General features: G+C 53.9%; 42 protein-coding genes (1 of these 42 running past the window's edge). 16 read left to right on the top strand and 26 right to left on the bottom strand.

All coding sequences use genetic code 11. The features are described 5' to 3' along the window. Positions 1-421: 421 nt before the first annotated feature. Positions 422-982, bottom strand: coding sequence for a D-glycero-beta-D-manno-heptose 1,7-bisphosphate 7-phosphatase (gene gmhB, locus ACQE3Z_RS16035; RefSeq protein ID WP_426974551.1), 561 nt, complete (start codon positions 980-982; stop codon positions 422-424). Positions 983-1,175: 193 nt separating this feature from the next. On the opposite strand from gmhB, the gene metN reads away from it, so the two are divergent. The 6 genes from metN (at position 1,176) to proS (ending at position 6,860) form a co-directional block, all read left to right on the top strand. Continuing rightward, complete coding sequence (gene metN, locus ACQE3Z_RS16030; protein WP_250651904.1) at positions 1,176-2,207, top strand: methionine ABC transporter ATP-binding protein MetN; 1,032 nt, start codon at positions 1,176-1,178, stop codon at positions 2,205-2,207. Further along, positions 2,200-2,853 carry a methionine ABC transporter permease MetI gene (locus ACQE3Z_RS16025; protein ID WP_085067893.1) on the top strand — a complete coding sequence of 218 codons (654 nt, stop codon included), beginning with the start codon at positions 2,200-2,202 and terminating at the stop codon, positions 2,851-2,853. Before metN ends, ACQE3Z_RS16025 begins: the two co-directional genes overlap by 8 nt. A 32-nt stretch (positions 2,854-2,885) precedes the next feature. Beyond that, complete coding sequence (locus ACQE3Z_RS16020) at positions 2,886-3,701, top strand: MetQ/NlpA family lipoprotein (protein ID WP_426974550.1); 816 nt, start codon at positions 2,886-2,888, stop codon at positions 3,699-3,701. Between the two features lie 218 nt (positions 3,702-3,919). After that, the gene (gene rcsF / locus ACQE3Z_RS16015) at positions 3,920-4,324 is read left to right on the top strand and encodes an Rcs stress response system protein RcsF (RefSeq protein ID WP_426974549.1); all 405 of its coding nucleotides are present in this window, start codon (positions 3,920-3,922) and stop codon (positions 4,322-4,324) included. Then, positions 4,321-5,028, top strand: a complete 708-nt coding sequence (tsaA, locus tag ACQE3Z_RS16010; protein ID WP_426974548.1) for a tRNA (N6-threonylcarbamoyladenosine(37)-N6)-methyltransferase TrmO — start codon at positions 4,321-4,323, stop codon at positions 5,026-5,028. Before rcsF ends, tsaA begins: the two co-directional genes overlap by 4 nt. A gap of 104 nt (positions 5,029-5,132) precedes the next feature. Continuing rightward, on the top strand, positions 5,133-6,860 hold the full coding sequence (gene proS / locus ACQE3Z_RS16005; protein ID WP_426974547.1) for a proline--tRNA ligase: 1,728 nt from the start codon (positions 5,133-5,135) through the stop codon (positions 6,858-6,860). 128 nt (positions 6,861-6,988) lie between these two features. On the opposite strand, the gene ACQE3Z_RS16000 is transcribed toward proS, so the two are convergent. After that, positions 6,989-7,471, bottom strand: coding sequence for a hypothetical protein (locus ACQE3Z_RS16000; RefSeq protein WP_426974546.1), 483 nt, complete (start codon positions 7,469-7,471; stop codon positions 6,989-6,991). Positions 7,472-7,964: 493 nt separating this feature from the next. Between ACQE3Z_RS16000 and ACQE3Z_RS15995 the strand changes: the two genes are divergently transcribed. The 4 genes from ACQE3Z_RS15995 to ACQE3Z_RS15980 all read left to right on the top strand — a co-directional run bounded on the left by ACQE3Z_RS15995 (position 7,965) and on the right by ACQE3Z_RS15980 (position 11,312). Continuing rightward, complete coding sequence (locus ACQE3Z_RS15995) at positions 7,965-8,306, top strand: ArsR/SmtB family transcription factor (protein ID WP_426974545.1); 342 nt, start codon at positions 7,965-7,967, stop codon at positions 8,304-8,306. Further along, positions 8,303-9,475 (top strand): MFS transporter, encoded by a 1,173-nt coding sequence (locus ACQE3Z_RS15990; RefSeq protein ID WP_426974544.1) that lies wholly within the window; start codon positions 8,303-8,305, stop codon positions 9,473-9,475. Before ACQE3Z_RS15995 ends, ACQE3Z_RS15990 begins: the two co-directional genes overlap by 4 nt. A gap of 90 nt (positions 9,476-9,565) precedes the next feature. Further along, positions 9,566-10,027, top strand: a complete 462-nt coding sequence (locus ACQE3Z_RS15985; RefSeq protein WP_426974543.1) for a hypothetical protein — start codon at positions 9,566-9,568, stop codon at positions 10,025-10,027. Then, positions 10,002-11,312 carry an ISL3 family transposase gene (locus ACQE3Z_RS15980; RefSeq protein ID WP_426974542.1) on the top strand — a complete coding sequence of 437 codons (1,311 nt, stop codon included), beginning with the start codon at positions 10,002-10,004 and terminating at the stop codon, positions 11,310-11,312. The genes ACQE3Z_RS15985 and ACQE3Z_RS15980 overlap by 26 nt, the downstream gene beginning before the upstream one ends. A gap of 141 nt (positions 11,313-11,453) precedes the next feature. Here the strand turns inward: ACQE3Z_RS15980 and arfB are convergent, their stop codons facing one another. Further along, complete coding sequence (arfB, locus tag ACQE3Z_RS15975; RefSeq protein ID WP_426974541.1) at positions 11,454-11,864, bottom strand: alternative ribosome rescue aminoacyl-tRNA hydrolase ArfB; 411 nt, start codon at positions 11,862-11,864, stop codon at positions 11,454-11,456. Between the two features lie 209 nt (positions 11,865-12,073). Here arfB and ACQE3Z_RS15970 point away from each other — a divergent pair, with 209 nt between their 5' ends. Together ACQE3Z_RS15970 and rof are read left to right on the top strand one after the other, a co-directional pair. Further along, the gene (locus ACQE3Z_RS15970; protein ID WP_165786514.1) at positions 12,074-12,274 is read left to right on the top strand and encodes a YaeP family protein; all 201 of its coding nucleotides are present in this window, start codon (positions 12,074-12,076) and stop codon (positions 12,272-12,274) included. After that, entirely contained in the window at positions 12,261-12,524 is a 264-nt protein-coding gene (rof, locus tag ACQE3Z_RS15965; protein ID WP_085067900.1) for a Rho-binding antiterminator, read from the top strand. Before ACQE3Z_RS15970 ends, rof begins: the two co-directional genes overlap by 14 nt. 31 nt (positions 12,525-12,555) lie before the next feature. Here the strand turns inward: rof and ACQE3Z_RS15960 are convergent, their stop codons facing one another. From ACQE3Z_RS15960 to rpsB, 22 genes are all read right to left on the bottom strand, one after another. Beyond that, positions 12,556-12,864 carry a c-type cytochrome gene (locus tag ACQE3Z_RS15960; protein ID WP_426974540.1) on the bottom strand — a complete coding sequence of 103 codons (309 nt, stop codon included), beginning with the start codon at positions 12,862-12,864 and terminating at the stop codon, positions 12,556-12,558. Next, positions 12,861-14,177, bottom strand: coding sequence for a tRNA lysidine(34) synthetase TilS (tilS, locus tag ACQE3Z_RS15955; RefSeq protein WP_426974539.1), 1,317 nt, complete (start codon positions 14,175-14,177; stop codon positions 12,861-12,863). The genes ACQE3Z_RS15960 and tilS overlap by 4 nt, the downstream gene beginning before the upstream one ends. A gap of 53 nt (positions 14,178-14,230) precedes the next feature. Beyond that, on the bottom strand, positions 14,231-14,620 hold the full coding sequence (locus tag ACQE3Z_RS15950; RefSeq protein WP_085067903.1) for a VOC family protein: 390 nt from the start codon (positions 14,618-14,620) through the stop codon (positions 14,231-14,233). Positions 14,621-14,696: 76 nt separating this feature from the next. After that, a complete protein-coding gene (locus ACQE3Z_RS15945; protein WP_426974538.1) occupies positions 14,697-16,856 on the bottom strand; it encodes a lysine decarboxylase LdcC in 2,160 nt (719 codons plus the stop codon). Between the two features lie 105 nt (positions 16,857-16,961). Next, positions 16,962-17,147: a YegP family protein gene (locus ACQE3Z_RS15940; protein WP_426974537.1), complete on the bottom strand. Its 186-nt coding sequence runs from the start codon at positions 17,145-17,147 to the stop codon at positions 16,962-16,964. A gap of 158 nt (positions 17,148-17,305) precedes the next feature. After that, positions 17,306-18,265: an acetyl-CoA carboxylase carboxyl transferase subunit alpha gene (accA, locus tag ACQE3Z_RS15935; RefSeq protein WP_250651893.1), complete on the bottom strand. Its 960-nt coding sequence runs from the start codon at positions 18,263-18,265 to the stop codon at positions 17,306-17,308. A gap of 12 nt (positions 18,266-18,277) precedes the next feature. Next, positions 18,278-21,760 carry a DNA polymerase III subunit alpha gene (gene dnaE, locus ACQE3Z_RS15930; protein WP_250651892.1) on the bottom strand — a complete coding sequence of 1,161 codons (3,483 nt, stop codon included), beginning with the start codon at positions 21,758-21,760 and terminating at the stop codon, positions 18,278-18,280. 33 nt (positions 21,761-21,793) lie between these two features. Then, on the bottom strand, positions 21,794-22,420 hold the full coding sequence (rnhB, locus tag ACQE3Z_RS15925; RefSeq protein ID WP_426974536.1) for a ribonuclease HII: 627 nt from the start codon (positions 22,418-22,420) through the stop codon (positions 21,794-21,796). Beyond that, positions 22,413-23,561, bottom strand: coding sequence for a lipid-A-disaccharide synthase (lpxB, locus tag ACQE3Z_RS15920; protein ID WP_426974535.1), 1,149 nt, complete (start codon positions 23,559-23,561; stop codon positions 22,413-22,415). The genes rnhB and lpxB overlap by 8 nt, the downstream gene beginning before the upstream one ends. A 3-nt stretch (positions 23,562-23,564) precedes the next feature. After that, positions 23,565-24,353: an acyl-ACP--UDP-N-acetylglucosamine O-acyltransferase gene (gene lpxA / locus ACQE3Z_RS15915; RefSeq protein ID WP_426974534.1), complete on the bottom strand. Its 789-nt coding sequence runs from the start codon at positions 24,351-24,353 to the stop codon at positions 23,565-23,567. A 3-nt stretch (positions 24,354-24,356) separates the two neighbouring features. Beyond that, positions 24,357-24,812, bottom strand: a complete 456-nt coding sequence (fabZ, locus tag ACQE3Z_RS15910) for a 3-hydroxyacyl-ACP dehydratase FabZ (protein WP_038628041.1) — start codon at positions 24,810-24,812, stop codon at positions 24,357-24,359. Between the two features lie 156 nt (positions 24,813-24,968). Continuing rightward, positions 24,969-25,994 (bottom strand): UDP-3-O-(3-hydroxymyristoyl)glucosamine N-acyltransferase, encoded by a 1,026-nt coding sequence (gene lpxD, locus ACQE3Z_RS15905; protein ID WP_426974533.1) that lies wholly within the window; start codon positions 25,992-25,994, stop codon positions 24,969-24,971. 3 nt (positions 25,995-25,997) lie between these two features. Next, positions 25,998-26,495 (bottom strand): molecular chaperone Skp, encoded by a 498-nt coding sequence (gene skp, locus ACQE3Z_RS15900; RefSeq protein ID WP_085067912.1) that lies wholly within the window; start codon positions 26,493-26,495, stop codon positions 25,998-26,000. 125 nt (positions 26,496-26,620) lie between these two features. Then, positions 26,621-29,026: an outer membrane protein assembly factor BamA gene (gene bamA, locus ACQE3Z_RS15895; RefSeq protein WP_426974532.1), complete on the bottom strand. Its 2,406-nt coding sequence runs from the start codon at positions 29,024-29,026 to the stop codon at positions 26,621-26,623. A 52-nt stretch (positions 29,027-29,078) separates the two neighbouring features. Further along, positions 29,079-30,419, bottom strand: a complete 1,341-nt coding sequence (rseP, locus tag ACQE3Z_RS15890) for a sigma E protease regulator RseP (protein WP_426974531.1) — start codon at positions 30,417-30,419, stop codon at positions 29,079-29,081. Positions 30,420-30,431: 12 nt separating this feature from the next. Then, positions 30,432-31,289: a phosphatidate cytidylyltransferase gene (cdsA, locus tag ACQE3Z_RS15885; RefSeq protein ID WP_426974530.1), complete on the bottom strand. Its 858-nt coding sequence runs from the start codon at positions 31,287-31,289 to the stop codon at positions 30,432-30,434. A gap of 18 nt (positions 31,290-31,307) precedes the next feature. After that, entirely contained in the window at positions 31,308-32,060 is a 753-nt protein-coding gene (gene ispU / locus ACQE3Z_RS15880) for a (2E,6E)-farnesyl-diphosphate-specific ditrans,polycis-undecaprenyl-diphosphate synthase (protein ID WP_085067916.1), read from the bottom strand. A 188-nt stretch (positions 32,061-32,248) separates the two neighbouring features. Beyond that, positions 32,249-33,451 (bottom strand): 1-deoxy-D-xylulose-5-phosphate reductoisomerase, encoded by a 1,203-nt coding sequence (gene ispC / locus ACQE3Z_RS15875; protein ID WP_426974529.1) that lies wholly within the window; start codon positions 33,449-33,451, stop codon positions 32,249-32,251. 140 nt (positions 33,452-33,591) lie between these two features. After that, on the bottom strand, positions 33,592-34,149 hold the full coding sequence (gene frr, locus ACQE3Z_RS15870; protein WP_250651887.1) for a ribosome recycling factor: 558 nt from the start codon (positions 34,147-34,149) through the stop codon (positions 33,592-33,594). Between the two features lie 140 nt (positions 34,150-34,289). Beyond that, positions 34,290-35,015 (bottom strand): UMP kinase, encoded by a 726-nt coding sequence (pyrH, locus tag ACQE3Z_RS15865; RefSeq protein WP_085067919.1) that lies wholly within the window; start codon positions 35,013-35,015, stop codon positions 34,290-34,292. Positions 35,016-35,171: 156 nt separating this feature from the next. Further along, positions 35,172-36,023 (bottom strand): translation elongation factor Ts, encoded by an 852-nt coding sequence (gene tsf, locus ACQE3Z_RS15860; protein WP_249893523.1) that lies wholly within the window; start codon positions 36,021-36,023, stop codon positions 35,172-35,174. Between the two features lie 246 nt (positions 36,024-36,269). Then, positions 36,270-36,995 carry a 30S ribosomal protein S2 gene (gene rpsB / locus ACQE3Z_RS15855; protein WP_165786513.1) on the bottom strand — a complete coding sequence of 242 codons (726 nt, stop codon included), beginning with the start codon at positions 36,993-36,995 and terminating at the stop codon, positions 36,270-36,272. A 365-nt stretch (positions 36,996-37,360) separates the two neighbouring features. Between rpsB and map the strand changes: the two genes are divergently transcribed. The 4 genes from map to ACQE3Z_RS15835 all read left to right on the top strand — a co-directional run bounded on the left by map (position 37,361) and on the right by ACQE3Z_RS15835 (position 42,537). Continuing rightward, positions 37,361-38,155: a type I methionyl aminopeptidase gene (gene map, locus ACQE3Z_RS15850; RefSeq protein WP_085067922.1), complete on the top strand. Its 795-nt coding sequence runs from the start codon at positions 37,361-37,363 to the stop codon at positions 38,153-38,155. An 84-nt stretch (positions 38,156-38,239) separates the two neighbouring features. Continuing rightward, on the top strand, positions 38,240-40,894 hold the full coding sequence (gene glnD, locus ACQE3Z_RS15845; protein ID WP_426974528.1) for a bifunctional uridylyltransferase/uridylyl-removing protein GlnD: 2,655 nt from the start codon (positions 38,240-38,242) through the stop codon (positions 40,892-40,894). 91 nt (positions 40,895-40,985) lie between these two features. Then, a complete protein-coding gene (gene dapD / locus ACQE3Z_RS15840) occupies positions 40,986-41,813 on the top strand; it encodes a 2,3,4,5-tetrahydropyridine-2,6-dicarboxylate N-succinyltransferase (protein ID WP_426974527.1) in 828 nt (275 codons plus the stop codon). A 331-nt stretch (positions 41,814-42,144) separates the two neighbouring features. Continuing rightward, entirely contained in the window at positions 42,145-42,537 is a 393-nt protein-coding gene (locus ACQE3Z_RS15835) for a DUF3461 family protein (protein WP_085067925.1), read from the top strand. A gap of 85 nt (positions 42,538-42,622) precedes the next feature. On the opposite strand, the gene ACQE3Z_RS15830 is transcribed toward ACQE3Z_RS15835, so the two are convergent. Further along, positions 42,623-42,868, bottom strand: the 3' end of a protein-coding gene (locus ACQE3Z_RS15830; protein ID WP_250651884.1) for a CdaR family transcriptional regulator. The gene runs 912 nt beyond the window's last position; 246 of the gene's 1,158 nt are visible here — the last part of the coding sequence; the start codon falls outside the window, past its right edge; its stop codon occupies positions 42,623-42,625.

The following is a 42,868-nucleotide window of genomic DNA, read 5'->3' as shown; positions in this document are numbered from 1 at the left end:
CTGCCGCCAGCGTTCAATCTGAGCCATGATCAAACTCTTCAATTTAAAAGTCTGATGCTCAAAGAAAAACGTCGTAATGAATTACGTGTTCACTCTGAGACTTGATACTGCAATAGTTTTTGCGATATCCCGTCCGTGAGTGCCCACACAGATTGTCTGATAAATTGTTAAAGAGCGGTGCGACCGGTACCTGATACCGTTGTCGCGAGGTGGCGTATATTACGCCTTCCTCTTTCAGAGTCAACCTCTTTTTCAGAAGTTTTTCTCCGGCGATTCATCTTACTGAACCGCTCAACACCGCGTGGCGTAAGCCGTTGTGCCGTGTCGATGGAGGCGCATTATAGGGAGTTCTCGACCCCTGACAAGTGCTAATTTCAACTTTTTTTGCTGTTCGCTGAAATTTCGCGCAGAACGCCCATTTTTAACCCTGTTTTATGCGTTTCGGTAGCTCTGCAAGGCTATCTATTACCCAGTCGGCCAATTTCTCGCCTTCCGCAATAACCGGTTTACCGCTGCGTACTAATACTGTTGTGCCCACGCCTGCTGCTTTGCCTGCCTGAACATCATCGATTTTATCGCCAACCATATAAGAAGCAGCCATATCGATATTCAGCTCTTTCATTGCGCTAAGCAGCATACCGGGTTGTGGTTTACGGCAGTCGCATTGTTGGCGATAGCTTTCTACCGCAGCCTCAGGATGGTGTGGACAATAATAGATGCCATCCAAATCCACCTCTCTGTCTGCCAGCGACCAGTCCATCCACTCCGTGAGCTGCATAAACTGGTCTTCACTAAACATTCCGCGCGCGATACCGGACTGGTTAGTCACCAGCACCAGCGCGTACCCCATTTTCTTCAGTTCCTGCATCGCCTCAATGGCGCCATCAATAAACTGAAAAGCATCAATCTCATGGACATAGCCATGATCCACATTTACTGTGCCATCGCGATCAAGAAATATCGCCGGGACTTTAGCCGTCACGTAGTAACTCCTGCTGCCTGATTTGTCGCTCAGTATCGCATGATTGCAATAAAAGAGAGAATGGCAGATTGAATCTCTCTGATTGATTTAGACGTCTGGATGCCTTACCATCCGTTTCAAATTTTGTCGCGTTAGTAAGACAAAAGAAAAAACACCACGGACAACTTCACCGCAACAGATAACTAATAACTCAATGATAAAACTTTCCAATATTACTAAAGTCTTTCAGCAGGGCGCGCGCACCATCACTGCGTTGTCAGACGTTAGCCTACACGTGCCCGCAGGACAAATTTATGGCGTTATTGGCTCATCAGGCGCGGGTAAAAGTACGCTTATTCGCTGCGTTAACCTGCTTGAGCGCCCTACGTCCGGCAGCGTTCTGGTTGATGGACAGGAACTCACCTCGCTGTCAGAAAGCGAGCTTACGCTGGCCCGCCGTCAAATCGGCATGATTTTCCAGCATTTTAATCTGCTGAACTCGCGCACCGTTTTTGGCAACGTGGCGTTGCCGCTTGAGCTGGATAACATGCCACGCGCAACGATCAAAGCTCGCGTGACGGAGCTGCTCGATCTGGTCGGCCTTGCCGATAAGCATGACGCCTGGCCTGCTAACCTTTCCGGAGGTCAGAAACAGCGCGTTGCTATTGCGCGTGCGCTGGCAAGCAGCCCGAAAGTACTGCTGTGTGATGAAGCCACCAGCGCGCTTGATCCGGCCACCACCCGAGCCATTCTTGAACTCTTAAAAGATATTAATCGCCGTCTTGGCATTACCATTCTCTTGATTACGCATGAGATGGATGTGGTAAAACGCATTTGCGATCAGGTTGCGGTCATCAGTAATGGTCAGCTGATTGAAAAAGACAGCGTCAGCGAAGTTTTCTCTCATCCGAAAACGCCGCTGGCTCAGCAATTTATTCAGTCCACGCTGCATCTTGATATTCCTGAGGACTATCAGCAGCGTTTACAGGCGCAGTCAACTGCTGACAGCGTGCCTCTTCTGCGGCTGGAATTTACCGGTCAGTCGGTTGATGCGCCGCTGCTGTCGGAAACCGCACGCCGCTTTAACGTTAACAACAATATTATCAGCGCCCAAATGGATTACGCTGGCGGCGTGAAGTTCGGCATCATGCTGACGGAAATGCACGGCAGCGAGCAGGAGACCGAAGGCGCAATTGCTTATTTACAACAGCATCATGTAAAAGTAGAGGTATTAGGGTATGTCTGAGGCAATGATGTGGTTACTGGGTCGCGGCGTTTGGGAAACGCTGATGATGACCTTTGTCTCTGGCTTTTTTGGCTTTGTGCTGGGTCTGCCGGTTGGCGTTCTGCTTTATATCACCCGCCCGGGTCAGATCATGGCCAATAATAACCTGTATCGGGTCTTATCCGCGCTGGTCAATATTTTCCGTTCGATTCCTTTTATTATCCTGCTGGTCTGGATGATCCCTTTTACCCGCGCCATTGTTGGCACCTCAATTGGGCTACAGGCCGCTATCGTTCCGTTGACCGTTGGCGCTGCGCCTTTTATTGCGCGTATGGTTGAAAACGCTCTACTGGAGCTGCCTACCGGCCTGATTGAAGCTTCCCGTGCCATGGGCGCAACGCCGATGCAGATTATTCGTAAGGTTCTGCTGCCGGAAGCCTTGCCGGGGTTGGTAAATGCGGCCACTATTACATTGATTACGCTGGTCGGCTATTCTGCGATGGGCGGTGCCGTAGGCGCTGGCGGCTTAGGGCAGATTGGTTATCAGTACGGCTATATCGGTTATAACGCCACAGTAATGAATACCGTTCTGGTATTACTGGTGGTCCTGGTTTATCTCATACAATTCTGTGGCGACCGCATCGTTCGTGCTGTCACACATAAATAAGTCACCTCAATACTCTCTATTAAGGAAAGGATATGTCTTTCACGTTGAAAAAGATTGCCGCTGTGGGAGCGCTGCTCGGTGCTATGGCGCTGGCAGGATGTGGTCAGGAAGAGAAAGATCCTAACCATGTTAAAGTTGGTGTTATTGTTGGTGCCGAACAGCAGGTTGCTGAAGTCGCGCAGAAAGTGGCGAAAGATAAATATGGTCTGGACGTTGAGCTGGTCACCTTTAATGATTACGTGCTGCCTAACGAAGCATTAAGCAAGGGCGATATTGATGTTAACGCCTTCCAGCATCAGCCCTACCTTGACGCGCAAATCAAGGATCGTGGCTATAAACTGGTAACCGTAGGCCACACTTTTGTTTATCCAATCGCAGGTTACTCGAAAAAGATTAAATCACTGGATGAGCTGCAGGAAGGCGCGCAGGTTGCCATTCCGAACGATCCTACTAACCTTGGCCGTTCACTGCTGCTGCTGCAAAAAGTGGGTCTGGTTAAGTTAAAAGAGGGTGTAGGCCTGCAGCCGACCTCTCTGGATATTATCGAAAACCCGAAAAAGCTGAAGATTGTTGAGCTGGAAGCGCCGCAGCTGCCGCGCTCGCTGGATGACGATCAGATCGCGCTGGCAGTGATTAATACCACCTATGCCAGCCAGATTGGCCTGACGCCAACCAAAGACGGCATCTTTGTGGAAGATAAAGATTCTCCTTACGTGAACATTATTGTTGCGCGTGAAGACAATAAAGATGCAGAAAATGTGAAGAAGTTTGTTCAGGCATATCAGTCTGACACTGTCGCAGAAGCGGCGAATAAAATCTTCAATGGCGGTGCGGTTAAAGGCTGGTAATACGGCTCAGGCTCAGGATTTTTAGTTAATCATCTGCCCTTAACATTGCGTTACCCATCTCGATCAGGCGGCCCGCTGATTTACCGGTTATAAGCTTTATGCTTGCGGTCAAATCAGCCGGGCCGCCTTTTTAACGTTTAATCAAATGTTATCGCAACTTGTCATTTAACTGATTGCTTGTTTCAATAACGCCAATTTTTAGAAATGAGGATAATTCGATGCGCGCGTTACCGCTTTGTTTGTTGGCGCTTTCGCTGACAGGTTGCTCTTTGCTACATAAGCCTTATAAGCCCATTACCGCGCCCGAAGCCCGGCCAACCATCACGGAAACGCATGCTCGTCCAGCAGTGCGCCCTGCGCCGGTGAAGCTCTATACCGATACAACTGAGCTGCTAAGTAATCCTTTCCGGGATTTAGGCGAGGTATCGGGCGATGATTGCCAGACCAGCCGCCAGGACTCGCCGCCAAACATTAATACCGCACGTAAACGTATGCAGATCCGCGCATCTTATATGAAAGCTAACGCGGTACTGTTACATAAATGTGAAATCGTTAATGAAAGCAAAGGCTGCTATCGCCAGGCGATCTGCCAGGGCACGGCGCTAAAAGTAACCGGTAAATGAGTCAGTTTTCTTTCGCGCAGATTGGCGTGATTAAATCACCGTGGAAAGAGAAGTTCGCGGTACCACGGCAGCCGGGCCTGATTGAAGATGGCGGCGGCGAATTGCATTTGCTTCCTCCCTATAATCAACCGGAAGCGGTGCGCGGCCTGGAAGCGTTCAGTCATCTGTGGCTGCTGTTTGTTTTTCATCAAACCATGGAAGGCGGCTGGCGTCCAACGGTACGCCCTCCGCGCCTGGGTGGTAATACGCGCATGGGCGTATTTGCCACCCGCTCAACCTTCCGGCCCAATCCGGTTGGCATGTCGCTGGTTGAGCTGAAAGGCGTACGCTGCCAGAAAAGCCAGGTGATCCTTGAGCTGGGCAGCCTTGATTTGGTTGATGGCACGCCAGTTGTTGATATCAAACCCTATCTGCCTTTTGCCGAAGCGATTCCGGCTGCGCGCGCCGGTTTTGCCCAAAATGCCCCTTCAGCAGAGATGCCGGTGCGCTTTTCAGAGCGCGCGCAACAGCAGTTGCATGATAACCAACAGCGTTATCCTCAGCTGGCGCGTTTTATTAGCCAGGTGCTGGCACAGGATCCGCGTCCGGCCTATCGCAAAGGCGAAGAGCCAGAGCGTGAATATGCCGTCTGGCTGCTTGATTTCAACGTGCGCTGGCACGTAACCGCTGAAGGCACCGAGGTGCTGGCGCTCGATCCGCGCTAATTTGTTCTCGCTCTCTTTTGAGGTGCATCACTCGCTGGTACACTAACCGCCACTATTTTCAGGTCAATCTTTGACTATTTTCCGCCCAAACTGGAATCTTACAGATGCGTACTACTCAATATCTGCTCTCCACGCTTAAAGAGACGCCGTCCGATGCCGAAGTGATCAGCCATCAGTTGATGCTGCGTGCCGGGATGATTCGTAAACTGGCCTCAGGCCTCTATACCTGGCTGCCGACGGGCTTACGCGTACTAAAAAAAGTTGAAAACATCGTGCGCGAAGAGATGACTAACGCCGGTGCGATTGAAATCTCTATGCCGGTAGTACAGCCAGCCGACCTGTGGCAGGAGAGCGGACGTTGGGAGCAGTACGGTCCTGAGCTGTTGCGTTTGGTGGATCGTGGCGATCGCCCGTTTGTGCTGGGCCCAACGCACGAAGAGGTGATCACCGACCTGATTCGCAACGAGCTAAGCTCTTACAAGCAGCTGCCGCTGAATCTGTTCCAGATCCAGACCAAATTCCGTGATGAAGTGCGCCCGCGTTTTGGCGTAATGCGCTCACGTGAATTTATCATGAAGGATGCTTACTCCTTCCATACCTCTCAGGAATCGCTGCAGGAAACCTACGAGGCGATGTATCGCGCCTACGGTCAGATCTTCAGCCGTATGGGGCTGGATTTCCGCGCGGTACAGGCAGATACCGGATCTATCGGCGGCAGCGCATCGCACGAATTCCAGGTGCTGGCGCAGAGCGGTGAAGATGACATCGTCTTCTCAACCGAATCGGATTACGCGGCGAATATTGAGCTGGCGGAAGCCGTTGCGCCAGCCGGTGAGCGCCCTGCCCCTGCGCAGTCGTTAGAACAGATTGATACGCCTGATGCAAAAACTATCGCCGAACTGGTTGCGCAGTTTAATCTGCCCGTTGAAAAAACAGTCAAGACGCTGATAGTTAAAGCCAGCGAAGAGAGTGGCCACCAGCTGGTTGCGCTGCTGGTGCGTGGCGATCATGAACTGAACGAAATCAAAGCGGAAAAAGTGGATATCGTGGCTGCGCCGCTGGTGTTTGCTACTGAAGAAGAGATCCGTGCCGCAGTTGGTGCCGGTCCGGGTTCACTGGGTCCGGTTGGCCTGACATTGCCGGTAATTGCCGATCGCACCGTTGCCAAAATGAGCGACTTCAGCGCGGGCGCGAATATCGACGGCAAGCACTTTATCGGGATCAACTGGGGCCGCGATCTGGCCGAGCCGCTGCAGGTTGCCGATCTGCGCAAGGTAGTGGAAGGCGATCCCAGCCCGGACGGCAAAGGTACGCTGCTGATCAAGCGCGGCATCGAAGTGGGTCATATCTTCCAGCTGGGCACCAAATATTCGGAAGCGATGAAGGCTGCGGTGCAGGGCGAAGATGGCCGTAACCAGACGCTGACCATGGGCTGCTACGGTATTGGTATCACCCGCATAGTGGCAGCGGCAATTGAGCAGAACCATGACGATCGCGGCGTTATCTGGCCTGCGGCGCTGGCACCGTTCCAGGTCGCGATCCTGCCGATGAACATGCATAAATCTTTCCGCGTGAAAGAGTTGGCGGAAGAGCTGTACGCCACGCTGCGTGCGAAGGGTATCGAGGTACTGCTTGACGATCGTAAAGAGCGTCCGGGCGTGATGTTTGCCGATATGGAACTGATCGGGATCCCGCATACCATCGTGCTGGGCGATCGCAACCTAGATAACGACGAGATCGAATATAAAGCGCGTCGTGCCGGTGAAAAACAGATGATCAAACGCGACCGTATTGTGGATTTCCTGGTCGACGCGATCCAAAGCGAGAAATAATCCCCTGCCGTAACGCTACGCTAAAAACCCTGAAACCCGGCCTACCGGTGAGTAAGGGTTTTTTACCCTTCGCTCGTTCTTCCTTAGCGCATCCCTTAGCATAATACCCTATCCAACAAACTACCGATTCAGGCGGTCACATCCTGTAGATCCAGATCTCTAAGGAACTTAAGCACTCTGTCCGTCTCCTGGTGAAAGTACTCCATAGTGGTAATAGAAATGATGCGTTCTTTTGGAAATCCTGCGGTCATAAACTGATATTGTAGCCCCGGAGCACAAATTATGGCCTGCGCTTTTAGTTTGATTTCATCGATATAGCTGTAAGTGTCATCCAACTGCGCCTGCCAATCCATCCTGTGGCGGGTGAACTCAGCGTTTAATACTCGCAAATAGTTTTCTTCCACACAGCTTAAAGAAAACAAGGATGGGGCGGTATATCTTCCCAACGCTAAAACGGGCGGAGCCGCATAAACAAATAGGGCATCCGGATTTAGCGGTTGATCTGCACTAGACGTTGTTTTATGGCGAATTCGGATTTTAGTGTGGGTAGCGAAAGCCTGATGCCCTATCATTAAAAGGCTATTTGCAAAATAGGGTTGGAATTCATCCATTCTGACCCTAGATTCCTCTTCTGCTGAAAAGCTGCTTCTGGTTGGTTTCCTCTGCTTTTCTGGGTATCACCAGAATCAGCCTTGGTTGGATTCTCTGCCATATTCCTCTCACCATCAGACAGCATTGGTAACTGCCTGATGTATGACAATCATAGCTTTCCGACCAGCGTCTGAATGGCAGCTTTCTTGCCTTCCCCAAAGGCGTTTTTGAGCCCATCAAGCGATGTACTGTCTGGCGACAGTGGGCTAGGCACCTGTTTCATGGCCTCCATCGCTTTCAGGTCAACGTCATTCTCTGAAAGTCATAAGAGTAGCCCGCAGCGACACCTCCCACCGCAGGAGGTCGCCCACGGCAAGGTGCTGAAGGTCGTCAAGTGACATGCGCATAACTCTACGAGGGCTCGGATCGTCGTGAGAGGAACTGTCGATTTGACCGTGCGATAATTTTCGAACTATAATTGTGCGATAAATTTCGCACAATAGGAAACGATCCATGCCCCCACGGAACTACCACCATCCAGATGTCGAGGAGATTGCGATAGCGCGAGTGCTCTTCGCCCTCAGCGAGCCGCTGCGGCTGAACATGGTGAAGATGCTCGCCGAGCAAGGGGAGGTCGACAGCATAGACCTCGGCCCCGATCTGCCGCGCTCGACCCTGACCCACCACACGAGCCTGCTGCGCGAGTCCGGGGTGGTCTTCGTGCGCGCCGAGGGCCGTAAGTGCATGATCAAGCTGCGCGGCGAGGACCTCAACGCGCGCTTCCCCGGCTTGCTCGGCACGGTGCTCACCGGCTACGAGAGCGACGATGGCGACCGCGGGGAGGCCAACATATGATCCGCAAGCTATGGCCCTTGATTGTCGCCGCCATCTCGCTCGGGATCGACGCTTACGTGCTCGCCGGCGTCCTTCCCCAGATAGCGGATTCGCTGACGACCACCGTGGCGATGATTGGCCTGGGCGTCACCGCATTCACCGGTGCGTACGCCCTCGCCGGTCCGCTCCTATCTGGGCGGCTCACCCGCTGCAGCACGGCCAGCGCGCTGCTCATTGCGCTCGGGCTGTTCAACCTCGGGAACCTCATCACCGCCCTTTCGCCCGGGATCGAGGTCTTCCTCGCCTCGCGCGTGGTGGCCGGAATGGGCGCGGGTATCCTCACGGCCGTTGCGACCGCCACGGCTGTGGCGATGGTCGCCGACCATGAGCGTGGTCGCGCCATGTCGCTCGTGACCTTCGGCCTCTCCACGGGGACCGTCGCGGGCGTCCCGGTCGGGATGCTCATCGGCCAGAGCGCTGGGTGGCGCTGGACCATGGCACTGGTCGTGCTCATCGGCGTGGTCAGCATGGCGGCGCTGGCCTTCCGCGCGAAGACGCTACCGCGGCTCGACGCGGCGGCAGAAGGATCCGCGTTCACGGTTCTGCGATTGAGTCGGACTAGCGTCGGCGTCATGGCAGCCTTCCTGCTGGGCGTCGCCAGCCTGGGCCTCTACACCTATCTGCTGCCCATGGCCGAGGACCGGGGGCTCGGAGGATTGGGCTTCGCCTTGGTCTGGGCGTGGGGCATCGGCGGCGTCACCGGGTCTGCACTGATCGGCAGGCCCCTCGATCGGTTCGGCCCCAATCCCCTGCTCATCGTGCTGCCTGTCCTGCTGGCGCTGAGCTTCGCCGTGGCCTGGCTGACCGGTTCACCGATCATGTGGCTGGCTGCAGCAGCGGTCTGGGGCGCAGCCGGCTGGGCGAGCGTCCCCACGCTGCAGCAGGCCCTGACGGCGGACCGGCCCGCGCAGGCGATGCCGATCATCGCGTTCCAGATGGCCGCGATGTACCTCGGCTCCGCCGTCGGCGCAGCGCTCGGCGGCGCACTGCTCACAGCCGGAATCGGAGCAGCCGATCTCGCCGCCTGGGCGCTCATCCCCGCCGTGCTCGCGTTGGCGCTCACCGGCTGGATCACGACGCGCAGGTCTCTCGACTCCGCTCAGGTGGCGGCCTGCAAGAGTACTGCATGATCGAGTATCTGATGGCGCTATGACCGCCGACGCGAGAACCCCGTGACCACGAAGGCCACGGGGTTCGTCTCTCGGCAAATGGAGCGGGCTATGTCTGATACTGTCCACATCGATAGCGAAGGCCGGGAACTGTATTTCCGGCTGGAGACTCAGGACACCTGGCGTGTGTTCATCGACACGCCGGCAGGGCGTCACTTCGAGGCGGGCACCATGCTAGTCGAAAAGGACTGGCAAGGAGAGAGAATCACCTCTCATGTCACCCTATACCGCCTTGGTGCTGGTCGAGGGCTTTATGGGATGACTGCCGCCGATGAGATCCAATTGAGCCATGACCACCTTGAATTCCTGAAAAGCACGAAGCGGCATAAAAAGCGCATCGAGAAAGCCGAATCGAGGCTGGAATGGCTATACAGAATCGCGGCAGCGGGACATTCCTACATGGACCCGAAATGGAACAAGACGCGAAAGTGTAAACGAGCATTACTGGAGTATCGGGAGGGGCTTCGGCCCCTCTCTTCTTTTGCTTATGACAAACATTCTCAACTGGCATGATTACAAAGTGCTCCAGGTAGTGGAGCTGGAGCACGATTACCAGGTACACGCCGAAGTTACCGAACCGCCTACTCGTTGCCCCAACTGCAATAACTCTGAAATCGTTGGCTTTGGCCGTCGTGATGAAGTGATCATGGATACCCCAGTCCACGGCAAACGAACAGGCATTATACTTAACCGCCGTCGCTATCGCTGCCAGTCCTGCCGAAAGACGTTTCTGGAGCCTGTGCCGCACAAAGACAACAAGCGGCAGATGACCCACCGACTGATCCAGTATATTGAGCGTGAGAGCCTGCGGCGCACGTTTTCTGGTGTGGCTGAGGATGTTGGAGTTGATGAAAAGACTGTTCGCAACATATTTAACGACTACTGCGAGCGAATGGAAAAAACGCTCAAATTTGAAATGCCGCAATGGTTGGGTATTGACGAAATCCAGATCATCAAACCCCACTGCGTAATTACCAACATCGAGCAGCAGACCATCGTGGATATGCTGGACAACCGGAACAAAACTACGGTTACACGCTACCTGAGCAAACGCACTGACCGCGACCAGGTGCGTTATGTGGCAATGGATATGTGGCGCCCCTACCGTCAGGCGGTGGAAACCGTTCTGCCTGACGCCACGGTAATCATCGACAAGTTCCATGTTATCCGGATAGCGAACGAATCACTGGAACGCGCCAGAAAGGCTATCAGAATCGCCCTAACGCCACAACAGCGCCGTGGGTTGATGCGAGCTAGGTTCCTCTTGCTGAAACGGCGTCACGAGCTGTCAGATGCCCAATACATGCGATTCTCCGGCTGGACGCTGAACTATCCGGAGATAGGCCAAGCCTACGAGCTGAAAGAATCGTTTTTCGAAATATGGGACTGCCAGACTCGACACCGGGCGCAGAAAGCCTATTACGCCTGGCTGCGTCAAATTACTCCGGAAATGAAAGTGCACTTCGATGCACTGATCAAAGCCATGGGCAACTGGCATGACGACATATTTGCGTATTTTGACCACCCAATTACCAACGCATACACCGAGTCACTGAACAACCTGATCCGTGTTGTGAATCGTGTGGGCCGGGGCTACAGCTTTGAGGCACTGCGAGCCAAAATCCTGTTCACGGAGGGCTTTCAGAAGATCAAGAAGCCCCGTTATCAGCGTCAACGGATAGCCGAAGGTGCTATAGGCAGGATTCCATTCTATGGCGTTGCAGAGACTGGGTCAGCAACCAACTATGGCGTAGACCTATCAACACTGGTTCAGGAGATCCAGGCAGGGCGTTTATAGCCCTGTTTCAACCTTATAATCCGGATACCCAACAAATATAACCGTCTTCATATTCCCTCACCTTACGCTGATAAATTCCGTTGTAATCAGTAATGCGGTTTCGTTTAGCGAAAACTAACTAAAAGCGGGTCTATGGCTAAACTACACCACCTTCCCCCGTAGCGCTTTGGTATTACTGCGCTGCGCTTTACCCTCCAGCCTGCGTCGTTTGGACGCCAGCGTCGGACGCGTCGGACGTCGGGCTTTTTCCACCACCGTCAGCTCACGAATCAAATTTTCCAGCCGCTTCAGCGCCGCTTCGCGGTTCATCTCCTGGCTGCGATACTCCTGCGCCTTAATGATCACCATTCCTTCGGGCGTAATCAGATGATGGCTGGCGCTAAGCAGGCGCTCTTTATAAAAATCGGGCAACGATGAGCCACGGATATCGAAGCGCAAATGGATCGCCGTCGAGCTTTTATTCACATGCTGGCCGCCCGCGCCCTGCGCCCGTATGGCAGTGATCTCCAGCTCGTTATCACTGATGGTTACGTTACGTGATAGTACAATCATAAAAATTTACCGTTATGCCGCCCATCTTTAGATGATTCATTGATATGGGCTCTCTGTCTGTAACTGCTGATAGCGTAGAGTGTGACGAGCCTGCGCTGAAGGTCAATACTTATTGTCGACGGATAAAACGCTGCGAACCACTGATTTCCCGCAGAAGGCTATGTTATAGTCGCTGGAGTCAGAGATTTACGCTCTGGAAGGAGGTGCATGTGCAGAAATATTGTGATTTGGTTCGTCAGAAGTACGCTGAAATCGGCGGCGGCGAACTGGGATACGTGCCCGACGCCATAGGTTGCGCGTTAAAAACACTGAATGAGATAGCGGCTAATTCTGCGCTAAACTCTTCTGTCAGGGAACAGGCGGCTTATGCCGCTGCAAACTTATTGGTGAGCGATTATGTTGACGAATGAAGCCTACAAACCGATCAATTGTGACGATTACGATAGTCTCGAACTCGCCTGCCAAAAACAGTGGTCACTGGTTCTTGAACTCAAGAATGGTGAACAGCTTAAGGTACAAGCGCAGGATATGATCACGCGTAAAAACGTAGAATATCTGGTGGTTGACCTGGCCGGTGAGGTGCGCGAACTGCGCCTTGACCATATTGCCAGCTTTAGCCATCCCGAGCTGGGCACCGTTGTTGTCAGCGAGTCGGATTAACCCTTTGGGCGGGCTTTCCCGCCCTTTGGCTTCACGGCTTTAACGACTGATAATACGCAGCTAAATTGGCCATATCCTCATCGCTTAACCCACTGACAAACGCTTTCATCACTTCCGCCTGTCCACCGCTACGCTCCCCTTTCCTGTAAGCCTGCAGCGCATGCTGTAAATAATCGGCATGCTGACCGGCCAGATTGGGATACAGCGAGACAGAAGCTTTACCTTCTGCGCCGTGGCACGCCTGACAGGCGGCAGATTTTTCCTGACCGGCAGCAGCGTTACCGGCCGCCAGCGCAGGCGCGGTAAAACAGGCCAGCATCAGTATCAACAGGGCTTTCATCTTTTATTCTCCCTTTCACGAAGCCAGGCAATGCGCCAGGCATTTCCCGCCACAGCGCTGCCTTCGCGGCAAACAAACGTATTCAGCGCGGCAATAAGCGTCTCATTGTAAAAAATCAGCGGCGTGCTTTCACGTCGCCACGGCGGCACGTCACACTCCTGCCACAGTTTTTTGATCGATCGATGGCCGCTGCGTCCCTCAATGGCGAAACGGCCCTGCGCCTGAAAGCGTACCGTAACCGTTTCATCTGCGCGGGGCGGGCGCACTTCCGTACCGCTTTCCGCCAGTTGCAGTATGCCAAGATCGTGCGGGAGAGGGAGCGGCCTGGTCACCTCTTTCCAGGGTAAAATCAGCGCGCGTACCGATGGCCTTAACGGCAGCCAGTAGAGCTTCTCACGATAGCGCCGTATTTCATGATCTCCCAACCGCAGACGCGGCGCGGCATCTTCCCGTGCATTGATCACTTCCAGCCACAGACGCCGGATCGCATCCCGCGAGGGCATTTGACCGCCGCAGCCGGCAATCCAGCGCCGCAGCAGCGCAGCGCGACGTGCTTCGCTCATGGCAGCAAAGCCATCGATGCGCAGTGCGCCATCCGGCTCTGTTCGCGCCGCCAGCGACTCCGCCAACAGCTCATCCAGCAGTTGCTCCTGCTCGCCGCACAGCGCCGCGCTGCGGGCAACGGCGACGGCAAAATGCGGCCAGCGCTCGCTCAGTGTCGGTAATATCCGCTGGCGCAGAAAGTTACGGTCATAGCGCGTATCCTGATTACTTTCATCTTCAATCCAGCGCAACTGATACTCTTCAGCCCACTTTTCCAGCTCAGCTCGCTGACGCGAAAGCAGCGGACGCAGCAGGCGATGTGCGCCTAACATCAGGCGCACGGGCATCGCGGCCAGGCCAGCAGGCCCGCTGCCGCGCTTCAACGCCAGCAGCAAGGTTTCGCATTGATCGTCAAGGTGCTGCGCCGTCACCAGGGCTTCTCCGGTGCGCAAACTGTCGCGAAAAGCCTGATAACGCCCTTCGCGCGCCGCGCCTTCAATGCCGCTGTCGCGTCCGTCAACCTTGATCGCCACGACCTCCAGCTCAACCTGCCACGCTTCACAAACGGCCCGGCAGTGCTGCACCCAGCTATCGGCACAGGGGCTTAATCCGTGATGAATATGAATTGCGCGCAACTGTAACGTTGGCTGTCGCTGGCGCAACAGGGTTAACTGATGCAAAAGAACGGTAGAGTCCAGCCCGCCGCTGAACCCCACCAGCAGCCGCTGTTCACCGGCCAGCTGCTGTTCAAGTTGTGCAAGCTGCGTCATGAAAAACCTATTGGCAGGCGGCCATCAGAGCGATGACCGTAAAAACGGTTATTTTAAGCCTGGTATAACTCTAGCGGCAAATTATCCGGATCGCTGAAAAAGGTAAAGCGCTTGCCGGTGAGAGGATCGATGCGAACGGGCTCGCAGGCTACGCCTTTTTCCGTGAGTAACTCACAGGCGCGATCGATATCATTCACTGCAAACGCCAGATGGCGTAAGCCGCAGGCTTCCGGGTGACTAATACGAGCCGGCGGCGTCGGGAAAGAGAACAGCTCAATCAGATACTCTCCATTCAGCGCCAGATCGCCTTTCCATGAATCACGCGCTTCGCGATAAACTTCCTGCTGCAGCGTAAAGCCAAGAATGTCGCAGTAAAATGCCTTGCTGCGCGCATAGTCGCTGGCAATAATCGCAATATGATGAACCTTCTTGATATCCAGCATAGCTTCTCCTTGATCTATCTTACTGCAGCACCCTACTCACTCATGGATGCTGAAGCAAGACGGCATAATCTGCAAGTTAGCGCACGGTATCCGGCTCATGCTGTTTAAGGACGCGTACCAGATAGCGCCCATCCTCGGTGAGCTTGGCGCCGTGGATATCGGTTTCAAAACCAGGATAGTGGTGGCCAATGGCACACAGCATCAGCAGGAAGTCGAGCACCGCACGGCTGGATTCAGTAATCATCTCTCCCGGCATCACCAGCGGCACGCCCGGCGGATAAGGCAGAATCATGTTGGCCGAAACGCGCCCGATCATCTGGTCAATCTCCACGGTTTCTACCTCTCCTTTTACCTGTAGCTGAAACGCCCGATGCGGTGTCATTTTCATCTCCGGCAGCACATCAAACGCTTTCAGCATCAGGCGCGGCAGATCGTGTTGGTGGATCAGTTGATGAATGCCCTGTGCCAGCGTCTGGATCCGCATATTGCGATAGAAATCGGGATCTTCGGCATAGAGATCCGGCAGGATATTTTTCACCCGTAGATTAAGATCGTAGGCACGCTTGAAGTCCAGCAGTGCACGCAGCAGCCCCATTGCCCGGGTTTTGTCGATGCCGATACTGAACAGAAACAGCAAATTATACGGGCCGGTTTTCTCTACCACGATACCGCGTTCATCAAGAAACTTGGCCACCAGCGCCGCCGGGATCCCTTCTTCCGCCATTTCACCCTGTTCACTCATGCCGGGCGTCAAAATGGTTACCTTGATCGGATCGAGATACATATGATCGCGATCGGCATCAATAAAACCATGCCACGCTTCTTCACCCGGCTGGATCGGCCAGCACTCTGCTTCTTCTATGCCGTCTGGCTGCCAGATATCGTAAAACCAGCTATCGGACTCTTCGCGCAGCCGCTGGATTTCGCGGCGGAAATGCAGCGCACGCTCAACGGAACGGTTAATCAGCCGACGTCCCGGATTACCACGCAGCATGGCGGCCGCCGTTTCGATAGAGGCGACAATCGAATAGTTCGGCGAGGTAGTGGTATGCATCATATAGGCTTCGTTAAAGGTCTGTTCATCGTAGTCGCCTTTAATATGAATCAGCGAAGCCTGCGAGTATGCCGCCAGCAGCTTATGCGTAGACTGCGTTTCATAAATCACCTTGCCTGGCGTGCGCTCGCCGCTCATCCCGCTCTTGCCCGCATAGATGGGATGAAAATTGGTATAAGGCACCCAGGCGGAATCAAAATGAATCGAAGGCACATCCAGCGTTTCTTTGATATAGCGGGTGTTATACAGCAGACCATCGTAGGTGGAGTTGGTGATCACCGCATGTACCGGCCAGCTGGCATGTTCGGTTTGCGCCACCTTCAATGCAATGCTGTCACGCATAAACTCCCGCTTAGGAATACCGCCGAGAATGCCCAGCGCATTACGTGTCGGCTTCAGCCAAATCGGCACGATATCGCTCATCATCAGCAGATGCGTCAGCGATTTATGGCAGTTGCGGTCGATAAGCACCGTGCTGCCTGCAGGCGCAGCGTACATACCGACGATTTTGTTTGAGGTTGAAGTGCCGTTGGTCACCATATAACTTTGCTCGGCACCGAAAGTGCGGGCGATATACTCCTCTGCTTCCAGATGCGGGCCGGTGTGATCAAGCAGCGATCCCAGCTCGGTAACAGAAATAGAGGTATCCGCCTTCAAGGCGTTAGGGCCGTAAAAGTCATAAAACAGCGTGCCGACTGGGCTTTTTTGAAAAGCGGTGCCAGCCATATGGCCAGGCGTGCAGAAAGTGTATTTCCCTTCCTTCACATAGTTAAACAGCGCTCGCGTCAACGGCGGCGTAATATTGTCGATATACTCATCGGTATACTGGCGGATACGCTGGGCGATATCCTCTTCGACACCAAGCGCATATTCAAAGAACCACAGCGCCATGCGCATTTCGTGAATGCTGATATCCATGGTGGAGTGGGTATTAATAAAGGCGTAGAGCGGCAGGTATTCGTTAAGCTGATTAATTTCGCTGCAGAGATCCAGGCTATATTCATCCCAGTCAAAAATAATGCCGCAAACCCGTGGATTATGCTCAATTAGCTTAACCAAATCGTTGGCGTCTTTGGGATAGATAAGATCGAACCCCTTGCCGATCAGCGCCTGATGCAGCTGGCGAATCGGTTCATCTTTATAAAAAGCGTTATGCGGTCCCATTATCGCAATGATATTCAATTCGCACCTCCTGGTGATGAGCGATAAAGAATAAGCATAGCGGATAGCACAGAAGGGGTTAGAGCAGACCCGCCGGATAGCGGGTCTGGAAAAGCATAACCAAAGTTAGCTGCGATCGTAGACGGTTTCAGTCGGCGCGTTCTGGCGTACCGAGGCGATGCCGTTTAAAGCGCCCTGTTTGCTGGCATACATCTCGCTTACCGCAATGATTTCATGATTGCCGGCGCGCAGCACAAAATACCAGGGCTGTGGCGTCTCTTTGTCTGATTTACGTATTTCGTAATATCCCATTTTAACTCCCGTTATTGATGTTTATTTCCTGACTGTTCAAACTCAGCCATCGCTGCGTGAAAAACAATCAATAACCGAGGCTTTATTGAGAGAAATCGTTTTGTCGTAAAAGTAAAAAAGGCGACCCGAAGGCCGCCTTGTTAATAACCTGAATAAAATTACGCGTAACCGTAGTTCATCAAGCGATGATAACGACGGTTCAACAACTCTTCGGTATTCAGACCGTCCAGATCGGCCAGGTCAGCCAGCAACTGCGCTTTCAGCGAAGCCGCAATCGCCAGCGGATCGCGATGTGCACCGCCCAACGGTTCAGGAACGATAGAGTCGATCAGATCCAGCTCTTTCAGTCGCGGCGCGATAATGCCCATCGCTTCAGCGGCCAGCGGCGCTTTATCGGCGCTCTTCCACAGGATTGAGGCACAACCTTCCGGTGAAATAACTGAATAGGTGCTGTACTGCAGCATATTGACCTTATCGCCAACGCCAATTGCCAGCGCGCCGCCGGAACCGCCTTCACCGATAACGGTACAGATAACCGGCACTTTCAGGCCGGACATTTCACGCAGGTTGCGTGCAATAGCCTCAGACTGACCGCGCTCTTCCGCGCCAACGCCCGGATAAGCACCCGGCGTATCGATAAAGGTAATGATCGGCATCTTAAAGCGCTCGGCCATTTCCATCAGGCGCAGCGCTTTGCGATAGCCTTCCGGTGCCGGCATGCCGAAGTTACGACGAATCTTCTCTTTGGTTTCACGGCCTTTCTGATGGCCAATGATCATAACCGGGCGTCCGTCCAGACGCGCTATGCCGCCGACAATCGCTTTGTCATCCGCATAGGCGCGATCGCCTGCCAGTTCATCAAAGTCAGTAAACACGTTACGGACATAGTCCAGCGTGTAAGGACGTAACGGATGACGCGCCAGTTGCGCGATCTGCCATGCGCCCAAATCGGCGAAGATTTTACGGGTCAGCTCAACGCTTTTCTCGCGCAGACGCTGGATCTCTTCATCCAGATTAATATCGTGTTTTTCATCCTGACGGCCAACCGACTTGAGGGAGTCGATTTTCGCCTCCAGTTCTGCAATTGGCTGTTCAAAATCCAGGTAATTAAGACTCATAATGTTCCTGTTTTAGTCAAACTCCAGTTCCACCTGCTCCGATCCTATCAGCGATCGCAGGTCATTAAGCAAACGATCGCAGGGAGATACGCGCCAGGCTGCGCCGAAACGCAGCTTAGCCCGCGCATCCGCTCTCTGATAGTAGAGATGTACCGGAATTGTCCCCGAACGATGGGGTTCCAGAGACTGACGGAGACGGTTTAAAAGCTGGTCATCAATTTGCCTGTCCGTCAGCGAGATAGCAAGTCCGCGCGCGTATTTTTCACGTGCCTCATCGATATCCATAATTTCGCGAGCGGTCATTTTAAGCCCACCGCTAAAATCATCAAAGCTGACCTGTCCGCTGACGATCAGGATACGGTCTTTTTCCAGCAGCTGCTGGTATTTATCAAGCGCATCTGTGAACAACATCACTTCCAGACGACCAGAACGGTCATCCAGCGTGCAGATGCCAATACGGTTACCGCGTTTAGTGACCATCACGCGGGCCGCCACCACCAAACCGGCCGCGGTCGTTATCTTACCGCGCTCGGTTGGGTGCATGTCTTTCAGGCGTACGCCACCTACGTAGCGCTCAATTTCTTTCAGGTACTGGTTGATCGGATGGCCGGTGAGATAGAGACCCAACGTCTCGCGCTCGCCATCCAGCTGCACCTGTTCCGGCCACGGCGTAATGCTGGCGTAGGACTGTTCCACCTGCTCCGGCTCTTCCGCCAGCACGCCAAACATATCCGCCTGACCGATCGCTTCCGCTTTCGCATGCTGATCTGCTGCCTTCAGCGCATCGCCCAGTGCGCTCATCAGCGCCGCGCGATGCGGCCCCAGACGGTCGAAAGCGCCGGACATAATCAGCTTTTCCATGACCCGACGATTGATCTTTTTCGGATCGGTGCGCGCGCAAAGATCGAACAGCTCACGGAAATAGCCATCTTTATTACGTGCTTCGATAATCGCTTCAATCGGGCCTTCGCCGACGCCTTTAATTGCGCCGATGCCATACACGATTTCACCGTCGTCGTTGACGTGGAACTGATAGAGGCCGGAGTTAATATCCGGCGGCAGCACCTTCAGCCCCATGCGCCAGCACTCATCCACCAGGCCCACCACTTTTTCGGTGTTGTCCATATCGGCAGTCATAACCGCCGCCATAAACTCAGCCGGATAGTGCGCCTTCAGCCACAGCGTCTGGTAGGAAACCAGCGCATAGGCGGCGGAGTGTGATTTATTGAAGCCGTAACCGGCGAATTTTTCCACCAGGTCGAAGATTTTCATCGACAGCTCGCCGTCGATGCCCATGCTTTCCGCGCCTTCTTTAAACACGGAACGCTGTTTGGCCATCTCCTCCGGCTTTTTCTTACCCATGGCACGACGCAGCATATCTGCGCCGCCCAGCGTATAGCCCGCCAGCACCTGGGCAATCTGCATGACCTGTTCCTGGTAGAGGATAATGCCGTAGGTCGGCTCCAGTACCGGTTTCAGGGATTCATGCTGCCACTGAATATCAGGATAGGAGATCGCTTCACGACCATGTTTACGGTCAATGAAGTTATCTACCATGCCTGACTGCAGCGGACCTGGACGGAACAGCGCCACCAGCGCGATCATATCCTCAAAGCAGTCCGGCTTCAGGCGTTTAATCAGATCTTTCATGCCGCGCGATTCAAGCTGAAACACCGCCGTGGTTTCTGCGCGCTGCAGCATATCAAAACTTTTTTTATCTTCCAGCGGAATCGCGGCGATATCGATCGGCGGCTCGCCCTGCTTCGCCCGACGCGCGTTGATCATCTCCAGCGCCCAGTTGATGATCGTCAGCGTACGCAGGCCAAGGAAGTCGAACTTCACCAGCCCGGCATATTCCACATCGTTCTTATCAAACTGGGTGACCGGATACTGGCCGTGCTCATCGCAGTAAAGCGGCGCAAAGTCGGTGATTTTAGTTGGCGCAATTACCACGCCGCCGGCGTGTTTACCGGCGTTGCGCGTTACCCCTTCCAGCTTGCGCGCCATATCGATCAGCGCCCTGACCTCTTCATCCGCCTCGTAGATTTCCGGCAGCTGCGGTTCGGCAGCAAAGGCTTTCTCCAGCGTCATACCCGGATCGGGCGGCACCAGCTTAGAGATACGGTCAACAAAGCCGTAGGGATGTCCCAGCACGCGGCCTACGTCACGGATAACCGCTTTCGCCGCCATGGTGCCGAAGGTGATAATCTGCGAAACCGCATCACGGCCATACATCTCAGCAACGTGCTCAATCACCTGATCGCGCTTCTCCATACAGAAGTCGACGTCGAAGTCAGGCATTGATACGCGTTCCGGGTTCAGGAAGCGTTCGAACAGCAGGTCGAACTCCAGCGGATCGAGATCGGTAATTTTCAGCGCATAGGCCACCAGCGAACCGGCACCTGAACCACGTCCCGGGCCGACCGGGATACCGTTATCTTTCGACCACTGGATAAATTCCATGACGATCAGGAAGTAACCAGGGAAGCCCATCTGGTTAATAACGTTAAGTTCAATCTCCAGACGTTCATCATATTCCACGCGCTTCTTCGCCCGCTCTTCCGGATCGGGGAAAAGAAATTCCAGACGCTCTTCCAGCCCTTCACGCGAGCGCTTTACCAGAAAATCTTCGGTGGTCATATCGCCGGTCGGGAACTGCGGCAGGAAGTACTCGCCCAGCCGCACCGTTACGTTACAGCGACGGGCAATCTCCACGCTGTTTTCCAGCGCTTCCGGGATATCAGAAAAGAGCTCGCACATCTCCTCAGCGCTGCGCATATACTGCTGCGGGCTGTAATTGCGGGGGCGCTTGGGATCGTCCAGCGTATAGCCGTCATGGATCGCTACACGAATTTCATGCGCGTCGAAGTCATCCTCATTGATAAAGCAGACTTCATTGGTTGCCACCACGGGAATGCCTTCGGCAATCGCCAGTTCAACGGCGGCGTGCAGATAGCTTTCTTCATCCGGACGTCCGGTTCGGATCAGCTCCAGATAATAGCGATCGGGGAAGTGTTGCTGATAAAAGGCCAGACACTGCGCTACCAGCGCCTGATTGCCGCGCAGCAGGCTGCGTCCGACATCGCCGCGCCGACCACCGGAGAGTAGAATCAGCCCTTCCTGATGTTCGGCCAGCCAGTCACGATCGATGGTCGGGCCTTCCGGGCCGTAGCCGCGCTGATAAGCGCGTGAAATCAGCAGCGTGAGATTCTGGTAGCCCGCATTATTCATCGCCAGCACGGTAATCTGCGACAGCTCATCGCCCATCAGTTCGCAGGCGACAAGAAAATCAGCACCAATAATCGGTTTAATCCCTGCGCCGTGCGCCGTGCCGTAAAACTTCACCAGCCCACACAGGTTGGTAAAGTCGGTGATTGCCATTGCCGGCATTCCGAGAGCCGCTGCCTTTTTCACCAGCGGACCGGTTTTCGCCAGTCCATCGACCATCGAATAATCGCTGTGGATACGCAGATGAATAAAACGTGGTTCGGCCATCTTTACTTTCCGGTTAACTGCAGCAAAGCGCGCTTAACGCGCGCGATTGGCGGTGAGATTAGTCACTTCGATGTCCAGCAGCGCATTGCGCACTGGAGCAAAACTACGACGATGGTGCGGCGTAGCACCATGCTCTGTCAACATCGCCAGATGTTGTGCGGTGGGATAACCTTTATGCTGGGCAAAGCCGTATTGCGGAAAAACCACATCCAGCTCGGCCATTTCGCGATCGCGCGTCACTTTGGCGATAATCGACGCGGCGCTGATTTCCGCTACCAGGCTGTCGCCTTTTACTACCGCTGCGGACGGCATCGGCAATTCAGGACAGCGATTGCCGTCAATCAATACATAGTCAGGCGTGACGGCCAGACCGGCCACCGCGCGCTGCATCGCCAGCATAGTGGCATGCAGAATGTTTAGCCGATCAATCTCTTCCGGTTCGGCACGGCCCAGACTCCAGGCCAACGCTTTTTCACGGATTTCATCATACAGCGCCAGCCGACGCTTTTCGCTCAGCTTTTTCGAGTCCGCCAGCCCAGCGATCGGTTGGGCTGGATCCAGGATCACTGCCGCCGTAACCACCGCGCCGACCAGCGGCCCGCGTCCAACTTCATCAACGCCGGCAATAAGCCGCGCGTTGGGATAAATAAATTCAGCCATGCGCCAGCTCCAGTACGGCCTGAGCCGCTTGTTCATCGGCATTCCAGCGGATCTGCTGGTGCAGCTCAGTAAAGGTTGCCAACAGCCTGTTGCGCGTTTCACCCTGCGCCAGCAAGGGTTCCAGCGCTGCGGCCAGCCGTTCGGGCTGACACTCATCCTGAAGCAGTTCCGGCACCAGTTCGCGCCCGGCCAGCAAATTAGGCAGCGAGACATAGTCGGTTTTGACCAGCCGCTGCGCCAGCCAGAAGGTGAAAGGCTTCATGCGATACCCCACCACCATCGGACATTTTGCCAGCATGCACTCCAGCGCCGCCGTCCCGGAAGCCAGCAGCGCCGCATCGCTGGCAATCATCGCCTCGCGGCCCTGACCATCCAGCAGATGAACCGGTAGCTCAGGAGCCACCGCAGCTTTGATCTGTTCAAACTGTTCACGTCGACGGGCATTCACCAACGGCACCACGATTTCCAGCTGCGGCCATTTTTCCCGCAGCCGCTGCGCCGTCTTGAGAAAATCAGCGCTAAGCATTTCAACTTCCGCTTTACGCGAGCCCGGCAGTAAGGCCAGGCAGAGCGTCTGTTCGTCGATGCCCAGCGTGCGACGCGCTGCGGTTTTATCCGGCTGCAGCGGCATCGCATCCGCCATGGTATGCCCGATAAAACGACAGGGAACCTCAAAGCGATCGTAAAACGCTTTTTCGAACGGCAGGAAGGCCAGCACCAGATCGGTAGCGCGACCGATCTTGAAGACCCGATTTTGCCGCCATGCCCATACTGAAGGACTGACATAATGAATAGTGCGGATCCCGCGCTGTTTCAGCCGCCCTTCAAGGGTAATGTTAAAATCGGGCGCATCGATGCCTACAAAGACATCAGGCTTAAGCGCGGTAAAGCGGCGGGTTAAATCACGACGAATTTTTAACAGGCGCGGCAGGCGCTCCAGCACCTCAACGATGCCCATCACCGCCAGCTCCTCCATGTCGTACCAGCTCTCGCAGCCTTCCGCCAGCATGCGCGGACCGGCCACGCCAACAAAGCGGGCGTCAGGATGTTTGGCTTTAAGCGCGCGAATTAAACCGGCACCAAGAATATCGCCGGAGGTTTCTCCGGCGACAAGGGCAATCGTTAAAGGACGAGCAGCCATGGGTTAACGAATCAGACCTCGCGTTGAGCGGGCAAAGAAGTCGTAAAACGGCTTAACCTCAGCGTGCTTCTCAGCCAACGCTTCGATTTCCGGCTTCACTTCATCCAGCGTCCTGCCGCTGCGATATAGCAGTTTGTAGGCGGCACGAATCGCATGCAACGCTTCTTTATCGAAACCGCGACGTTTAAGGCCTTCAATATTGATGCCAAACGGCGTGGCGTGGTTGCCCTGCGCGATAACGTAAGGTGGCACATCCTGCGCCACGCCAGAACAACCGCCCACCATAACGTGCGCGCCGATAATACAGAACTGATGCACCGCCGTCATGCCGCCAATAATGGCAAAGTCATCCACCGTAACATGTCCGCCCAGCGTGGCGTTATTGGCGAAAATACAGCGGTTGCCAATAATGCAGTCATGAGCGATATGCGCATTCACCATCAGCAGGTTATCGCTGCCGATGCGAGTCACGCCGCCGCCCTGCATCGTGCCACGATGAATGGTCACGCTTTCGCGGATGCTGTTACGATCGCCAATTTCAACGCGCGTTGGCTCACCAGCATATTTCAGGTCCTGGTTCACCTCACCAATAGAAGCGAACTGGGTAATAATATTGTCTTTACCGATGCGGGTATGTCCTTTCACCACCACGTGGGATTTCAGGACGGTACCTTCACCAATTTCAACATTTGCACCGATATAGCAAAAGGGGCCAATGTGGACACGGGCACCAATGATGGCGCCCTCTTCGACGATAGAACTCGGATGAATTACGGCAGTTGCATCAATCACGTATTATGCCTCCCGGCTTCGGGCACACATCATGGTCGCTTCACAGACAATTTTACCATCTACGGTAGCCACGCCTTTAAAGCGCGTCAGACCACGACGGGTTTTTTCGAAAGTAACTTCCATTATCATCTGATCGCCCGGTACCACCGGACGCTTAAAGCGCGCTTCGTCAATTCCGGCAAAGTAGTACAGCTCACCCGGCTCAAGTTTACCAACGCTTTTAAACGCCAGAATACCTGTCGCCTGCGCCATCGCCTCAAGAATCAAAACGCCTGGAAAAATCGGTTTACCAGGGAAGTGTCCCTGGAAAAACGGTTCGTTAACCGAGACGTTTTTCACCGCACGCAGATATTTATGCTCTTCGAACTCCAGGACACGATCGACCAGTAAAAACGGATAACGGTGCGGCAGTAGTTCTAAAATCTCTTCAATATTCAGAGTATGAGTTTCAGTAGTCAAAATACTCTTCCTGTCCTAAAAATTCTGATGACATCAATAACAAGGCCTGCACCGATCAGACGATCGTCGGCAGGCCGCAAATTAGTTTATGTGGCGCCTGGCTTCCCTGCTTAGCATGTTTTATTTATGAAAGCCGGACAGCGGTGAAGTGTACGTTTAGTCGTCTTTGCCGACTTTGCGCTCGATGGCTTTTAAGCGCTTGCTCATTTCATCGATGTTCATCACCAGCGCTGCGGTTTTACGCCAGGTTTTATTAGGTTGCAACGGAATGCCTGAAGAGTATACCCCAGGTTCAGTGATGGGGCGCATCACCATTCCCATGCCAGTTACCGTCACTTTGTCACAAATTTCCATGTGTCCATTAATGACGCTGGCCCCGCCGATCATACAGTAACGACCGATTTTCAGGCTACCCGCCATGATTACACCGCCAGCAACGGCCGTATTGTCGCCAATCACTACGTTATGTGCAATCTGACATTGGTTATCAATGATAACACCATTACCAATCTGAGTGTTATCCAGTGCACCGCGATCGATGGTGGTACAGGCACCAATTTCGACGCGATCGCCAATAATCACCGAGCCAAGCTGAGGAATTTTCACCCAGTTGCCGCGATCGTTAGCATAGCCGAAGCCGTCAGCGCCGATCACCGTGCCCGACTGGATCAGACACTGTTCACCAATACGGATTTCATGATAAATGGTGACGTTGGCCCACAGGCGCGTACCGGCACCGATATGCGTGTTTTTACCTACAAAACAGCCTGCACCGATCACCACGTTATCGCCAAGCATAACGCCTGACTCGATAACCGCATTTGCGCCGATGGAAACGTTGCTGCCCAGCGTAGCGCTGGCGTCGATCACCGCGCTTGCGGCGATATTTTGCGCCGGCTGCGGCGTGGTATCAAGCAGCTGCGCCATGCGTGCATAGGTCAGATAAGGATTTTTAACCACCAGCGCGGCGCTGCGGCACCAGGAGAGATCGTCCTGGGTCAGTACCACGGCAGATGCCTGACATTCAGCAAGCTGCTCACGGTAACGGCTGTTGGCGAGAAAAGTGATTTGACCATCTTGGGCGGAGTGCATAGAAGCAATGCCGGAGATGACGATATCGCCATCTCCGTGCAATTCTGCATCCAACTGCTGGGCTAAATCAGCCAGTCGAATTGAAGACATTGATTATTTAACCTGTTTCAGAACGTCAGCGGTGATGTCTTTGGCATTCGCCGCATAAGCGACTGCGTTAGCATCGATAACCACATCGTAGCCATCATCAGCAGCAACTTTCTTCACTGCGTCCTGAATACGGCTCAGCAGTTTGTTACGCTCTTCCATCTGGCGACGGCGATTGTCCTGCTCAAAAGCCTGCGCTTTGGTAGCGAAGGTTTCACGCTGAGACATGATATCTTTTTCCATACGGCTGCGCTCGCTGGCCTTCATGGTAGAAGCATCACGTTGCAGGCGCTGCATTTTTGCCTGCAGATCGCGCTCCTGGCTTTGCAGTTCGGTAGCACGGCCTTTAAATTCATTTTCAAGCTGCTTCGCAACAGAGGCACGTTGCGGTAACTGTTGGAAAATGCTGGACACGTTTACCACGGCAATTTTATCAGCAGCCTGAGCGCCTGCGGAAACCGCTAAAGCGAGACCCAGACCTGCGGCACACAACAACTTTTTCACTATTAACTCCTTACCATCAACGTTTGTGTCAAAGACACACTTTTGCCTGAGACGCTGGCCTGTGGTCAACCCGCAGGCCAGCGAACAGTGCGATACTTAACAGCTTTACTTCCCTGAAGCGTGCATTACCAGGTTTTACCAATGTTAAACTGGAACTGCTCCGCTTTATCTCCATCATATTTCTTAAGCGGCTGGGCGTAGGAGAACACCAACGGTCCCAGCGGCGACATCCATTGCAGGGCGATACCGCTAGAGATGCGAATATTGGCCGGATCGCTGTAATCCGGAATGCCCGCAGCACGGGTATCAGCGGTATTTTCCCAGTGGGTATCCCAAACGGTACCGGCATCCACGAACAGTGAAGTACGCACTGAGTTAGCATATTTATCGCTGATAAACGGCGTTGGCGTGATCAGTTCCAGGCTGGCTACCGCCATCGCGTTACCGCCTACCGCATCATTCGATTTACACAGGTTTTGATTACCGGAGCAAGTAGAAGAACCGTCATTATAGTAAGCCGCTTTCGGACCAATGTTATTGGAGCGGAAACCACGAACCGTACTGGAACCGCCAGCGTAAAGGTTTTCATAGAATGGCAGTTCCTTGCCGCTCAAACCATCACCATAACCTACACGACCACGGCCCAACAGTACCCATGTGCGGTCACTATCCAGTGGCATATACTGTTGAGTATCCAGTGTGACTTTATAGAAGCTATTGTCGGAGCCAGGAATGGTGACTTTACCGTTCAGGTTGGTACGGTTACCGGATGTAGGGAAAAAGCCACGATCCAACGTGTTATACGTCCAGCCGTAGTTAAAAGTGAAATCATCGGCGGAATACTCTGTATTTCTGGTGAGAGCCGGCGTCTGCCCAACCGATTGCAGATAACGCCACATCGCTAACTGCGGTTGCATATGAGACAAGCCGTTATGCACATAACCCAGGCCTACGCGCAGCGTGTTGTTCTCATTTACCGGGAAGCCCAGCGTGCCATCAAGGCCGTAGCTCTTGTTAGTATAATTGGAGAGTTCCGCGTCATCTGCTTTAAAGTCGTTATAGAAAACGCGTCCGCCAAGGCTAACCCCATCCACCGTAAAGTACGGGTCGGTTAGGGAGAATTCCGCGTAGGTCTGATAATCGTTTTTGGTGCCGTTAATGCCGACGGTATTACCAGTACCTAGCCAGTTATCCTGGGTTACGCCAACCTGGAAGCTGATGCCACTTTCGGTGCCGTAGCCAATACCAAAGTTAAAGGTACCGGTATTACGCTCTTTCACCTTATAAACGACATCAACCTGATCTGGCGTGCCCGGTACGCGCTGCGTATCGACATCAACCGTTTCGAAATAGCCGGTACGGTTCAGGCGCTCTTTGCCCTGCTCGACCAGGTTGCTGCCCAACCATGCGCCTTCCATCTGACGCATTTCACGACGCAGCACGGCATCTTTAGAGGTATCGTTGCCCTCAAAGCGCACCTTACGTACGTAGTAGCGGTTGCCGGCATCGACATTCACATGCAGTTTTACCGTTTTATCAGCGTCGTTGATTTCTGGCTGCGTCACCACGCGTGGATAGGCATAACCATAGCGGCCTAACAGCTGCTTGATGTTGTCTTCCATTTTGGTGACTTTAGTACCGTTATACAGCTCGCCCGGTACAACCTTCGCCAGCGTTTCGATCTCTGCGGAGTGACCTGCCATGCTACCGTTCACCACCACGCCGGAGAGCTTATACTGCTCGCCTTCGTTGACGTTGATGGTGATATAGATGCCTTTTTTATCCGGCGTCAGGCTGACCTGCGTGGAATCAATATTGAAACGTGCATAGCCGCGATCCAGATAGAAGCTGCGCAGGGTTTCTAAATCACCCGCCAGTTTCTGCTTCTGATATTTACGATCGCCGACCAGGTTCCACCACGGCACCGTATCACGTAGCTGGAAACGCGAAATCAGCTCATCAGAGCTAAAGGCTTTGTTACCAACGACGTTAATCTGCTGGATTTTCGCCGAAACGCCTTCGGTAAATACCAGTTTGAGATCGACACGGTTACGCGGCAGCGGGGTCACGACAGCTTTTACGCTGGCGCTATATTTACCCACGCTGTAGTAGAAATCTTCCAGCCCCTTCTCGATGCTGGAAATGGTGGTGCGATCCAGCGCCTCGCCGACGCGCACGCCGGAAGCTTCCAGATTTTGTTTAAGCATCTCTTCTTTCACCGCTTTGTTACCGGAGAAAGTGATGCTGGCAATGGTGGGACGCTCTTTCACCTGAACGATCAGCGTGTTGCCGTCGCGCAGAACCTGAACATCTTCGAAATTCCCGGTAGCAAACAGGGCGCGAATGGTATTACTGACATCTTCATCGTCTACCGTATCACCAACACGCACCGGCATGCTGAGCAGAGCCGCACCGACAGCGACTCGCTGCAGTCCTTCGAAATGAATGTCCTTCACCACGAACCCGTCTGCACCGTAAACGGTGGCGCTGCTAAACAGCAGCGACGCTATGAGCAACTTTTTCATCGCCATCGTTGTTATGCGTTCTTCCTAACACGTCCCAGCCTGGATAACGTTCCGGTCATCACAGGCGAGAGAAATCATTGAATAGTGCAAGCCCCATTAACAGCACCAGCAGAACTGAGCCAATGCGATAACTGAAGTCCTGAACTCGCTCAGACACCGGTTTCCCTTTGATTTTTTCAATCGCCAGGAAAAGCAGATGCCCACCATCTAATACCGGTAACGGGAAGAGATTAATAATACCGAGATTCACGCTGATAAGTGCGAGAAACATCAGGTAATAAATTACCCCGTACTCCGCTGACATCCCGGCGCCTTGCGCGATAGAAATCGGCCCGCTCAGGTTGTTCAGCTTAACATCTCCGGTGATCAGTTTGCCAAGCATGCTGACCGTCAGCTTCATTAACTGCCAGGTTTTTCCCCCGGCCTCGCCAATAGCAGCAAACGGGCCATACTGGCGCACCGTTTTATACTCTTCAGGCAACGGTAGCACGCGCGGTACAACACCGGCGAAGCCTTCCGACCCTTTTGCAGCTGGCGTCAACGTAAGGCTGACAAACTCGCCCTGCCGTTCCACATCCAACGCGATCGCTTTATCAGGGCTTTCCCGCACCAGGTTGACAAACTGTCGCCAGTCCGCCAGCGATCGACCATCGACTTTAACGATCCTGTCACCTGCTTGCAAACCTGCCGCACTGGCAGGTGAGTTAGCCTGGACTTCCGCCAGCACCGTTTCAATCTCAGGGCCGCGCGGTGCGATACCTAACGCCACAACCGGGTCCTGCTTATCAGGTTCAAAATGCCAGTTACGCAGATCGACCTGTTTTTCCACGCGCTGCGATGAGCCAAACGGCGATAATGTTAAGGTAACGTCGGTATCACCGATTTTACCGATCAGCGCCATACGCACAGCATCCCAGTCAGGCGTTTCGATGCCATCAACCGCTTTAAGTTCCATGCCAGGCGAAATTTGCGCCTCAGCCGCCACCGAACCGCTCAGGATTTCACCGGTAACCGGACGCACACCCGGTACGCCGTGAATAAAGACCAGCCAGTAAGCAAAAATAGCAAACAGGAAATTAGCCACAGGACCAGCGGCAATCACCGCGGCGCGCTGCAGTACGGGTTTATTGTTGAAGGACTGATGACGCAGCTCGGGCGGCACGCTTTCTACGCGCTCATCCAGCATTTTGACATAGCCGCCAAGCGGAATTAAGGCAATAACATATTCGGTGCCAAGTCGGTCGCGACGACGCCAGAGCGCTTTGCCGAAGCCGATGGAAAAGCGCTCTACCCTGATGCCGCAGCGACGCGCTACCCAGAAATGACCAAACTCATGAACGGTAATCAACACGCCCAGCGCAACGATAAAGGCAGCAAGACTCCAGATAAAGCTCAGCATAACGTCTTGTCCTTACAGCGTCCTGAATACTAACAGCAACAAACAAGCGAAAACCGGCACCGCCGCCGTCAGGCTGTCAATGCGATCGAGAATGCCGCCGTGTCCGGGGATAAGATGCCCGCTATCTTTAATGCCCGCTTCGCGTTTGAACATGCTTTCAGTAAGATCGCCTAAAACGGAAGCCAGCGCGGCAGCCACAGAGCAGATCAACAACACGCCCGGCGCCACGTTCAGCGGCGCCCATAAACCAAACAGCCACGCAATCAACGCGGAAGTCAGCAGGCCGCCAAAAAAGCCTTCCCAGGTTTTGCCCGGCGAGACTTTGGGGGCGAGCTTATGCTTGCCGAATAAACGACCAAACATATAGGCTCCAGAATCGGCACCCCAGACCAGAATCAATACGTACAGCAGCCACCAGGCGCCAGCAAAATGATCCACATCATAATGGTACTGACGCAGCGCAACCATGCCGCAGAAGAACGGCACAATGGTGAAAATGCCAAATCCCAGGCGCAGTACACGCGAATGCCGCCAGAACCCTGCGGAGGCCGGATAGCGCAGCACCAACAGCAGCGCGCCAACCCACCAGGCCAGCGCAACCCAAAGCGAACCGCCTATTTGCGGCAGCTGAACGGCATGTTGATAAGGAGGAAGCGTAAATAACATCACGGCAAGCAGCAGGCCGCAAAGTACGGCCAGCCAGATACGTTGGAGACGGGAGGTGAAGCCAGCAAACTGGCCCCATTCCCATGCGGCCAGCATGCATACCACCAGAGTGGTGATAGCAAATCCTGATGGCGGTAACCAGAAAAGCGCAGCGATCACCAAAGGGATCAGTATGAACGCTGTAATCAGACGCGACTTCAGCAAAGGTTACCCCCAGGGCGCTCAGGCGCCGCCAGGTGCTGCGCCGCCAAATCGACGCTCACGATGTGAAAAAGCATTCATTGCACCTTCAAAAACTTGTTCGTCAAAATCAGGCCAGAGAACATCGGTAAAGTAAAACTCCGCGTAGGCGATTTGCCACAGCAGGAAGTTACTGATGCGGTGTTCCCCCCCGGTCCTTATTACCAGATCCACCGGTGCCAAATCATGCATACAGAGAAATCCGGACAGCGTAGTTTCTTCGATCTGGTCAGGACGGAGCAATCCTTCCTGCACCTGCTCGGCTATCTTTCTTACGCCGTGAATAATATCCCAACGGCCGCCATAATTCGCGGCAATGTTGAGAGTCAATCCATTATTTTGTTGAGTAAGTTCCTCAGCGCGACGAATGCGCTCCTGTAAGCGTGAATTAAAACGGCTAATATCGCCAATAATTCTTAACCGAACATTGTGCTTATGCAGGCTTTTTACTTCGCTATCAAGTGCCCAGACAAACAGCTCCATCAGCGCAACCACTTCCTGCGCCGGACGGGACCAGTTTTCGCTACTGAAGGCATAAAGCGTGAGCGCTTCCAGCTTATTACTGACGGCAAAGCTTACGGCGCGACGCACCGACTTCACGCCCGCTTTATGACCGGAAACGCGGAGTTTACCCTGATTTTTCGCCCAGCGACCGTTGCCATCCATGATGATGGCCACATGACGCGGGCCTGTCCGCTGCTGGTCATCGGTTGTTATTTGAGTTTCGGACGACATAACGCGTATTCATTTCCTTTCATCAGAAATACAGCGGCTTCTGAATACATTTCCCGTGCGGCTGTAAAAAAGCCGTGACGACCACGGCTCTCTTCACCGCTTTGGCTGTGTGTAAATGCGAAACGGGAGCCGGGGACTATACCAGTTTCATCCCAGGCTCACAAATAGCGACCACGCAAATTGGCGAATTACCCGGCCTTAGCGAAACGCGGCAGTAGTGCCTGCGCGGTACGACGCGACTCGCTGTCAATGGCCAATACCGCCTCCACGCTCTGTGGTTCGCCGTGATGAAGCGCTGCCAATACCGCTGCATTCAGCGCGGCAATATTGGTAAAGCGAATCTGACCCTTAAGAAACGCGGCGACCGCAATTTCATTAGCTGCATTGAGCGCGGTGGTCGCCGCCTGCCCCTGTTCACACGCATCCATCGCCAGTTTCAGGCAGGGATAGCGGTTAAAATCAGGTTCGGCGAAGGTTAGCGCCTTCATGCGTGTAAAATCGAGCGGTGTTACGCCTGCTTCTACACGCTGCGGCCAGGCCATCGTATGGGCAATCGGCGTGCGCATATCTGGAGATCCCAACTGCGCCAGCACACTGCCATCGCGATAACGCACCATAGAGTGAATCACCGACTGCGGGTGCAGAATAACTTCCATCTGCGCATCGGTTGCATTAAACAGCCAGCGGGCTTCAATGTATTCAAGACCTTTATTCATCATGGTGGCGGAGTCAACAGAGATTTTTCGCCCCATCGACCAGTTCGGATGCGCGCAGGCCTGCTCCGGCGTAACGGTTGCCAGTGCCGACAGCGGCGTGTCACGAAACGGTCCACCCGATCCCGTAAGGATAATCGACTCTATGCCGTTTTCCTGGAGGTTAGCGTATCCTAACTGTTGCTGGATGGAAGCCGGTAAACTCTGAAAAATGGCATTATGCTCGCTGTCGACCGGCAACAGCCGCGCGCCGCTGGCGCTCACCGCCTCCATAAATAAACGGCCGCACGTGACAAGTGATTCTTTATTCGCCAGCAGCACGGTTTTGCCGGCGCGAATCGCCGCCAGAGTAGGCAGCAGCCCGGCCGCGCCAACAATCGCCGCCATAACCTGATCGACATCGTCCAGCGCCGCCAGCTGACACGCAGCCTCTTCGCCTGCCAGCACCTCTGTATCAACACCCAGCTCGCTTAAACGCTGACGCAGCTGACGCGCTGAGGCCTCGTCCGCCATTGCGGCAAAGGCGGGACGGAAATGCAGGCACTGCTCGGTCATCAGATCGACGTTATAGCCGGCAACCAGCGCTTTAATCGCATAAAGATGAGGATTTGCCTGCACCACCGCCAGCGTATTGGTGCCAATCGATCCGGTGGAGCCGAGAATGGTTAATTGCTTCATGAGGCCGCTCTGTGTAGAAATTCGGACACGGCGCTACAGAGAAATGCGCCAGTGCGCCAATCATGGTGGGACAAAACAAAACGCCGTCAAACAGCGTAATCTGTACGCTGTGGACGGCGTTTTACCGGGACTGGATGGAATTAGAAATCCATCAGCTCCGTTTCTTTTTCAGCCAGCGCAGCATCAAGTTTCTTGATCCATGCATCGGTCATTTTTTGTACTTCATCCTGCGCACGACGCTCTTCGTCTTCGCCGATCGCTTTATCTTTCAGCAGCGCTTTGATTTTGTCGTTGGCGTCGCGGCGCACGTTACGCACGGAAACACGGCCCTGCTCTGCTTCGCCACGTACGACCTTGATCAGATCTTTACGACGCTCTTCCGTCAACGCGGGCAGCGGCACGCGAATATCGGTACCGGCAGAGCTCGGATTAAGACCGAGATCGGACGACATAATCGCTTTCTCAACGGCCTGGCTCAGGGAGCGGTCAAACACGTTGATCTTCAGCGTGCGTGAGTCTTCGACGGTAACGTTGGCCAGCTGGCGCAGCGGAGTCGGCGTACCGTAATACTCAACTACGATACCGTCGAGAAGCGCTGGTGATGCGCGGCCAGTGCGTACTTTGCCGATGTTATTTTTGAACGCCTCAACGCATTTTTCCATGCGCGTGTCGGCATCTTTTTTGATGTCGTTAATCACGTTGTAACCCTTGGATTCTGTTTGACCTGCCACAACAACGTGCCAGGAAACGGTAAAATTCGTCGATAATCCTGAACGGTGCGCGTCGCTTGTTTGCGCCGCGCCGACAGAATATACCTTATTTTACGCCGTGACGGATATTAATGCGTAATCAGGGTGCCTTCTTTTTCACCCATTACCACACGACGCAATGCGCCCGGCTTATTCATATTAAAGACGCGAATCGGCAGCTGATGGTCGCGCGCCAGTGTAAAGGCGGCCAGGTCCATCACTTTCAGCTCACGCTCCAGTACTTCCTGATAGGATAGCTGATCGTAGAGCGTAGCATCGGGCGTTTTTACCGGATCGGCAGAATAGACGCCATCCACTTTCGTGGCTTTCAGGACAACATCGGCTTCGATTTCAATACCACGCAGGCAGGCTGCGGAATCGGTGGTAAAGAAAGGATTGCCGGTGCCGGCAGAGAAAATAACAACGCGATTATTACGCAACAGGCTAATTGCTTCCGCCCAGCTGTAGTTATCGCACACGCCGTTAAGCGGGATCGCCGACATCAAACGCGCGTTCACATAGGCGCGGTGCAGCGCATCACGCATCGCCAGGCCGTTCATTACGGTAGCCAGCATGCCCATATGATCGCCAACAACGCGGTTCATTCCCGCCTGAGCCAGACCTGCGCCGCGGAACAGGTTACCCCCACCAATAACGACGCCAACCTGAATACCCAGCTCAACCAGCTCTTTAATTTCCTGAGCCATGCGATCGAGCACGCTCGCGTCGATGCCGAAACCTTCGGCGCCCTGCAGCGCTTCGCCACTGAGTTTTAGCAGGATACGTTGATATACAGGTTTTGCATTGGTAGCCATGGTCGTTTTTTTCCTGGAAGCTATCATGAAATAATGAGGAGTTAGATCCGAACTATCATCCGCTTAGCCGGTTGGGATTGCTATTGGGATGAGACTGAAAAATGCTGAAGATCCCAGACAAAAAAGAACCGCCGATTGGCGGTTCTTTTGGAACCATTAAGACTGCTTGGACATGGCCGCAACTTCTGCAGCAAAGTCGCTTTCCACTTTCTCAATGCCCTCACCCACTTCGAAGCGGATGAAGTTAATCACGTCGGCGCCTTTCTCTTTCAGCAGCTGACCAACGGTTTTGCTCGGATCCATAACGAAATGCTGACCGGTCAGGGAAACTTCACCGGTGAACTTGTTCATACGGCCCTGAACCATTTTCTCTGCGATTTCGCGCGGTTTGCCAGACTGCATGGCGATGTCCAGCTGGATCTGATGCTCACGCTCAACCACGTCAGACGGTACGTCTTCCGGCTTAACATATTCCGGCTTGCTTGCTGCAACGTGCATAGCAACGTGTTTAACCAGCTCTTCATCAGCACCGGTCGCAGAAACCAGAACGCCGATACGTGCGCCGTGCAGGTAAGAACCAACCATCTCGCCTTCCAGGATAGCAACGCGACGGATGTTGATGTTTTCACCGATTTTCGCTACCAGCGCGGTGCGCTGATCTTCGAATTTCGCTTTCAGGACATCAATATCAGCGATGCGCTCAGCGGTAGCGGCAGCGATAACTTCTTTACCGAAAGCCAGGAAGCCTGCATCTTTCGCCACGAAGTCAGTTTCGCAGTTCAGCTCAACGATCACGCCGGTGTTGCCAGAGACTTCAGTCAGGATAACGCCTTCGGCAGCTACGCGACCAGATTTCTTCGCCGCTTTCGCCTGACCTGATTTACGCATGTTGTCAATCGCCAGCTCGATGTCGCCATTGGCTTCAACCAGCGCTTTTTTACATTCCATCATGCCAGCGCCAGTACGCTCGCGCAGTTCTTTTACCAGAGCAGCGGTAATATCAGCCATTCTCTCTTCCTCAGTTGTCTGTTGCCTGCGGTTTATTCCCGCTCACGCGGGAAACGGCCGCCACGGTTTTACCAGGACGGCCAGTCTGCCTGCCCGCTTATCTGCTGCGGGCCAACAGCGTCTGTTAGCAGGAGTGCTTCGCAGCCAGGCCATGCGCCGGACCACGGTTAAAAAAATAAAGGGGCCATAATCGGCCCCTTACAGATCACATCTGAATGATAAGGGCTCTGTACAGAGCAAACCTTATTAAGCGTTCTCTAAAGAAGCTTCTTCTGCCTGCTCAGCCAGATCCTGAGAGCGGCCTTCGCGAACGGTGGTCGCTACAGCAGTCAGGTACAGGCTAACAGCACGGATCGCATCGTCGTTACCCGGGATGATGTAATCAACGCCATCCGGATCAGAGTTGGTATCAACGATAGCAAATACCGGGATACCCAGGTTGTTTGCTTCTTTGATTGCGATGTGTTCGTGGTCAGCATCGATCACAAACAGTGCGTCCGGCAGACCGCCCATGTCTTTGATACCGCCCAGGCTGTTTTCCAGCTTGGCCAGTTCACGAGTACGCATCAGCGCTTCTTTTTTGGTCAGTTTGTCGAAAGTACCGTCCTGAGACTGAGTTTCCAGATCTTTCAGACGTTTGATTGACTGACGAACGGTTTTCCAGTTAGTCAGCATACCACCTAACCAACGGTGGTTTACGAAGAACTGATCGCAGCTCAGAGCAGATTCTTTGATTGCTTCGCTGGCAGCACGCTTAGTACCAACAAACAGGATCTTGCCTTTACGGGAAGCGATTTTGTTCAGCTCAGCCAGGGCGTCGTTGAACATCGGAACCGTTTTCTCAAGGTTGATGATGTGAACTTTGTTACGCGCACCGAAGATGAACGGCTTCATTTTCGGGTTCCAGTAACGGGTCTGGTGACCGAAGTGAACACCAGCCTTGAGCATGTCGCGCATGGAAACAGTTGCCATGATTACCTCTGTAGTAAGTTTGGGGTTGGGCCTCCACATATCCCATGCAACCGACCTCGAAAGGCACCCCGGCGCATGTGCCGATATGTGTGTGTTATATACACGGGAGATTTATGCGTTTCCAGCAGGGCTTTTCAGCCTTACTTAGAATCGTCGGCGCGCTTTATACCATAAAGCACGATTTGACGCCAATAATTGTTCGTCTCCTTTCTGCGCGCATTGAATAGCACAACGCATTTTCCTTAATGATTACAATTACCGCCGGCCATGGTTAAACGCTCAGTGGCAGCCTACTGGCCGACCTGCTAACATGGCACCACTTGCTTTATTATTGTCGAAAATGACGACAACTGCGGATAAAATTAATGGCAATTTCAATTAAAACCCCAGAAGAAATCGAAAAAATGCGCGTGGCGGGACGTCTTGCCGCTGAAGTGCTGGAGATGATCGAGCCTTTCGTAAAGCCGGGCGTTTCCACTGGTGAACTCGACCGCATTTGCAATGATTATATTGTGAATACCCAGCAGGCAGTTTCTGCCAGCCTTGGCTATCACGGCTTCCCGAAATCAGTATGTATCTCGGTTAATGACGTGGTTTGCCACGGCATTCCCAGTGATGACAAGCTGCTGAAAGATGGCGATATCGTTAATATCGACGTAACGGTAATAAAAGACGAGTATCACGGCGATACCTCGAAAATGTATCTGGTAGGCAAACCCACCATTCAGGGTGAGCGCCTGTGCCGCATTACGCAGGAAAGCCTCTATCTGGCGCTGCGTCTGGTCAAACCGGGCATCCGTCTGCGCACGCTGGGTCGTGAAATCCAGAAATTTGTCGAAGCGCAGGATTTTTCCGTCGTGCGTGAATATTGCGGACACGGGATCGGCAAAGGCTTTCATGAAGAGCCGCAGGTGCTGCATTACGATGCCGACGACGGCGGCGTAGTGCTGCAGCCGGGCATGACCTTTACCATTGAACCGATGGTGAACGCGGGCGATTACCGCATCCGTAGCATGAAAGATGGCTGGACGGTAAAAACCAAAGATCGCAGCTTGTCGGCACAGTATGAGCATACTATTGTGGTGACGGAAAACGGCTGTGAAATTCTTACCTTGCGTAAAGATGACACCATTCCGGCAGTGCTGGTCAACGAAGCCTAAGGGCGCGACACCCGCCTGACCGAAGTTTAACAAGAGCCGACTTTACGTCGGCTTTTTTTATGGCGAAAGCGGAGCAACTCTTCAATGCGCAATGGCGTGACTAATGAAGTAATAAGTAGCCTGGCCGAATCCACGTCAGGCTGGGACGATGCGCAGCTCACCCGAGAGCAGCTAAAGCAGCATCTTGAAGGCTTTCAGCAGCATCTTGCCGCCGCGTTTGACGAAGGAAAAGATGTCGCGGCCCTGATCGACGCCCGCACGCTGTTTATTGATACCTTGCTGCGTCGCCTGTGGCGTTTTTACGGCTTCGAAGCGCGCGATGGCATGTCACTGGTTGCGGTAGGCGGCTTTGGTCGCGGCGAGCTGCATCCGCTTTCCGACATTGATCTGCTGATCCTCAGCCGTAAAGCATTGGATGAGCAGACGGCGGCAGCGGCCAGCGATCTGTTGACGCTGCTGTGGGATCTGAAGCTGGAGGTGGGGCACAGCGTGCGCACGCTGGAAGAGTGCCTGCTGGAAGGGCTTTCTGATTTAACCGTCGCCACCAATCTGATTGAATCGCGTATGCTGGTTGGCGACGTGGCGCTGTTTCTGGAACTGCAAAAGCATATTTTCAGCGACGGCTTCTGGCCCTCCTGGCGTTTTTACGCTGCCAAAATCGCTGAACAGCAGGAGCGCCACAAGCGTTATCACGGCACCAGCTACAACCTGGAGCCCGATATAAAAAGCAGCCCCGGCGGCCTGCGCGATATTCATACGCTGCTGTGGGTGGCGCGCCGCCACTTCGGCGCCACCTCACTGGATGAAATGGTGGGTTTCAGCTTTCTTACTGAAGCCGAACGCAATGAGCTGAACGAGTGTCAGGCCTTTCTCTGGCGTATTCGTTTCGCCCTGCATCTTACTCTGCCCCGTTACGATAACCGCCTGCTGTTTGACCGTCAGCTCACCGTCGCGCAACGCCTGGATTACCAGGGCGAAGGTAACGAGCCGGTCGAGCGGATGATGAAAGATTTTTTCCGCGTTACGCGGCGCATCGGCGAACTGAATCAAATGCTGCTTCAGCTGTTCGACGATGCAATTTTAGCGCTGGACGCCACCGACAAACCGCAGCCGATTGATGACGATTTCCAACTGCGCGGCAGCCTGATCGATCTACGCGATGATGCGCTCTTCAGTTGTCAGCCGGAAGCGATCATGCGCATGTTTTGGGTAATGGTGCGCAATGAAAATATCAAAGGCATCTATTCCTCTACGCTGCGTCAGCTACGCTATGCGCGTCGTAATTTACAGCAACCGCTCTGTAACCTGCCGGAAGCACGACGCTACTTTTTCGCTATTCTACGCCATCCGGGCGCGGTCAGCCGGGCGCTGGTGCCGATGCATCGTCACAGCGTTCTTTCTGCTTATATGCCGCAGTGGAGTAAAATTGTCGGTCAGATGCAGTTCGATCTGTTTCACGCTTACACGGTGGATGAACATACCATTCGCGTGCTGCAAAAGCTGGAAAGCTTCGCCAGCGAAGAGACCCGCTCGCGCCATCCGCTCTGCGTCGAGCTGTGGCCGCGTCTGCCGCAGCCGGAGCTGCTGCTGCTGGCAGCGCTGTTTCACGATATCGCCAAAGGTCGCGGCGGCGACCATTCCATTCTTGGCGCACAGGATGTACTGGACTTTGCCGAACTGCACGGTCTGAACTCACGCGAGGCGCAGCTGGTTGCCTGGCTGGTGCGCTATCATCTGCTGATGTCGGTGACCGCTCAGCGGCGCGATATACAGGATCCAACGGTGATCCAGCAGTTCGCTGAGGTGATGCAGAATGAAAATCGTCTGCGCTATCTGGTCTGTTTGACGGTAGCGGATATCTGCGCCACCAACGAAACGCTGTGGAATAGCTGGAAACAAAGCCTGTTGCGCGAGCTGTTTTTCGCCACGGAAAAACAGCTGCGACGCGGAATGGAAAATTCACCCGATCTGCGTGAGCGTGTGCGCCATCATCGCCTGCAGGCGCTGGCTCTGCTGCGTATGGACAACATCAATGAAGAGAGGCTGCACCAAATCTGGAGCCGCTGTCGCGCCGACTATTTTCTGCGCCATACGCCTAACCAGCTCGCCTGGCATGCGCGCCATTTAATGAATCATGACCTGCACAAGCCGCTGGTATTGGTCAGTCCGCAGGCGACGCGCGGCGGCACGGAAATCTTTATCTGGAGCCCGGATCGCCCCTATCTGTTTGCTGCCGTTGCGGGCGAGCTGGACCGCCGTAATCTCAGCGTGCACGATGCGCAGATCTTTACCAGCCGTGACGGTATGGCAATGGATACCTTTATTGTGCTGGAGCCGGACGGCAGCCCGCTGGCGGCGGATCGCCACCAGATGATTATCCAGGCGCTGGATCAGGCGATTACCCAAACCAGCTGGACGCCGCCGCGCACCCGCCGCCAGTCAGCCAAGCTGAAACACTTTAATGTCGATACCGAGGTGCGTTTTCTGCCCTCTTTCAACGAACGCCGCACCTGGCTGGAGCTGATTGCGCTTGATCGTCCTGGCCTGCTGGCGCAGGTGGGCGAAGTCTTTGCCGACCTGGGCATTTCGCTGCACGGCGCACGCATCAGCACCATTGGCGAACGGGTCGAGGATCTGTTTATTCTGGCTGATGATGAACGCCGCGCGCTGAGCGCCAATTTGCGACATAAGCTGCAACAACGGTTGACAGAGGCCCTTGATCCAAACGATAAAGTGTGACTCAGATCTTTTTACACAGCCGTTCGCCAAATCATCGGAGCAACAGCGATAGTGTGCGATGGTGAATGCAATAACCAGGATGAAAATACACATGCAACAGTTACAGAGTGTCATTGAGAGCGCGTTTGAGCACCGTGCCGATATCACGCCCGCCAGCGTAGATTCCGCCACCCGCGAAGCCGTAGAGCAGGTTATCGCTCTGCTGGACAGCGGCGCCCTGCGCGTAGCCGAAAAGATTGATGGTGAATGGGTCACGCATCAGTGGCTGAAAAAAGCGGTGCTGCTCTCTTTCCGTATCAATGACAATCAGGTAATCGACGGCGCTGAAAGCCGCTATTACGACAAGGTGCCGATGAAGTTTGCCGCTTATGATGAAGCGCGCTTTAAAAAAGAGGGCTTCCGTGTGGTGCCACCAGCGGCCGTTCGTCAGGGGGCCTTTATTGCCCGTAACACCGTGCTGATGCCTTCCTATGTCAATATTGGCGCATGGGTTGATGAAGGCTCGATGGTTGATACCTGGGCGACCGTGGGTTCTTGTGCTCAGATTGGTAAAAACGTGCATCTTTCTGGCGGCGTCGGCATCGGCGGCGTACTGGAGCCGCTTCAGGCTAACCCGACCATCATTGAAGACAACTGCTTTATCGGCGCCCGTTCTGAAATCGTCGAAGGGGTAATCGTTGAAGAAGGTTCCGTGATTTCCATGGGCGTTTATATTGGTCAAAGCACCAAAATTTACGATCGTGAAACCGGCGAAATCCACTATGGCCGCGTTCCGGCTGGCTCAGTTGTGGTTTCCGGCAACCTGCCGTCAAAAGATGGCTCTTACAGCCTCTATTGCGCGGTCATCGTGAAAAAAGTTGATGCGAAAACACGCGGCAAAGTTGGCATCAATGAGCTGCTGCGCACCATTGATGAATAACGCCTGATCCTCTGCCCTGCCTTAACGGCAGGGTAAGTTCGCGTCTGTTTTCGCCTTTTCCCGCGCCGTTCCGGCCTGCGTTTTCCTTTTTCCCTCACCGTTATCCACGCCGCTTTGCCTGCAAATTAAAGGTGCGTTTATTTTTTACGCAGGCGATAATTCATCTCCGCCATTTCTGCGGCGCAATTTCCCGAAAGTCGTCGTTTATGTCTACAGTGATGACAGGCCCTTTGTGCTGCTTCAGCAGGATGCTCGTACAGCGTCAGGGCCGAAATAAGGTGTAACGGAAGAGTTGCGACGCCCTAATTTCACGTTCACAGGAAACATCGCCATGTATGACAATTTAAAAAGCCTGGGCATTTCCAATCCGGAAGATATCGATCGCTACAGCCTGCGTCAGGAAGCGAATAACGACATTTTGAAAATTTACTTCCGTAAAGATAAAGGCGAATTTTTTGCCAAAAGCGTTAAATTTAAATATCCGCGCCAGCGTAAAACCGTGGTGGCGGATGGCATTGGGCAAGGCTACAAAGAGGTGCAGGAGATCAGCCCTAACCTCCGCTATGTGATTGATGAGCTGGATCAAATCTGCCAGCGCGATCAGGTAGAAATCGATCTGAAGCGTAAAATCCTTGACGACCTGCGTCATCTGGAAAACGTGGTTTCCAACAAGATCGCTGAAATTGAATCCGATCTGGATAAGCTGACGCGCAACAGCCGCTAATGAAAAACAGGATAGCCAACACGCCTGGCTTTTCGGGCATGAGGTTATCAACACGCCTGATACGCCGCGCTGCGGCGTATTCTCTTTAGGGCTGCTCATCCAGCTGTAGCGCCACGTACAGCAGCAGCCGATCGTCAAAATGGCCCAGGTTAAGCCCGGTCAGTTCAGAAATCCGGTTCAGCCGGTACTCCAGCGTATTACGATGAATAAACAGCGCCCGGGCGGTGGCCGAAGGCTGCACGTTATGAGTGAACCAGGCGATTAGCGTACGCCGCAACAGGCCGTTATTATCCATCGCTTTCAGTTTTGCCAGCGGACGCGACAGCTCATT

Origin of the sequence: Pantoea sp. FN0307 (genome assembly GCF_050113815.1) — a bacterium.
Taxonomy (GTDB): Bacteria; Pseudomonadota; Gammaproteobacteria; order Enterobacterales; family Enterobacteriaceae; genus Mixta; species Mixta alhagi.
The sequence above is the reverse complement of the archived record's forward strand: the minus strand, read 5'-3'. Positions and strand labels throughout refer to the sequence as shown.

Coding starts and splice junctions, on each gene's coding strand:
- metN (WP_250651904.1), top strand. CDS start 1,176: ATGATAAAACTTTCCAATATTACTAAAGTCTTTCAGCAGGGCGCGCGC.
- ACQE3Z_RS16025 (WP_085067893.1), top strand. CDS start 2,200: ATGTCTGAGGCAATGATGTGGTTACTGGGTCGCGGCGTTTGGGAAACG.
- ACQE3Z_RS16020 (WP_426974550.1), top strand. CDS start 2,886: ATGTCTTTCACGTTGAAAAAGATTGCCGCTGTGGGAGCGCTGCTCGGT.
- rcsF (WP_426974549.1), top strand. CDS start 3,920: ATGCGCGCGTTACCGCTTTGTTTGTTGGCGCTTTCGCTGACAGGTTGC.
- tsaA (WP_426974548.1), top strand. CDS start 4,321: ATGAGTCAGTTTTCTTTCGCGCAGATTGGCGTGATTAAATCACCGTGG.
- proS (WP_426974547.1), top strand. CDS start 5,133: ATGCGTACTACTCAATATCTGCTCTCCACGCTTAAAGAGACGCCGTCC.
- ACQE3Z_RS16000 (WP_426974546.1), bottom strand. CDS start 7,471: ATGGATGAATTCCAACCCTATTTTGCAAATAGCCTTTTAATGATAGGG.
- ACQE3Z_RS15995 (WP_426974545.1), top strand. CDS start 7,965: ATGCCCCCACGGAACTACCACCATCCAGATGTCGAGGAGATTGCGATA.
- ACQE3Z_RS15990 (WP_426974544.1), top strand. CDS start 8,303: ATGATCCGCAAGCTATGGCCCTTGATTGTCGCCGCCATCTCGCTCGGG.
- ACQE3Z_RS15985 (WP_426974543.1), top strand. CDS start 9,566: ATGTCTGATACTGTCCACATCGATAGCGAAGGCCGGGAACTGTATTTC.
- ACQE3Z_RS15980 (WP_426974542.1), top strand. CDS start 10,002: ATGACAAACATTCTCAACTGGCATGATTACAAAGTGCTCCAGGTAGTG.
- arfB (WP_426974541.1), bottom strand. CDS start 11,864: ATGATTGTACTATCACGTAACGTAACCATCAGTGATAACGAGCTGGAG.
- rof (WP_085067900.1), top strand. CDS start 12,261: ATGTTGACGAATGAAGCCTACAAACCGATCAATTGTGACGATTACGAT.
- ACQE3Z_RS15960 (WP_426974540.1), bottom strand. CDS start 12,864: ATGAAAGCCCTGTTGATACTGATGCTGGCCTGTTTTACCGCGCCTGCG.
- tilS (WP_426974539.1), bottom strand. CDS start 14,177: ATGACGCAGCTTGCACAACTTGAACAGCAGCTGGCCGGTGAACAGCGG.
- ACQE3Z_RS15950 (WP_085067903.1), bottom strand. CDS start 14,620: ATGCTGGATATCAAGAAGGTTCATCATATTGCGATTATTGCCAGCGAC.
- ACQE3Z_RS15940 (WP_426974537.1), bottom strand. CDS start 17,147: ATGGGATATTACGAAATACGTAAATCAGACAAAGAGACGCCACAGCCC.
- accA (WP_250651893.1), bottom strand. CDS start 18,265: ATGAGTCTTAATTACCTGGATTTTGAACAGCCAATTGCAGAACTGGAG.
- dnaE (WP_250651892.1), bottom strand. CDS start 21,760: ATGGCCGAACCACGTTTTATTCATCTGCGTATCCACAGCGATTATTCG.
- rnhB (WP_426974536.1), bottom strand. CDS start 22,420: ATGGCTGAATTTATTTATCCCAACGCGCGGCTTATTGCCGGCGTTGAT.
- lpxB (WP_426974535.1), bottom strand. CDS start 23,561: ATGGCTGCTCGTCCTTTAACGATTGCCCTTGTCGCCGGAGAAACCTCC.
- lpxD (WP_426974533.1), bottom strand. CDS start 25,994: ATGTCTTCAATTCGACTGGCTGATTTAGCCCAGCAGTTGGATGCAGAA.
- bamA (WP_426974532.1), bottom strand. CDS start 29,026: ATGGCGATGAAAAAGTTGCTCATAGCGTCGCTGCTGTTTAGCAGCGCC.
- rseP (WP_426974531.1), bottom strand. CDS start 30,419: ATGCTGAGCTTTATCTGGAGTCTTGCTGCCTTTATCGTTGCGCTGGGC.
- ispU (WP_085067916.1), bottom strand. CDS start 32,060: ATGTCGTCCGAAACTCAAATAACAACCGATGACCAGCAGCGGACAGGC.
- ispC (WP_426974529.1), bottom strand. CDS start 33,451: ATGAAGCAATTAACCATTCTCGGCTCCACCGGATCGATTGGCACCAAT.
- pyrH (WP_085067919.1), bottom strand. CDS start 35,015: ATGGCTACCAATGCAAAACCTGTATATCAACGTATCCTGCTAAAACTC.
- tsf (WP_249893523.1), bottom strand. CDS start 36,023: ATGGCTGATATTACCGCTGCTCTGGTAAAAGAACTGCGCGAGCGTACT.
- rpsB (WP_165786513.1), bottom strand. CDS start 36,995: ATGGCAACTGTTTCCATGCGCGACATGCTCAAGGCTGGTGTTCACTTC.
- map (WP_085067922.1), top strand. CDS start 37,361: ATGGCAATTTCAATTAAAACCCCAGAAGAAATCGAAAAAATGCGCGTG.
- glnD (WP_426974528.1), top strand. CDS start 38,240: ATGCGCAATGGCGTGACTAATGAAGTAATAAGTAGCCTGGCCGAATCC.
- dapD (WP_426974527.1), top strand. CDS start 40,986: ATGCAACAGTTACAGAGTGTCATTGAGAGCGCGTTTGAGCACCGTGCC.
- ACQE3Z_RS15835 (WP_085067925.1), top strand. CDS start 42,145: ATGTATGACAATTTAAAAAGCCTGGGCATTTCCAATCCGGAAGATATC.